This window comes from bacterium (assembly GCA_026708015.1).
Lineage (GTDB): Bacteria > Actinomycetota > Acidimicrobiia > Acidimicrobiales > Bin134 > Poriferisocius.
The window spans coordinates 1-56,876 of sequence record JAPOVT010000054.1 but is presented as its reverse complement, the minus strand read 5'-3'; the positions used below and the strand labels follow the sequence as shown (position 1 = coordinate 56,876).

Sequence of the window (56,876 nt, the reverse complement as noted above, 5' to 3'; positions counted from 1 at the left end):
ATTGATGCCAACCGGCCCAAGTGTGAATCCAGCCATTCTTCGGTCCCGACGGGGGGCGAGGGCATTTGACGGATCAGCTGCTTCGTAGCGTTCCCTGGCGTCGGCGATGCACGACGAGATGCGATCCAGCAGCCCCGGCGTGGCTGCGTCAACACTGAGCACCAGTAGCCCATTGAAGGCGGCCTGCTCTCTGACCTCAGCGAGGATGGTGGTCTTTCCCGAGCCGCGCTGTCCTAGGATCAATCTTGTGAATCCCTGGGCATCTGGCCCGATGGATAGGGATCGTCCAACGCTTTCCAAGAGCGACTGCCTGCCGACCAGTAGGGCAGGCCTCCGTCCGAAGTCGGGCGTAAACGGGTTGGGGAGAAGCTCGGAGTGGTCTTCCATACCCCTACTTTAGCCCGATTTACTTCACTAAGTGTCCGCACTACGCACTAAGTGTCCGCATTACGCATCAAGTGTCCGCACTATAAATCGGACCCGAGACTCATATGGTGCCGCGGTCGTGGTGGTGGCGGGGCTGCTCGGCAAGCGAACTGGCTCGGTGGTGCAGGACGCCAACGTGTCCATCTACGTGGACTGGCAGCAAAGCGGTCCCCGCAAGTCGTACCGCATCGACTTCACCGTCCCTATAGTGCAGGAGCTAGTCGACAAGTCGGCAGCGGCACCCCCCGTTTCTCTACTCCCGGCAGTACACCGCCTCAGCAGTGGGCTGGGCGTCGGTGCCCACCCGGCCGTCGGCGACCATGGCGATGAGGTGGGCCAGCACGGAGCGGGCGGCAGGCTCGTGCAGCTCTGAGGCCACGTCGGCGTACATCACCTCCACCATCTCGGCGATGGTCTGCGGCCCAGCTCCCAGGCACTCCAGGATTTGTCGCTCCCGGTCCAGTCGGTGGGCGTAGAGGGTTTCCACAAGGGTGTGGGGCTCGGTGACCGGGGGGCCGTGGGTGGGCCAATACACCTGGTCGTCGGGACAGCCGGCCAACAGCCGCAGGCTGGCCAAGTAGTCGGTCATGTCGCCGTCGGGTGGGGGGACGATGGTGGTGGACCAGCCCATGATGTGGTCGCCGGTGAACACTCCGGCTGATTCCCGCCAGCGGTAGGCGATGTGGTTGGAGATGTGGCCGGGGGTGTGGAGGCACTCGAAGCTCCACCCCGGTCCCTCGACAACATCGCCGTGGACCACCGCGGCATCGGGGGCGAACTCGAGATCGCCCCGCTCCTCGCTCTTGCCGTCGTCGTCATCCGCCGCTGGATGGGGCCCGAACCCATAAGCCGGAGCGCCGGTGGCCTCGCCCACCGCCTGTGACGCGGGCGAGTGGTCCCGATGGGTGTGGGTGATGAGCAGGGCTTCCACCTGCTCGCCGTCCGCCGCGGCCAGAACGGCCTTGATGTGGTCGGCGTCGTCGGGGCCGGGATCGACGATGGCCACCCGGCCCCGGCCCACGATGTAGGTGCCGGTGCCCCGGTAGGTGAACTTGCTCGGGTTGTTGGCCACCACTCGGCGCAGGCCGGGGGCCATCTCCACCACCGCGCCGTATTCCACCTCGGGCTCGGTCGCAAACGGGATGCTCACCGCCATCGTGAGGCGATCAGCTTTCTTCGCCGGCCACCTCGCCGGTGGAGACCCCCAAATAGGCGGGCTTCTCGCCGCCGCCGTGGACCTTGATGTTGGCCCCGGTCATCCACCGGGCCATGGGCGAGGCCAAGAACAGGCACACGTCGGCCACGTCGTCGGGTTGGCCCATTCGGCCCATGGCAATGGTCTCGCCCACCGCGGCGATTCCGGCCTCGTCGCCGTAGTAGAGGTAGGCGTCCTCGGTCACGATCAGCCCCACGGTCACGGTCAGCACCCGGATCTTGGGCCCCCATTCCACCGCCAGGGTCTCGCTCAAGTTCACCAACCCCGCCTTGGCCGCCCCATAGGCGATGCCCATGGGGTTGGGCCGGATGCCCGACACCGACGAGATGTTGAGGATCACCCCGCCGCTGTCCTGGTTCTGCATCACCGGATACACCGCCTGGCTGAACGCCATGGGGGCCATCAGGTTCAGGGCCACGATCTTCTCGTTGAACCGAGGCGACACCGTGGCCGAGTCGGCCGGAGGAGCCCCGCCCGCATTGTTGATGAGGGTGTCCACCCGCCCGGTGCGCTCCACCGCGGCATCGACCACCCCGGCGATCTGCTCAGGGTCCCGCACGTCAGCGGCTACGAACAGCGCCTCCCGGCTAGCTGCGGCCACCGGTTCTTTCGGCGGGCGGCGGGCGCAGATCACCACGTCGGCGCCTGCGGCCAAGAAGCGGAGGGCTATCCCCCGGCCCAGCCCCTTGGTGCCGCCGCTGATGATGGCGGTCTTGCCGGTGAAATCGAGGTCATCCATTGCTGCCAGTGTGCCCCATACGGGCCACCGGGAGCATGACCACGCCGAAGGAGGCCGTTCTGCCAGTGTGGGCCGGGTTGCAGGAGCGGGCTATCGTCGCCGCCATGGTCGACAAGCGGATGACCGAAGACGAAGTCATCTCAGAGTTGAAGGATGGGATGACCATCGGCATCGGCGGCTGGGGGTCCCGGCGCAAGCCCATGTCGCTGGTGCGGACCATATTGCGCTCCAACCTCAAGGATCTGACCGTGGTGGCCTACGGAGGGCCCGATATCGGGCTGCTGTGCGCGGCGGGCAAGCTGCGCCGGGCGGTGTACGGATTCGTGTCGCTGGACTCCATCCCGCTCGAGCCCCATTTCCGCCAGGCTCGCCAGAGCGGGGCTATCGAGTTCACCGAGCTGGATGAGGGGGCCTTCTATCTGGGGCTTCTGGCCGCCTCCCACCGGGTGCCGTTCTATCCCACTCGAGCCGGGTTGGGATCCGACATGTTGACCATGAACCCCGAGCTGCGCACGGTGACGTCGCCGTATGACGACGGGGAAGAGCTAGTGGCCATCCCCGCTTTCAAGCTGGACGCGGCGCTGATCCACATGAACCGGGCCGATGCCGCCGGCAACGGCCAGTTTCTCGGGCCCGATCTGTATTTTGACGATCTGTTCGCCATGGCCGCCGACAAGACCTACTTGAGTACCGAGAAGATCGTGCCCACCGAGAACCTGCTGGACGAGGGGCCGGTACACACGCTGCGCATCCCGCGCATTTTCACCGACGGCGTGGTGGAGGCCCCCCATGGGGCGCACTTCACCGAGTGCCCGCCCGACTACGGGCGCGACGAGTCCTTCCAGCGGGAGTACGCCGCCACCGCCCGCGACCCCGAGGCGTGGGATGCGTTCCGCTCCACCTACCTCGACGCTCCCTCCCATGCCGACTACCTGGAGGCGCTGGAGGCTCGATCATGAGTTCGCTCGCTGAAGCAACCATCGACGAGGTCTGCGTGGTGGCCTGTGCCGAGGCCTTCCGGGGCGACGGCGAGATCCTGTGCAATCCCATCGGCACCGTGCCCATCGTGGGCGGTCGCCTGGCCCGGGCCACTTTCGAGCCCGACCTGGTGTACACCGACACCGTGTCGGTGCTGCCGGCCAACAACTTCCCGGTGGGCGATCCCGACGCCCCCAAGGTGGTGGAGTCGTGGGTGCCATACCGCACCGTGTTCGACATCGTGTGGTCGGGCAAGCGCCACGTGATGATGGGCGCCAGCCAGATCGACCAGTGGGGCAACCAGAACATCGCCGCCATCGGCGATTTCCACCAGCCCAAGGCCCAGCTTCTCGGTTTGCGGGGCGCCCCCGGCAACCTGGTCAACCACACCACCAGCTATTGGGTGCCTAACCACTCCATCCGCTCGTTCGTGGCGTCGGTGGACGTTGTTTCGGGGCCGGGGTACGACCGGATGCGGGAGCTGGGCGCGCCGAGCAACCGCGACCACGAGGTGCGCCGAGTGGTGTCCAACCTCGGTGTGTTCGACTTCCAAACCGACGACAACCGCATGAGGATCGCCTCCATCCACCCCGGAGTGACCGTTGATCAGGTGGTGGAGGCCACTGCCTTCGAGCTGGCCGGAATCGACGATGCGGCCGAGACCCGACTACCCACCGACGAAGAGCTTCACCTTATCCGCGAGGTGCTCGACCCCACCGAGGCCCGCAAGGCTGAGTTTCTCTGAGCTCCCAATGAGCGCTGACCCCCGCACTCGATTCAAGGGGTTTTCCTGATGAACGCTGACCCCCGCCTTCAGACTCGGGTGTGCGAATTGTTCGGGGTGGAGCACCCCATCGTGCAGACCGGCATGGGGTGGGTGTCAGGCGCTCGGCTGACGGCGGCCACCTCCAATGCCGGCGGCCTGGGCATCATCGCGGCTGCGCCGTTGACGTTCGACCAGATGGTCGAGACCATCGATGATGTTGCCGGGGCCACCGACCGTCCCTTCGGGGTCAATCTCCGCACCGATGCCGCCGATATCGACCAACGGGTCGACCACATCATTGCTGCCGGGATACCAGTGGCCAGCTTCGCCCAAGCCCCTGGTGAGGCCATCGTCAAGAAGCTGAAAGACGCCGGAGTGGTGGTGGTGCCCACCATCGGTGCCCCCCGCCACGCCGAGAAGGTGGCTGCCTGGGGCGTCGACGCAGTCATCGCCCAAGGGGCAGAGGGCGGGGGCCACACCGGCCCCATCGCCACCACGCTTCTTTTGCCCGCGGTGGTCGACACCGTGGACATCCCGGTTATCGCCGCCGGTGGCATGGTGGACGGCCGCTCGCTGGCCGCCGCCCTGGCCTTCGGGGCCGACGGCATCGCCATGGGCACCCGCTTTCTCTTGTCGTCCGACAGTGACGTCCCCGACCATGTGAAGGCCATCTACCTCGACACCAAGCTCACCGGCACGGTGGTCACCACCGCGGTGGACGGCGTGCCCCAGCGGGTGATCAATACCAACGTGATCTCGCGGCTGGAGCGGTCGGGACCGCTGTCGTTCCTCCGGGCCGCCCGCAACGCGCTGAGGTTCCGAGCCCTCACCGGGGCGGGTTATCGCCAGCTGCTCTCGGAGGGTTTGGCCATGCGCCGCAGCCTCAACCTAACTTGGGCCCAGATGGCCATGGCGGCCAACGCCCCCATGATGACCAAGGCCGCCATGGTGGACGGCCACCCCGAGGTCGGCATCCTGCCCACCGGCCAAGTGGTGGGCAACATCGACGCCCTCCCCAGCTGCCAAGAGATCATCGACTCAGTAATCGCCGAAGCCGTACAGGTCTTGGACCGCCTGGCCGGGGCTAGTCAGGCCTAGAAGGAACCTGTCATGCACAAGCGCTAGTTGTATTGTCGATGCTTCGGGCAGGCCGCGGCCGCGCTCTCGCCACCTGGCGAGTGCCTTGGAAATTGGCATGCCTGATCTGGTTGTGGCCGTATGGGATCGTCGCCTTCATTCTGGAGCGCTGGCAGAAAATCTCGCTGTTGCCCCTGCCAATCTGCCATGAGGTCGATTCAGCCGACTCATTGTTGTACGAAGCCGTACAACACATGTAGGGTTTGGGCGAGTTAGGAGAACCGAGGTGTTCAGCTGATGAGCCAGCAGGAAGGAATAACAGGCGAGGTTCAACAAGGACAGGCGGGGGGCCCTCGAGTGGTTCCGGGTAACCGCTTTCGGGCCCAATTCTCCGCCATGGTGGACTGGGTGCGCGACACAGGGGAGGCGATCGTGCTCACCCGCTATGGGGAGCCGGTTGTCCAAGTTGTTCCCCTCGCCCCGGCCACTGTCCCTGAGACGCTGTTGGGTTTCGGCAAGGGAGCGCAAAGCGTTCCCCCCGGGTTCGACATCAAGACCGAAGACCTGTTTGAGGGGTGGGAGAGCGACCTGCTGGCGACCTGGAACGGCCCGCCCAACACTGCGGATGGCGAATGATCCTTCTGGATACGAATGTGCTCTTGCGCCTCTATGCCGGTTATGAGGCAGACTTGGCCCCGACTGCGACAAGACGCATCGACCAGGCCAACCTCCGCGGTCAGGTAGCGATGTCTCCGCTCTCGTTCTTTGAGATCGGAGTGCTGAACCAAAAGAAACGACTGCCGAGAGAGATCGACGTAGCCCACCTGTGGCTTTCCGCTTCAACCCACGGCATCAAGGAAGCGCCCCTTGCCGTTCGAGCCGGTATTCGTGCTGCCTCGCTCTATGGAGAGGGCTTCCCTACCAGCGACCCAGTCGACCGGCTACTCGTTGCCACCGCTCTGTCCGAGGGCTGTGAACTGGCCACCATAGACCGAGCCATCCTCGCCTGGAACGGTCCCCTGCAAACCCTTGACGCTCGCCCTTGATCTTCTCTTGGCCCCTTGCTCCGATGTTCCCCAAGTATCGCCTGTGACTCTTTCTCGGCTCTAGAGTGCTGCGCTGATGGATCTGTCGTTCACGTCTACCGAGGAGGCGTTCCGGGAGGAGGCCCGCACTTGGCTGGCCGAGAATGTGCCCGCCGAGCCGCTGGGGTCGATGGACACCCCAGACGGCTTTGAAGAGCACCGGGCTTGGGAGCACATCCTGTTCGACGCCGGGTGGGCGGTGGTGTCGTGGCCCGAGCGCTACGGCGGCCGGGAGGCCTCGCTGGTGGAATGGTTGATCTTCGAGGAGGAGTACTGGGCGTCGGGCGCCCCGGGACGGGTCTCTTCCAACGGGGTGAGCCTGCTGGCTCCTACCATCTTCGACTTCGGCGCCCCCGAGCAGCAGGACCGCTTCTTGCGGCCCATGGCCCGGGGCGACGAGATCTGGGCCCAGGGCTGGTCGGAGCCCGACGCCGGGTCAGACCTCGCCGGGATCAAGACCAAGGCCCCTCGCGACGGCGACCACTTTGTTATCGACGGCCAGAAGACTTGGTGCTCCCGGGGGGCGTTCGCCGACTGGTTCTTCTGTTTGGTGCGCACCGACCCCGACTCCGAGCGCCACGCCGGGCTGAGCTATCTGCTGGTTCCCGGCGATACTGAGGGCCTGGAGGCTCGGGCCATCGGCCGCTTGGACGGCGAGCCCGGTTTCGCTGAGCTGTTCTTCGACGGCGCCCGGGTACACGAGCGATATCTGCTGGGTGGCGAGGGTGAGGGCTGGGCGGTGGCCATGGCCACCACCGGCAGCGAGCGGGGGCTGAACCTGCGGGCGCCGGGCCGGTTCATGGCCGCGGCCGACCGGCTGGTGGGCCTCTACCAGGAGCTGGCCGACAGCCGAGGACCCGATCTGGACCGCCGCGATCAGGTGGTGAGCGCCTGGATGGGGGCCCAGGCTTATCGCTGGCAGACCTACGCCACCGAATCCCGCCTTCGAGGCGGCGCCCCCATCGGATCGGAGGCCAGCTTCATGAAGGTGCTCTGGTCGGAGCTTGACGTGGAGTTGCACGCCACGGCCCTGCGCCTGTTGGGCCGCGACGGGGAGCGGGCCGACAGCTCATGGATGGACGGCTACGTGTTCGCGCTGTCGGGCCCGATCTACGCCGGTACCAACGAGATCCAGAGGAACATCATCTCCGAGCGAGTTCTGGGACTCCCGAGGCGGTAGGCGTGGATTTCTCGTTCAGCGACGATCAGGTCATGTTCCAGGAGGCGGTCCGAGACCTCTTGGCCAACGAGTGCCTGCCCGAGGTGGTCAGAGCAGCCTGGGAGAACGACACCGGGCGCAGCGACGGTCTTTGGGGGGCGCTGGCCGAGATGGGCGTGGTGGGCATGACCGCCCCCGAGTCGGCCGGCGGTTTGGGCATGGACGAGACCGACCTGGTGCTGCTGTTGGAGGAGGCGGGACGGGCCGCGTTGCCCGAGCCCCTGCTGGAGCACACCGCGGTGGGAATCCCCACCCTGGCCGAGGCAGGGGGACCGGTGGCCGAGGCCTGGTTGGAGCGGGCCGCAGGCGGGGTGGCAACCCTGGGCGCGGGCCCCGAAGCCGGCTACGCAGTTGGGGCGGCAGCGTGCGATTTGGTGTTGCTCATTGGCGATCAGGTTCGGGCCGTGCCGGTGGACGGAGCGTCGTTGGTCGAGCACCGATCGATCGACGGGTCCCGGCGGCTGTTTGAAGTGGACGGCGACGCGGTGGTGCTCGACGCCGATCCCTCGCTGGCCTTCGACCGGGCGGTGGGGGCGGCCGCCGCCCAATGCGTGGGCGTGGCCCAGCACCTGTTGGACGCCACTGTGGAGTACGTGGCCCAGCGCTACCAGTTCGGCAAGCCGGTGGGTACCTACCAGGCGGTCAAGCACCACCTGGCCAATACCGCTCTCAAGATCGAGTTCGCCCGTCCCGCCGCCCGCCACGCCGCCTGGTGCATCGCCGCCGGCGATCCCCACCGCAGCCGGGATGTGTCGCTGGCCAAGGCCTTGGCCTCCGAGGCAGTGGACTTGGCTGCTCGCACCGCCCTCCAGTGCCACGGCGCCATCGGGTATACCTTTGAGTACGACCTGCACCTCTGGATGAAGCGGGGTTGGGCCCTGTCGGCCGCCTGGGGAGACGGTGCCTGGCACCGCAACCGCATCGCCGCCGCATTGGGCATCTGAGTCCCTGACCCGTACACCCGGCAGGTCAACCGGTCGTGTCGGTCTGCTCTGGAGTAGCGTGACGGAGGTGAGCACCGAAGGCGCCACTGCGGTGGCTGAGCGTCCCGCTGGTTCGGGCCAGTCCCTCTTGGCCGTCGAGGGGGTCACCGTTCGCTTCGGCGGCGTGGTGGCGGTGGACAACGTGACCATGTCGGTTCCGTCGGGCCAGGTCAGGGGTCTCATTGGACCCAACGGCGCGGGTAAGACCACCCTGTTCGACAGCATCACGGGCGTGAATACCCCGGCAGCCGGCTCTATCCGCTTGGAGGGCGAGGAGATGACCGGCCGCCCGGCTACCTGGCGGGCCCGTCGGGGTATCCGCCGGACCTTCCAGCGTCAGCAGCCTTTCGGATGGCTGTCGGTGGCCGACAACGTGCTGTCGGCCCTGGAATGGGAAGGGGGTGGGGGCGGCATCACTGCCGACCTGATTGCTCTTCCCGCCCGCCGACGCATCGAGGCGAAGCGGCGTGAGCGAGTAGACCAAGTGCTGGAATTGTGCGGCCTCACCGACATCAAAGACACCCCGGCGGGGGAGCTGCCCATCGCCCGAGCCCGCATGGTGGAGCTGGGCCGGGCCATCGTGTCTCGTCCCAAACTGCTGCTGCTGGACGAGCCCACCTCCGGCATTGAGCACGAGGAGGCCGAACAGCTCGGCCAGATCATCCAGACCATCCGGTCTGAAGACCAGTGCTCGGTGCTGCTGGTGGAGCACGACGTGGCCTTTGTGATGGCCCAGTGCGACCTGATCACCGTGTTGAACCTGGGCCAAGTCATTGGCGAGGGCTCGCCCGAGGAAGTCCGCAACAACCCCGCTGTGCGCGACGCCTATCTGGGATAGCAGTCGCCTATGCAGACCTTTTCCTCTTCCACGCCAATCTCAGCGCCGCCTGAGATCGTTTGGGAGGTGATGACCGATCACCAGCTCTACTCTCGATGGTCGCCCAGTTCTCGGGTTGATCTTGAGGTCGAGGGATCGCCCTATCGCAACGGCGTCGGGGCGGTTCGGGCGTTTCGTACTGGCCCGGTGAGCACCCGCGAGGAAGTCACCGCCTTCGACCCTCCCCACCGCATGGCTTACCGGTTATTGAGCGCGCCGCTGCCCATACGCAACTACCGCTCCGAGATGGTGCTGGTGGGCAGCGAAGACGGGGCGAGTTGCGACCTGCACTGGGACTCCTGGTTCGAAATTGTCATTCCACTTACTGGCGGGATACTGCGGCAGTTGATGGCCTCGGCGGTGGCCAAGTTCGCCGCCGGTATTGCCGAGGAGGCTCAGAACCGAGCCCAATCGGCGTGAAGAGTCCACCGGCGTCCTGGTTGATCCGGGAAGCATCGTGAGCGAATCGGGGCGACTGGGCGGGCCCAATCTGCTTCCTCCAGCTTTGGAGGTGAGCTACGCCGCCGACGACTTCGGCCATCCCACCGTGACCGCGGTGGTGTGCTTGGGCGAGGATTATCAGGGGCCGCCCGGCGCCGTCCACGGCGGCTACCTGGCCGCCATGTTCGACAACCTGCTGGGGGTGCTGCCCTACCGCCTGACCGGGCAAAAGGGAGCATTCACGGGCCGGCTCACCGTTCGGTACCGGGCGCTGACACCGCTGAATGCCGAACTGGTTCTCACCGGCCGATTGACCAATGTCCGCAGCCGGCGGGTCATCGCCGCAGGCCAATGCCATGCCGATGGCCGGCTCACCGCAGAAGCCGAGGCCCTGTTCGTCCGTCCCGCTGCCGAGCGGTCATGACCGGGTCTGATTCTCGGCCGGTGGTGGTGATGCTGTGTACCGGCAACGCCGCCCGATCCGTGATGGCCACCGTCATCGGACGGGCCCGCACCGACGCGGTGCGATTTGTGGGCGCCGGCACCCACAGCATTGAGGGCTTGCCCATGAGCGGGCGAACCCGGCGGGCGCTGGAATCCTTGGGACTGGCCGACGGAAGCCACCGCAGCCACCAGCTCACCGCCGCCGACGCCCGAGGCGCCGATCTCATTGTGGCATTTGCCCCGGAGCACGTGGACTACGTGCGCCGAGTCCACCCTGAGGCCGCGGCCCGCACCGCCACCATCAAGCGCCTCGTCGACGAGCTGCCGCCTGGTCCCGAGTCCTTGGCCCAGCGGGTGGCCGCCCTCAACCTGGCCGACGCCCCGCTGCCCTACGGCGAGGAGGTGGTAGACCCCGGCGGCTTTGATGAAGACATCTTCATCGCCTGCGCCCAAGAGATCGACTCCCTGATGGATCGACTACTGACCCTTCTCTGAAGGTCGGTACCATCGCAGCCGATGGATATTCGATTCTCCGCAGAAGAGATCGCGTTCCGCGACGAGCTGCGCGACTGGCTCGGCGAAGTGCTGCCCACGCTGGGTGATCCTCCCGACCGCGATGATTGGACCGCTCGCCGGAAATGGGACATGGGCTGGCAGCGCAAGCTCTACGACGCCGGATACGCGGGCATTAACTGGCCGTCGGAGTTCGGCGGCCGGGGCTCCACTCCCACCGAGCACCTGATCTTTCTGGAGGAGACCACCAGGATGGGCGCGCCGTACGTGGGGATGAACTTCGTCGCCCAGCTCCACGCCGGCCCCACCCTCATACTGGAGGCCACTGCCGAGCAGCAGGCCCGCCACTTGCCCGCCATGTTGAAGGGCGAGGAGGTTTGGTGCCAGGGGTTCTCGGAGCCCAACGCCGGGTCCGATCTGGCCTCGCTGTCCACCCGGGCCATCCACGACGGCGACCACTACGTGGTGACCGGCCAGAAGATCTGGACGTCGTTCGGCCATGTGGCCGACTACTGCGAGCTGCTGGTGCGCACCGATCAAGAGGCCCCCAAGCACCGGGGCATCACCTGGCTGATCTGTCCCATGGACCTGCCCGGAATCGAAGTGCGGCCCATCACCACCGTGGCCGGTTCCAGCGAATTCTGCGAGGTGTTCTTCGACGAGGTCCGCATCCCGGTGGAGAACCGGGTGGGAGACGAGAACGACGGCTGGCGGGTGGCCATGGTCACGTTCAGCTTCGAGCGCGGCACCGCTTTCATCAGCGAGCTGCTGGGCACGATGAACCAACTGGCCGAGATGGCCGAATTGGCTCGGGGCATCCGCCGCAACGGGTCTACCGCCTGGGATGACGACGAGATTCGCCGGGAGATCGGCCATCTCCAGGCCGAATACGACGCCCTGTGGGCGCTCACCAAGCGGGTTGTTTCGCAGGCTCAGCGCACCGGGGTGCCCGGCCCCGGCGGGTCGGTGTTCAAGCTCTACTACGCCGAGGTTAAAAAGCGCATGGCCGACTTGGCCCACCGCATGCTGGAGCGTGGCGCCCTGGTGCTAGCCGAGGGCGGCGGTGACGAACAGACCGGCGGCGACATGGTGGCCAGCCGGCTCTACGTGCTCAGCCTGTCGATCGCCGCTGGCACTTCCGAGATCCAACGAAACATCATCGGCGAGCGCATTCTGGGCTTGCCCAAGGAGCGGTAGGCATGGACTTCGAGCTATCCGACGACCAGGTTGCCCTGTGCGACGGCATCCGGGACCTGTGCCAGGGCCGCTTCGACATCGACACCGTGCGGGGTCTGGCCGACTGCGGCGGGGTGGACCGCCAACTATGGGGCGAGCTGGCCGACACCGGGGTGTTCTCGTTAATGGTGCCCGAGGAGGAGGGCGGGGTCGGACTGGGTTGGGCTGAAGCCGGGCTGGTGTTCGAGCAGCTCGGCCGGGCTCTGGTGCCCGGGCCGCTGGTGGGAACTCTGTTGGCCGCGGGGGTGGTGGATGACTCTGTGGTCGGCCTCGTCGAGCGCACCAAAGGGCCTGCCTTGGTGGAGTATCCCGACGTGATCGACGCCCTGCTGGTGCTCGACGGTGACGGTGTGTGGCGGGTGGACGCCGCGGAGCTGTCGTTCGAGCCGGCCCAGTCGGTGGACCCGCTGACCGCGGTGGGCCGAGTGGCCGAGCTGCCCCAGGGTGACGAGGTCGGCGGCTGCTACGGCTGGGTCAACCGTGCGGTGTTCTTGTGCTCGGCCCTCCAAGTGGGCCTGGCCACTGGCGCTCGGGAGCTGGCCGTGGCCTATGCGCAGGAGCGCCAGCAGTTCGGAAAGCCCATCGGCCAATTCCAGGCCGTCAAGCACAAGTGCGCCGACATGTACAGCCGCGAAGAGGTGGCCCGAGCCGCTCTGTACTACGCCAGTTGCGTGCTCGACGCTCCCGAACTTGCCGACGAGGACCGGGCGGTGTCGGGCGCCCGCATCCTGGCTGCCGAAGCCGCCGACCACAACGGCAAGGACTGCGTGCAGGTCCACGGGGGCATGGGCTTCACATGGGAGATCGACGCCCACCTCTACCTCAAGCGGGCTTGGGCGCTCACCCCGTGCTTCGGTTCGCTGGACTATCACGCCGAGCGCATCGCCAACTTGGTGGGAGCGGATCAGTTTGGCCTCGGTGCGCCGCTGGACTGAGCGCCTCCCGCCCCACCTCGATCCCGAGCTGATCGAGGAAGGCGACACCCGCAATGTGGTGGACGCCTACCGCTTTTGGCACCACGAGGCCATCGTGGCCCACTTGGACGACCGCCGCCACGGGTTCCATGTGGCGGTGGAGAACTGGCAGCACGACCTCAACATCGGGACCATGGTCCGCAACGCCAACGCCTTCGGGGCCGCCGCGGTCCACATCGTGGGTAGGCGGCGCTGGAACCGTCGGGGGGCCATGGTCACCGACCGCTACCTCCATGTGCTGCACCACCCGGAGCTGGACGACCTGGTCGCCTGGGCCGCTGAGGCCGAGCTGCCGATCCTGGGCATCGACAACGGCCCCGGCACCGAGCCCATCGAGGGCTATTCGCTGCCCGAGCGCTGTGTGCTGCTGTTCGGCCAAGAGGGCCCCGGCCTGTCGTCCGAGGCGGTGGAGGCCTGTGAGGCGGTGTTGGCCATAACCCAGTTCGGCTCCACCCGCTCCATCAACGCGGGGGTGGCCTCCGGCATCGCCATGCACCGTTGGGTCTGCCAGCACGTCCTCTGACCGCGGGGGCGGCCTAGCCGGGCATCAGGGCCGGGGCAGAAGATTGCGGGGGAACAGGTGGTCGAGCTCGTCCAGGGTCCAGGGGTCGACCTGGGCGTGGTCGCCCCGGTAGATGGCCCGCTCCTCCCGCAGCTCATTGAACACCGCTACCTGACCGCCGGCCGCGTGGACTACGTGGCCGCTGATGTAGTCGGCGGCATCGGTACACAGCCAAACGACCGCGGGGGCCACGTACTCGGGCGGGGGAGTGGTGAGGTAGCTCTGCCACATCTCGTCGTCGATGATGCCCTGCTCGTGCCAAGCCTTGAAGTCGTCGTGTGTCTTGGCGTGCAGCCGGGTTGCCGCCCCCGGCGCCAGGCAGTTCACGGTCACACCGGTTCCCGCCGTCTCGGTGGCCAGCGCTTTGGTCATGGAGATCACCCCGCCCATGGCCGCCGCGAAGGCTGGCTGGCCCAAATCGCCCAGCGCCCCGTGCGAGGTGGTGTTCACCACCCGGCCCCAGCCCTGGGCCACCATCTGCGGCACCGCGTGGCGGGCGATGAACCACTTCTGGGACATCTGCAAGGCGATGGTCTTGTGGTACAGCTCGGGCGCCATCTCGTATATCGATCCCTCGATGGCCGCTCCGGCGCAGTTCACCGCGATGTCGATGCGCCCGTAGGCGTCCACCGTCTGCTGCACCACCGCTCCAGCCCCCTCAAAAGTGGCCACGTCGCTGTGGTTGGCCACCGCCGTCCCCCCGTCAGCCTCGATGTCGGCCACCGTCCGAGCCGCATGAGAGGCGTCAGTCCCGTCACCCTGCTCATCGGTCCCCAGGTCGTTCACCACCACCTGCGCCCCATGCTCGGCCAACAACAGCGCAATAGCCCGCCCAATGCCATTGCCTGCCCCCGTCACCATCGCCGCTTTGTCATCAAGCCTCTTGCTCATGGTCGCAGGGTAGCGTGGCCCGGATGACTGGCCTGGAGTTCGACGAACTCACTGTCGGCAAACGGCTGTCGGGAGTGGTGGCCGATGGCGATGTGACCGTCGTGGCCGTAGACGTCCATGGAACGGGGTCGGCCACCCTTACCTATCGTTCGGCTAACGGAGGTCTCGGCGAGCGCATCGTCACGCTCGACGATCTTGCCCGGATCCAGGAGGTCTCCGAGCAGCGGTGGTCATTCGATGCCGACGGAGCGGCGTTTCGCCTGGCCTCTGAGGCCCGCCGCATGCAGTCGGCGCACTTGGCCGACCCATACGCCGCAGTGGACACCTCCAACATCGAGCCTTACCCCCACCAGATCGATGCCGTCTACAACCGTTTCTTAGAACAGCGCCCGCTCAAGTTCCTGCTGGCCGACGATCCCGGAGCGGGCAAGACCATCATGTCGGGGCTGCTGATTAGAGAGCTGATGCTGCGAGGCGATGTGGCCCGCTGTCTCATAGTCGCCCCCGGCAGCCTGGTGGAGCAGTGGCAAGACGAGTTATGGGACAAGTTCGGCCTCAGCTTCGAGTTGATGTCGCGCTCGGCGGTGGAGGCGTCGCGCACCGGCAACCCATTTCTGGAGAAGAACCTGTTGGTGGCCCGGGTCGACCAACTGTCACGGGCCGAGGATCTCATCGAAAAGCTCAAGCTGGCCGACTGGGACTTGGTGATCGTCGACGAGGCCCACAAGATGTCGGCTCACCTCTACGGCGACGAGTTGCGCAAGACCAGGCGCTTCGAGCTGGGCGAGGTGCTGCGCGACCGAGCCCGCCATTTCCTGCTGTTGTCGGCCACCCCTCACAACGGCAAGAACGAGGACTTTTTGGCCTTCATGACCCTCATCGATCCTGAGCGGTTTGCCGGGCGTCTTCGGGATAACGAATTGCCCGAGACCGACGACGTGATGCGCCGGTTGGTGAAGGAGAACTTGACCACATTTGAAGGACGCCGGCTGTTTCCTCAGCGATTCGCCCACAGCGTCAACTTCGAGCTGTCTGAACCCGAACAGGAGTTGTACGAGGCGGTTTCCGACTATGTGCGCAGCGGCATGGACCGGGCCTCTCGGATGCAGGAGGAGGGGGACCGCCGCCGGGGGATCATTTTCGGGTTCGCTCTTGCCGCACTACAGCGCCGGCTGGCTTCATCACCGGCGGCCATCTACCACTCCCTGCGCCGGCGCCGCGACCGGCTCTCCGAGCAAGCCTCCGAACTGCGTCGTCTGACTGCGGGGGGCAAACCCGTGCCAGTAGCGGACCTGCCCAGGGGAGTGCGGTTCGCCGACCTGGAAGACTTCGATTTCGACAACTTCGACGACGTGGAGCTCGAAGAGCTTGAAGACCACGTCATCGACGCCGCCACCGCTTCTGCCACCGCCGAGGAGATCGAGGCAGAAGTGGTTGAGCTGGGAGGTCTGGTCAAGCTGGCCGACACGGTGCGGACCAGCGGAGAAGACACCAAGTGGATTCAGCTTCGGGGTCTGCTGCGGTCAGAGCAGTTCCGAACCGGCAAGGGCGAGAATCCCGACGGCGACGATGCGCCAGCAGGCCCGTGCAAGCTGATCGTGTTCTCCGAGCACAAAGACACCCTCGACTACGTGGCCGAGCGGATCACTGCTGAGCTGGGCCGTCCCGAGACGGTGGCGGTCATCCATGGTGGCATCAAGCGCCACGACCGCCGGGCCATTCAAGACCGGTTCCGAGTCGACCCCACGGTTCGGGTGCTGGTGGCCACCGACGCCGCCGGCGAGGGTGTGAACCTCCAAGTGGCCAACATGATGGTCAACTACGACCTGCCGTGGAACCCGAACCGCATCGAGCAGCGGTTTGGCCGCATCCACCGCATCGGTCAGCAGCGGCCTTGCCATCTGTGGAACATGGTCGCCCACCAGACCAGGGAGGGAGTGGTGTTCACCCGGCTGTTCGAGAAGATCGAGCAGCAGCGGGGTGTGTATGGCGACCAGGTGTACGACGTGCTGGGGGACTCCCATATCAACACCTCACTCCAAGAACTCCTGCTCAAGGCCATCACTGCCGACGACGATCCTGCCCACCTCGAATACATGCAAGAAGTCATCGAAGGCGACATCGGCAAGCAGCTTGAGGACGTGCTGAAAGAGAGGGCCTTCGTCGGAGGTCTCGCCGATCCGGCGCTCAACGACAAGATCAAAGGGGACATGGAACGGGCTCGGGCCCGCAAGCTGCAACCGTGGTTTGTCCACGGGTTCTTCTCCGAGGCTCTTCGCCAATATGGAGGGCGCATCACCGGTCGGGAGAGGGGCCGATACGAGATAACCCGCATCCCATCCTCGGTCCGCTCGTTTGCCGATTCCAATCTCGGCCCGGTACACGACCGCTACGAACGGGTCACTTTCGACAAGGCCTTCGTCCAATTCGATGGAGGTGACCGGGCCGAGCTGATCTCACCGGGCACCCCGCTACTCACCGCAGTCATCAACAAAGTGCTCGCCGACCATGAGCACACGCTGTTTCGGGGTGCGACCTTGACCGACCCCCAAGACCAGTCAACCGAGCCACGCCTGCTGGTGTACCTCGATCACTCTGTCACCGACGGACGACAGGTCCACGGGCATCGCCAAGTGGTATCCCGGCGGTTCCAGTATGTAGAGATCGACCAACAAGGAAACGCCCAGAACGCTGGTAATGAGCCATATATCGGCTACGCCCCGCTGACTGATGAAGACCGAACGCTGCTCGAAGGCCATCTCGACTTGGACTGGGCCGATCACACTGCTGAGGAGACGGCCAAGATCTGGGCCATCGAGCACCTGTCTCAGCCGCACTTCGAAGAAATCCACCGTGTCACTGAAGCTCGAGTGGCTAAGGTCAGCGAGGCTGTTCGAGAGCGTCTCGAAGCGGAGATCCGCTACTGGGACCAGCGGGCCGAGGAGTTGAAGAGACAGGAGTTGGCCGGCCAAAAACCCCGGATCAATTCCGGTCGAGCCCGGGCTCGGGCCGACGAATTGGCCACTCGGCTAACCCGCCGGCGGCTCGATCTAGACCGAGAAAGCGACCTCCACAACAGCCCGCCCAACATTGTCGGTGCGGCAATCGTGGTTCCTCGAGGACTCATCGATCAGTTCCGAGGCACACCTCCCGACCCCGAAGAAACTGCCGACAAGATGGAGACCGACCGTCGAGCCGTTGCCGCCGTCCTAGAAGCCGAGCGAGCCCTCGGCCGTAACCCTGAGGCCCAGGCCCACAGCAATCCCGGCTACGACGTGCTTTCCATCGACCCCGACACCGGCACCCACTACTTCATCGAAGTCAAAGGCCACCTCCCCCGTACCACCGAAATCCACATCAGCGCCCAGCAAATCAGCAAAGCCAAATCTCTCCCCGAGCACTGGCGCTTAGCCGTAGTCTCCGTCCCTGACGATCCCACCGAACCCCCCACCGTGCGATACCTAGTCGACCCCTTCCGAGATGTCACCCTCCACTTCGCCCAACCCGGCGTACCTCTCACTGTCGCCGATCTTCTGGAAGTCGCCCAAGACCCCTGCTGACCAGCAGATATCCAGTGTCTTGGGCGCCCACAACAGAAAGACCCGGCACACCCTAGGTGAGCTTTCGACTCCCTAGGTGAGCACCGGGTGGGTACAAGCACTGTACCGCCAGCGATAGGTCGATGCCAGCAATATTTGGGCTGAATTTCTAACGTGGCGACTACCAACCCGCTGGCTTCCGGTGCTCGCCAACCGCGTCGGAGAGTTGGCATGAGAAGAAGTCTTCGGCGGTTAGGGAGTACCACCAGTGCCCGCTAGCGCCGTCGTCGGGTCGGCCTCGCAGTGCTTGTGCGGTTGGGGTGCCTCTGGGGTTGACAGTGCCCAGCGGCAGGTGGTCCCGAGCGCGCTGGGCTGGCAGGCGTAGATCGCTGTCATTGGTAATCAAGACGGCGGCGTCGATCCTGTGAGTCAGGACATCGATCAAGAGATGTGAGGCCACATTTACGTCGGACCCCTTCTCTTCGGGCACTTGGACGGTTTGAATTGCCCCAGTTGAGACGTCGATGCCCTTGACGTTGCGGTTGACAAAGGTCCCGAGTTCGATAGCGACCCGCGAGTCTGCTTCGAGCGCTGCCAAGTATGTCCGCTGCCTTTGGGGTGCATGGGCGTCGGGAACGCCGTCGATCATCGCTGAGCAGTATGCGATGCGATGTACCACGGCCTGCTGGTCAATCCAGTCCTTGTTGCGGCTGACCAGAAGCTCAACAAGCTTCGGAACGTCCAGCCAGCGCCATCCAGGGGTGCCTCGACCGCACAGGTGGCGGCCTCCGTAGTAGAGGTTCAGGCCATCAATGTAGGCCCCGACTCGCATCGTGGCAGTGTATAGTGGGTTAACGGCAATTCTTCTAATATATCGAAATGAGTTGATATGCCAGAGAAACGCTTGGTGGTGAGAAAGCGCGATGATCTGTGGGAGGTGCGGGCACCGAGCGCCCACTATCCGGACTCAACTCACTCGACGTGGGCCGAGGCGGAAAAGGCCGCCACGGACTACCTGGTAGAGAAATTCGGCGGCGGCTATGTCGACATCATCTTGTGAGGCTCCGAAAGGGCCGACATCCGAGCACTCGGAGGAGGGCAAGCTCAAGGGGCCGGTTCCCAGTCCTCCAGAGACCCCCTCAACATCCCGCCCTACTCTCCTTGAGCTCGTAGAGACGCGTCGCCGCGACCCCGGGTTCCAGGAACGGCTGAAGCGGAATCTCAGGCACCACAAGGAGATCTTGGACAGGCTGGCGGACTGCTGACGCCATCTACTGCCTGTTGATTTCCGACCTGTCTCGTTGGGCTCGGGAGGTTAAGCGTTTCTTGTCGATGGTGACTCGTTGGTCTTTGGCAGATGGGGATGCGTTGCGGCACGCTCGGTCGAGGTCGAGCCAAATGTCGGTTGGGATTGGCCCGGCGCCGAAGGAGTTGATGACGGACAAGATTTGTCGGGCTTCGGCTGGGGTAATGGTTGGCACGCGATTGACGGCGGCCGCGAGCTTTTGAGCGGATGTCACGATTTCGGCTGTGGTGCCGCCATCGAGCTGTTGCTCAAGCACGTCTGCGGATTCCGTGATGCCGTCTCCCGCCAGGCCCCAAGAGGCGTATCGTCCTTTGTCGTCGCGTGGCTGGCCCTCGTAGAGGTTCCCTTGGTCATTTGTCTGCTGCATTTTGAGCCCAATGTACCTGGTCGAAGGCCTAAATGGAGACGCTGGACGCTTGTTGGGAGAGGTAGCGGTACGTTGAGGCCCGCTTCTACGGGACCACGCTGCGGCTAGCCGGTCCTCGAGGCAGAAAGCGGTTTTGAAGTAACTTCCACCCTTGTAATATTGGACCGCCAGGCTTCCCTGTTTCTGACGTGCTCAGGCAGTCGGCCTGAGACAGCCAAGGAAGAGCCGTGGAAGATAACGACAACGAGCGGGCCAATGATCAAGAGCACATCCAGATCGCAACCGAGATGTACAACCGGTGGAGGAACGGCGAGCCGAAGTCGAGGCTGGAGGAGGAGTACTTCAGCAACACGACCGCGCATGGCAAGGTCTTCACAACGTTTGTCAAGAGGTGGACAGGCGAAGATACGGAACGACGGTCGCGTCAGAGCATCCGAATCGAGGAATTAGAAGCAGTCCTGCGCGCCAACGGGATTTCACCCGGAGGGGATGGCGACCTCGGTGAGGAGTATCGCCTGCTCGCGAATGCTAGAGAGAGTGCCCTAGCGGCGATCCGGATCTACAACGACCCGCTAGCGGGATATAGGACAGAGGCCTTCGTCGTCCTGATGATCGGAGCGTGGAATTCACTGCTCCAAGCCTTGCTGGAGCGTTCGGGGACTGACTACTACGAGCGCGACGATGATGGGAATGAGGTATTGATAGGGGGGCGAGTAAAGGTTCTGGGCACCTGGGAGCTAGTGGAACTCGCGCTGAGCGGCAAAGACAATCGGCCTGTTCGCGCGAATCTAGACTTCTTCATCGGGCTTAGGAATCAGATCGCCCATCGGTATTTGCCAGCACTCGACAATCAGACCGTCGGCAAATCTCAAGCGATGCTTCTCAACTTTGAGGATATTCTAATCAAAGAGTTCGGCCAGGGCGCAGCGCTTGGCGAGCTTCTGGCTGTTCCGTTGCAGCTAAGCGGATTCCGAAATGATGGCTCTTTGTCAGCTTTACGCAAAGCACAGGGCCAACTCCCCGAAGATATCCAAAGCTATCTGGCTCGTCACAGTGCAGAATTAGAGGACGAAGTCATTACGAGCCCGAAATACACTCGTCGAATCTTCTTCGTCCATACCACTGCGAACCGGAAGCAATCAGCCGATGAGGTCGTACATTTCATCACGCCTGAAGAAGTTACCCCCGAATTCGCGTCGCAGCTTCCTGAAACGAAAGTTGTGACTAGGGTGAGAATCAGACCAGTGGCATCTGCCGATCTACTCAAGCCATCGGAAGTAGTAGACCAAGTCGCCGAGCAATTGCCGTTCCGCTTTACGATGCATACGCACACCCTGTGCTGGAAGTACTATGGCGTCCGACCACCTGGCAAATCAGATATCCCAGAAGAAACAGATGATCGCTACTGTCAATGGGATCGATTGCTAGGTGGATACGGCTACACAGCAGCTTGGGTGAAGAAGGTGGTGAAAGATCTAAGCAATCCAGTCAAATATCAAGACGTGGCTGGGGTTCCCGCAATTGAATAAATGGACCAGACAATAGAGAAGGTCCGATCCAAGTTAAAAGAAGTATGAGATGCCATCTAAAGTCTTGCTAGCCTGTTCAGAACCTTACGATAGACCTGAATGAAGTCATCTGGTTCCGCTTCTGCCTCGTAAAAGACCTTTGAATCAACTCCATGTTCTGCGTCAAGTTCGAGGTCTTTCCTGATTTGATGTAGAACCCCTCTTCCAACAGTGGAGCCATCACCACTCCATGTAACACGACTTTCAAGAAGCGCCCTTTTTTTTCGTCGCATTCGCCCACGGTTCTCCACTCTTCGTTGAATTATTAGGCGGTTTCCCTTACCAGTATCTGTCGAAAACTCGCAATTATATCGATTGAGAATCCTTCTCAATCGAAGCCACGGAATTGGTCGCTCGCCCTTTTCGACCCGTCTACTGTTAGATCTTATCCACAAGGCCATTTCCAACACTTCACGATCATCGAGTTGGTCATAACGTGAATCCACAATCTTATGTCGAGCAATATTCAGAGTAAATTGGTATAAGTCATTTTCAGTGCAAGTTGCAATCACTGAATTCATGTCCAAGAAAGCCAACATTGAGACCAATGCAGTCCGCTTGTTCCCATTATAAAAGCAGTGATTGAATACTAAGGAATGCATTAGGGCTGCTGCAGCCATCTCAACGGTCTCGTACTTTAGCTCATGGCCCAAAGATGTATGCTGGCGAGAGATTGCTGACCCAATCAGATTTACATCCCTTACTTCCGACGGAGAAATAGGATCATCTGACATAGCAAAGTCCAATACAAGCGATTCATGTATCCCAAGAATGTCCTCTTCAAACAAATATGCACTAGGACGCCGATTTCCAACCTGAAACCACTTAAATGGCGGACTTTCTATTGGTTCAGTCTCCGTCTGCTCTATCTTTGGTTGTACAGTTTGGAATTGTCGCTTTATGCGTCGGAGTCCACCCTTCGGCAATTTGCGCATGTTTGGTTTTATGCGTACCCCGATAGAGCTTGCCATTTCTTCAAATTCAATTCTAGTAAGGCCAGTTCGCTCCAACCAATAGTCGATTCGGAGTTGCTGCTTATGGTTCACAACATTTAGGGCTTGTTCAGCTGCCTTGAGCATTTTCGGTGGAATGAGGTCATCAGGGTCAAGGACCTCGTCGATACCAGCATCCCAGAGATCGGCTAGTGCATCGTCCAAGTCCATATCTGCTTGTTGGGCTAGCTGGGCAACGGTCACTGACTTGCTCATGGGACTATTCCAGGCCAGATTTAGCACTCTTTGAGAGAGAACCAAAGGTTGTTACTCCCAGGCAGCAGCAACGTGGATGAGCAGGTTGATGCGGGGTGCAGCCATTGCCCATCCGGTTCTCCATGCTGTGAAGTTCCAAGCATGTCATTCTCAGGAGTTTACCTATCTGCCATTTCTCGGCAACACGAAATTCCAAAAGCGTCATGAAGCCCTCCTTTCCGCAGTCCTTGAGTGAAGCTGAACAGAGGTCCGTTGGGGGCCAGGAAGGCTCCTGCATTGGGGTAGCGTGGCTCGCTGTGAGTGATGGGGGATACAAGTCGAAGCTGATTGAGGTGGCGTTGCCGTTGGCGGCGATTAACGCGGAGGCGGCGCGGGAGAAGTCGATTCGGCATGGGCATCCATCGACGTTGCACTTGTGGTGGGCTCGGCGGCCACTGGCGGCGGCTCGAGCGGTGATTTGGGCGTCGCTGGTGGATGATCCGTCAGGGGATGAGTCGCTTACCCCAGAGGAGCAGGAAGGAGAACGGCAGCGGTTGTTTCGCATTCTGGAGCGGCTGGTGAAATGGGAGAACTCCAACAACCCTGAAGTGCTAGCTGAGGCGCGAGCAGAGATCGACCGCTGTTTTCCGGATGGGCCTCCGCCGATTCTGGATCCGTTTGCCGGCGGTGGAGCGATTCCCCTGGAGGCGCAGCGGCTCGGGTTGAAGGCCTTGGCTGGTGATCTGAACCCGGTGGCGGTGTTGATCAACAAGGCGATGATTGAGATACCGCCGCGCTTTACTGGGATGCCTCCAGTTCATCCGGACATTGACAAGACCTTGACCACTTGGGAGCGGGCGCAGGGGTTGGCTGCGGACGTGGAGGCCTATGGGGAGTGGATGCGAGATGATGCTGAGCGGCGGATCGGGCACCTGTACCCGGATGCAACGGGTCCGGATGGGGAGAAGCTGACGCCGATTGCCTGGATATGGGCTCGGACGGTGGAGTCGCCTGATCCCAGCTGGTCGGGGCATGTGCCATTGGTGGCGTCGTGGACGCTTGTCAACAAGCCAGGCAAGCCTAGGGTGTGGATTGAGCCGATTATCGACCGGGAAACCCAGACCGTCAGCTACGAGATTCGCGAGGGCGGCGAACCGGCATACGAGAGGACTGTGAACCGGGGCAACGGCACCTGCATAGCCACTGGAGCGGCGATCCACGTTGATTACATCAGAGAGCAGAGCAGGCAAGGGAGACTCCGACAGCATCTGATGTCTGTCGTTGCTGAAGGAGAATTGGGTAGATGGTATTGCGAAGCCAAGTCTTCCGATGTTTCAGCTGCCGTAGTTGAAACACCCGCAAATGCTCCGTCGCAACGCTTGGACCTTTATCCCAGGAGCATCTCGATACACATTTATGGGGTGGACGAGTATCAGAAGTTGTTCACACCCCGCCAGCTCACCGCGCTGACCACGTTTTCTGATCTTCTTGCCGAGGTAGCCGAGCAGGTGGCTTCGGATGCCCTCGCTGCGGGTATGGCTGACGATGGCGTGCGGCTACGCGACGGCGGCCGCGGCGCGAAGGCCTATGCCGACGCTGTGGTCACGTGCTTGGCATTCGCGGTGGACAAAGGCGCAGACTACTGGTCGAACATCTGCACCTGGCATAACTCCAGAGAGCTAGTTCGCAATACTTTCGGGCGCCAGGCGATCCCCATGACTTGGGATTTCGCTGAGTGCAATCCATTTTCCAACTCTGCTGGTAATTGGACTGCCATGGTCGCATGGGTTCGCAAGGCCTTGGAGCATCTTCCATCTGAGACTCATGGCGAAGCTCTCCAGCGAGATGCCCGGGCTCGTGTAAGGGAATCCACTGGGGCGGCTATTTCTACCGATCCGCCCTACTACGACAATGTGGGGTATTCCTATCTCTCCGACTTCTTCTTTGTTTGGCTCCGCAATGGCCTCCTAGATATCTGGCCTGATGAGTGCTCCACATTGTTGACGCCCAAGGCTGAGGAGCTGATCGCCAATCGGCATCGAGCCGGGTCCAAGGAAGCGGCCGAGGAGCACTTCGAGTCGGGGATGTTCGAGTTCATGGACCAGGTCGCCGAGTGCCAGCCAGCCGAGCTGCCAGCAACGCTCTATTACGCGTACAAGGCGACCGAGGCCCGCGACGGCGAACTGCGCGTTACCGGCTGGGACACGTTCCTCCAGGCGGTTCTAGATGCAGGCTTGCAGGTCAATGCCACTTGGCCCATGAGAACCGAATTGGGCAACCGGTTGGTGGCTTCAAAGAGCAATGCTCTGGCCTCATCAATCGTGCTGGCCTGTCGTCCCCGGCCTGCTTCGGCATCGCTGGCCACGCGCGGCGAGTTCATGGCGGCGCTGCGCGAGGAGCTTCCTGAGGCGGTGTGCATTCTCCAATCCGGGAATATCGCCCCGGTGGATATGGCACAGTCGACCATCGGGCCAGGAATCAAGGTGTTCTCACGGTATGCCAAGGTCGTAGAAGCCGATGGTTCATCCATGCCGGTCTCGGCGGCGCTGGCAATCATCAACGACGTACTGGGCGAGGTGCTCGATGGCGAAGAAGCGGAGTTAGATCGTGACACCCGGTTCGCCCTCACCTGGTTCTCAGAACATGGCTACAACCCAGGCCCCTCAGGAGACGCCGACAGCGTGGCTAATGCCAAGAACACCTCTCTGGCGGGTATTGAAGAATCGGGTATTGGTGAGGCCCGGGCCGGCAAGTTCCGCCTCTACGAGCGATCTGAACTTGCTGAAGGTTGGTTACCGACTACGGACCCTCGTCTCACGGTGTGGGAGGCGCTCCAATATCTGGTCGCAGCATTGGAGCGGTCGGAATCAGAGGCAGCGGAGCTCCTGCACGCTCTCGGCGGCTACAGCGAGCGGGTCCGCCTGCTTGCCTATCTCCTCTATCAGAAGGCCAACGACAAGGGCTGGGCAGCAGAAGCCGGGGCCTACAACGGTCTCATTACGGCCTGGCCCAACCTCCGGGCCGGGGCCGATGCTACGGCCGCCTCCGCTGCGGGCCCCGTCCAAGAATCGATGCTCTAGTCGAATCCGGCAGGCTGAGCGGCTTCGTGGATCTGAGTAACCTCGAAGTCGATGTCGCCCACTCCGGCGGTATTGGACAGCAAATCGGCAAGGCTGGGCTGCCCGTCAGGAAGTGGAATCTCGGACGTGGCGGGTGGGGCGTACATTGGTTGTTTTCTATCATCGTTTTGGCACTGGGCAGGGAACGTTTCGCTGGTGCGTGGCATTGTGGGGGTGTGAGCGTGGTTGACGGAGAACAACACCTATGGTGATGGCCAATACCGAGCGGATTGCTCGGGCGCTCGACTTGTTGCGCGATGGGATGCGGCCGAAGTGCGAGGATACGTGGCAGGGGTTCTACGGCGACGGGTGGCTCGAGACGGTCAACAGTCGGCTGCACACTCCTGATCGCAATCCATCCACTGAAGATGCCGCATTTCTGTTCAAGGGGATGAAGGCCACTTGGCAGGAAGTATTCGGCCATGGCTTTCCGCCGGCGATCCGGGCGCTGGTGTTCGAGGTGGCCGATGCTCGCAACAGCTGGGCGCACCAGCAAGCCTTGTCCACCGACGACACGGCGCGGGCACTCGACTCGATGGAACGGTTGCTGGAGGCCTTCGGCAATCTCGATGAGCGCCAGCAAATCCGAAATCTTCGCCGCGACCTCATGCGCCAGATGGTGGAGGAGGAATCTCGCGCCGAGCGTCGCAAGACGGCGGCCAAGCCCACCGAGGGCCATCCCACCGCGGGATTGACTCCGTGGCGAGAGATCATCACGCCCCACGCTGATGTAGCTCAGGGGAACTTTGAGCAAGCCGAATTCGCAGCCGATTTGTTCGAGGTGCTGAGCGGCAACGCTGAACCGGAGTATCAGGATCCTCAGGAGTTCTTCGCTCGCACCTACATCACCCAGGGTCTGCGGGATCTACTCGTTGGGGCTGCTCGCCGGCTGTCGGGGGGTGGGGGCGACCCGATCATCGAGTTGCAGACCAACTTCGGAGGCGGCAAGACCCACAGTCTGATTGCGCTCTACCACCTGGCCTCGGGCGTGCAGGCCAAAGAGTTGCCCGGAGTGGGGGAGATCCTTGCTGAAGAAGGCTTGTCATTGCCTGATGATGTGTCTCGGGCGGTGATGGTCGGCCAGATGATCTCCCCGTCGAAGCCTGAGCAGGTAGAAGACGGCGTATCTCTTCACACCTTGTGGGGCCGGATGGCCTATCAACTTGGCGGACGGGATGCCTATGAGCTGGTCAGAGTTGATGACGAGGCAGGGACCAACCCGGGGGCAGCGCTAAGAACGCTTTTCCAGCAGTGCGGCCCGGCAGTGGTGCTAATCGATGAATGGGTGGCCTACGCCCGACAGCTGCGCGACGGCGGCGATGGGCCGCTCCTCGTTGGCGGCGACTTCGACACCCAGTTCACCTTTGCCCAGGCGCTCACCGAAGCCGCCGGGGCAGTTTCCAACGTGGTAGTGCTGGTGTCGATACCCGCTTCCGACGTCGAAGTGGGTGCCGAGCGAGGGCGCACAGCGCTGGAGAAGCTGAAGAACGTGGTCACCCGCAAGGCAGCCCAGTGGCAGCCGGCATCACCCGATGAGTCGTTTGAAATTGTTCGGCGGCGGCTGTTCGACCCGGTGCCGTCAGAGATGGCCAGGGTGCGCGACGGAGTCATTCGGGCGTACTGCGATATGTACCGGGACCAGGCCAAGGAGTTCCCGTCGGGAGTGGGCGAGGCCGACTATCGCAAGCGGATGGAGTTGTCGTACCCGATCCACCCTGAGCTGTTCGACCGGCTTTTCGACGACTGGTCTGCCCTGGACAAGTTCCAGCGAACCCGCGGTGTGTTGCGGCTGATGGCGCTGGCCATCTCCCAGCTGTGGCAGCGCGGCGACCAGTCGCTTTTGATCATGCCGGGCAACTTGCCGATGGACTCTGGGGCGCTGGTCAGCGAGATGAAGAAGTATCTGGAGGAAGCCTGGGATCCAGTCATCAAGTCGGACGTCGATGGCGCCAACGCCTTACCGCTTCGCATTGACAACGCCAACAGCCATTTTGGCCGACTTTCCGCCACCAGGCGAGCGGCCCGAACCGTGTACATGGGCTCGGCGTCCCGGCCCGATGGCAAGCGGGGAGTTGACCTGAAGTCGGTGGTGCTGGGCTGTGTGCAGCCCGGCGAGCCAATCGGTCAATTCGCTGACGCGCTTCGTCGGCTCTCGGGGGAGGCCACCCACCTATACGTGGATGGTGCCCAGTATTGGTATTCGCTCCAGCCCAATGTCACCAGGATGGCTGCAGACCGGGCCGCTTCGAACTACACCGACAATCACGCCGATGATGAAGTGAAGGTCCGGCTCGCCAATCAACGGGACCGAGGTGACTTTGCCGCGGTGCAGGTGTTTGCCGAGGGACCGGGCGACGTCCCGGACGACGATGACGGTGTGCGGCTCGTGGTACTCGAACCTGATGCCACCCATTCAGCCAATGACGAGCACTCTCCGGCCGTAGCCCTGGCCCAGAACATCTTGGATCAGCGCCACGGCGGTCCCCGCCTGAATCGCAACCTGCTCGTATTCGTGGCCGCCTCGGCCAATCGGTTGAGCGAGCTCCGCGACGCAGCTCGGCTGTATCTGGCTTGGCGGTCCATCGTCGATGAACACGAGCCCCTTGACCTGACCCCCCACCAGAAGGGACAGGCTGAGAGCAAAATGAAGGAAGTCTCTCAGCAGGTGGACAGCTTGATTTCAGAGACGTTCACCCAGGTGCTTACTCCTAAACAGGAAGCTGGCACCTCCGAAATTGAGTGGCAGACCACGAGGGCAACCGCCAGTGGCGACATAGGAGCTCGGGTGTCCAAGAAGTTGGCCACTGAGGAAAAGATGATCGCCGCCTACAGCGGAGTGCGGGTGCGCATGGACATCGACCGCCGTGACCTGTGGACAGAACAGGGCGACGTGACCTTGAGGGAGCTGCGAGAAATCTACGCCCGCTATCCCCACATGCCGAGGCTCTCATCACCTCATGTGCTCGACTCTGCCATAAGCGCGGGAACTGCCAGCACCGATTGGGCCCAAGAGACCTTCGCCTACGCGGATGCCCACGACGGGTCAACCTGGGTCGGGATCCAAACCGGCCAACACGTCATCCCCGCTCCTAGTGGTCTCCTCGTTCACCCCGACCGACTGCCTGAACCCGCAGAACCAGAGCTCACGGTTGAGCGTCCTGAAGGCGGCCCCGAGACATCTCCCCCAGGTGACCAGGGGGTTGGCGCCGAGTCAGCGCCAACCCAGGGTTCAACCCAGTTCTACGCCCAGTTCGACCTCGACCCCGTGCGCTGCATCAAGGAGCTTGGTGAGATCGCCGAACACATAAGCGCCCACCTCGGCCCCGACGTCGAGCTCGTCCTAGAAGTACGAGCCACCAACCCTGACGGCTTCAACGAATCCACCCAACGTACAGTGTCCGAAAACGCCTCCAACCTCGGCGCTACCGCTTCCGAGTTTGAGTAGTACTGCTACACTTGGCCATACCACCAGCTATAGAAATCACCGTTCACTATGGCGGCTCAAATATTGTATATCGTTGCGGCCAGCTGTACTATAGCGGCTTTTTTGTGGAGGGCAATCGGAGATAGCACGCCCAGCGAAAGCACGAGAATTCGAAATAAATTAATCCATCGTGGCTATCTTTTGCGAATTGCCAGAAGTGCAAGTAGTCAAGTCATAGCGACATCAGGGCGGGTTCCTTTGGAGATAGCCACGCCAGATTCGCCTAACCCGTTACTTGCACTTCATTTCCACCTTAGGTGCATTCTTGCGGCCCTCTTTCTTCGACCATCTTCTCGAAAACCTGCTTTTGTTGTGGATAGCATAGACATTCAATCTGGTTCTGGCACAGATAAAAGCATAGATGGGCTGCAATTAGGAGGATTTAGGATAATTGCAAGATTGCATATGTCGGAAAATCTAGATCACTTCTATCGATCCATCAAGCCCAGCCCACTGGGCAGATTGAGTCTTCGTAGAAAACAGGAGATTGCAATTGTCGATAGTGGCGCCTCATTCAATCTAGGACACCGGGTTGTAGTCTACCAAGTGGATATAAGAAGGCGCTGCTTGACAACTGAAGGGGACTCAATTGTAACGTTGGTATCCGCTAGGACACCTGACGGCCCAAAACCACAGCCTAAATTCATCGATCCTGATGAGATGTCGCCGAATGTCCTTTCGCTTGTAGTGCCCAAAACTGGCAAGAACCATCCTCCAATCGAAACGCATGGTCCAATGCTGATAAAGCAAGCAATCGCAATCAGGCTTTGGGTGTGGTTCTGGACCTCATTGACCACATTGATATTGTCGGTATTATTTGTCGCTGCTATGGCAGCATTGAGCATTGTCCAACCTCGAAGAGTCATCAAGTGTGTCTGGCGTGGAATTCGGTACCTATTAGACTTATCGCCAGTCATTCTTAGAAATTCATTGCAGGTCGCAAAAGGAACGTACATAATATTTTTTGGTTCTCGAACAAGATTGGAAGCAAACTGCGATATCCCAGGAGCAGAACGAAATGATGATATCGAACTCTATGTCTTGAGACGTGCCATTACTGTGTATCTACTGGCCAATACACTCATTTGTCTAGTACTTCTTGCAGTCACAGAAGACAGTGGAATATTTGAAGTCTCAGTCTCAAATGGTTATTTCAGCTTGGCATGGATGTTCTGGGCCGCATGTCTACTCATATATGTGATCGTACATCTTGGACGAAAGCTATTGTATGAGCGGAAGAGTGAAGGTTGGAGTGGCGGGACAACAAGGTGTATAAGGGATGGAGATCTTTTGCGTGATGGAAGATAGTTGGATACTGGCAGGAGCCAATTGATCCTACGACAGAGCTAGGGAGGCTGGACCTACTCGTCAGTGATTGCTAGCACGGATAGCACGCCCTCTGGTTCGACAACGAGAAAGACCACGTACACGCTTCTCACTCTTGCCCAGCGCCACATGGGTGACAGCCCAGGGAAGCGATTGCCTGGCAACTCGTTGAGGGGCCGGTTGGCTAGATCTTGCAGGCCCAGCAGCAGTTGCTCGATGTCTTCAGAGCCCTGACCTGCTGCCCAAGCGTCCAGATGTACATCCAGCGATGAGAATCGCCAGGGCATTCTGCTAAGGCGGGCGAATGCGCTAAGTCAGAGAACGCATGCGCTCGACTCGCTCTCGTATGTCATCGCAAGTCACCAGGTCGGTGAATGTATGGCCCTGTGCGATGCGAGCTTGCAGGTCGGCTTCTGCGTCCTTGAACAACCTTTCAAGAGCTGTGTAGCTGAGGCCCGGAATAGGGGATTCGGGCGAAGGTTTGGGCACGCAGTCAGGGTAGCGACCTCAGGCTTTGATCACAACGCTCGTTGGGACAGAGTTCTGTCCTGGGACCGCTACTGCCGTCTTAGGTAAACGGTCCAGTTGGTGAGGCCGACGAGGGCACCGCCGACGATGTTGCCGAGGGTGACGGCGACGAGGTTGTGGGCCACCCAACCGAAGTTGAGGCGGTCGACTTGATCGGCGGTGAGGCCGGCGGCGGCCAGGGCTTCGGCGTCGGTGGACACCAGCCAGCCCAGGGGCAGGAAGAACATGTTGGCGATGCTGTGCTCGAAGCCGGCGGCCACGAAGGCGGTGATGGGCAGGAGGATACCGATCATCTTGTCCACCAGCGAGCGGCCGGCCACCGCCATCCACACCGCCAGGCACACCAGCATGTTGGCCAGCAGCCCCCGCACGAACGCAGTGCCGAACGACAGGTTCACCTTGTCGTTGGCGATCTGGATGGTCCGCACCGAGAAGGCGTAGTCGGCCTGGGCCCACCACCGGCTGAAGTACAGCAGGAATACGATCACCAGCGAGCCGACGAGGTTGGCCACGAAGGCCAGCGCCCAGTTGCGGGTGAGCTCCGGCCCGCTGATGCGGCGGCTGAAGAAGCTGGCCACCATCAGGTTGTTGCCGGTGAACAGCTCCGATCCGGTGACCACCACCAAGAACAGCCCCAGCGAGAAGCCCGCCCCGATGAGCAGTCGGGCTGGCCCGGTGCCCAGCTCCGGGCTGACCGCGATGGTGAGGGCGAACACCCCGCCCAGGGCGATGAACGCCCCGGCCATGATGCCGAGGATGGAGGTCTGGGTGAAGTCGAATTGGGCCTTGCCGATTCCGGCCCGCTTGATCTTTCGGGCAATCTCCTCGGGGGTCAAGGCCTCTGACATGCTGCCAAACTACCCTTTTGCCCATGGCCGAGCCGGAAATGGGCACGGAGTTCTCTGCGGGAGGCGTCGTCGCCGACTCCCGCTACTACGCCGGAGCGGTTGAGGCCCTGCGAAGTTCTTGTGCTCACATAGGAGAGGCGGCCGATGCGGCCCAGCGGGCCCGGTTCTTTTCTGACATCACCGGCTGGAACGATGAGGCTGACGCCTCAGCCCACGATGCCGACAAGGCCGCCGTTATGGCCATGGCCGAGGCTTTGCGGGCCAAGGGGGCGGTTGCCGCCTACGCCGACGCCGCCCGCAGCACGCTGGCCGAGGTGACCGCCGCCTTCGCCGCGCCCGACACGCCCAGCAGCGCCATCGTGGGCGCGGGAGCCACCGATGGCGATGCCGCAGACGCAAGCGAAGATGAAGAAGGAGCGTTCTCCGGCCACTTGGCCCGTGCCCTGGTTGCACTGGTGGAGGAGCGGGAAAGGGAGGTTGATTCGGAATCAGACGAAGCCGGCTATGCCAAGATGGCCAACACACTTTCGGTGTTGGCAGGGGCCCGGTCTGCCTATAGGGCAGTTGACGAGGCACTAGTCCTGCTGGCCAATGCCCGTACCGCGTACCTCAAAGACTCGCTGGCCGCAGCGCAAACCGCGTTGGCCGCTGACTTGAAGACCGCAGTGGCCGACGACATCCGGGCGACGTCCATCGGCGAGTTCCGTTCGGCGCTGACCGCCCTGGCGGTGACCCGCACTGCATATAACGCCGAGATTGCCGACGAGCTGTGGGGGGCATTGGCAGAGGCCCGGACGAATTTGGCCGCGGCCACTGCCACAGTCTTCGAGATCCAAGCGGCCGCCGGCGACCGTGGCGGCGCTGAAGACGTCCATGCGGCATCGGCCCTGGCGTATTCGTTCAGCGATTCCGAGACCCCGGCAGATGTCTACGACGCGGCCCGGGACGTGGTCATCGAGGCCAAGGAGTTCCGGCGCCGGGCCCAGGCGGCATGCGACTCGGTCGATGCCCTGCTAGTTGAGAACCGAGCGGTGGCCGCCGACGCGTTGATCGAAGCCCGAGCAGTGGTCGGCTCGGCAGCTCTGGTGGAGATCCGGGCCGCCTACGAAATGACCAGTGCCGCGATGGACTCCCTGTTCGGGGCTCGGGCGGCCTTCGAGGTGGGATTCGACCTCACTCTCCCCGAGATCTTCGGAGACTTCGAGTTCTGAGACAATCTGAGACAGGAGTATGTGCGTGCTCTACAGCGCCACGCCCACCAGCACGGCGCCGATTGAGGCTGCGCCCGACAGCGACCCCATCATGGCGATGCGGCGACGGTCGGCAGCCTTGGTGTGCAGCCAAGCGGTTACCCCGGTGGCAATCACCAGCACGATCTTGATGGTGAGGGTGATGTGGTAGCTGTTGGCGGCGTCGTCGAACTCGACTTCGAGCAGGTTCCACAGGCCCGACAGCACCGCCAGCCAGAAGAATGGCCACGCCACTCGGGCGAACTGCTGGGCCGCGGCCTGGGTGGCCTCGGGACCGATCCGGCGCAGGGCTGGCACCAGGGCGGCCACTATCACCTGGCCTCCCACCCACACCGCAGCGCCCAGGATGTGGAGGAATACCCGGAGGGTATTGAGGTCCCAATTGGCTTCGATCATGGGCTCAACTTAGTGGTCGGGCTAGTTGGGGTTGGTACCGTCGCGCCATGAGCATCGACCGGGCCGTCTATCAGCAAGCTCTGCGATCCGACGGTGAGGCCATCGCCGCCGCCGGGCGGAGGGGCATCGACGCCGTCGTGCCGTCGTGTCCCGGCTGGACCGTACACAAGCTGCTGGCCCATGTGGGCCGGGTATACCGCTCGGTGGGGCGCCATGTGGCCGAGCGGGCCACCGAGATGATCCCCGCCGACGAGATTCCCCGTCCCCCCGAGGGCGCCGCCATCGTGGATTGGTTCGAGGAAGGCCACCAGTTCGTGCAGGAAGCACTCGATGAGGCCGATCCCAATGAAGCGGTGTGGAGCTGGGCCGGGCAGAACACCATGGCCTTCTATTTCCGCCGCATGGCCCATGAGACCGCGGTACACCGCTGGGACGCCGAGGCCGCCTTCGGAGCTCCCGGACCAATTGACTCCGACCTGGGGGCCGACGGCGTGAGTGAGCTGTTCGAAGTGGTTCTGCCGTTTGCGGTGGCCAACTGGGACATGACCCTGCCCGACGCCAGCTTGCATCTGCACCGCACCGACGGCGAAGGGGAATGGCTTCTGGTGAATGACGGGGGCCGCATCAAGATGAGCTTCGAGCACGCCAAGGGCGACGCCGCGGTGCGGGCCGGCGGCACCGATCTGCTGTTGCTGGTGTGGGAGCGCATCGGGCTCAACAGCCCCGGCGTGGAGACCTTCGGCGACGACGCCGCCGCCCGAGCCTGGTTCGCCCTGTCCCGCTAGAGCCGCGGAGCAGCCTGGCCATGGCCGACGACACACCACCACCACCAGCGCCGATGCCGTCGATCCCCACTCGGGCCGATGTGTTCGATCAGTACATGCCCATCGGGCTGTTCTTGGTGCTCAACAGCGCGTTTGGCTTGGTCCCTGCCATCGTGGCCATGACGCTGTGGGCCGTCAAGGCCCAGGTCAGCCGGTACCGCCGAGGACTGCCGCTGGGACGAGTGATGCCGATCATCGTGGTGTACCTGCTCATCCGGGGCACGTTCGGCATCATCTACGACAGCGAGGACGTGTACTTCGGCATCGGCATCTCGGCCAAGGCACTGGCTGCTCTAGCCCTGTTGATCTCCGCGGCCATGCGGCGGAACGCCACCGGCTACGCCCTGCCGCTTCTGGTGCCCATCGACAGCGACACCAAGTCCCACCCTGAATACCGAGCCGCCACCCGGCGGGTCTCCGTCGCGGTGGCGCTGATCGTGTTCGCCAGCGTCGGATTCGACATCTGGCTGCTTCGGAACGCCTCAATCAATAAATTCGTGTTCATACGCCTGGGCGTCAACTGGGGGGCATCGATTGCGACGATTCTGGGCGTGGGCCTGTACCTCGACCGCCGCCTGCGCCGCATCCCCGGCTTCCCCGGCATGATGGACCTGGTGGAGCGCCGCCTAGGGGATCTCGGCATGAAACCGCCGTCTACCCCCAGTGGATGACCGGTTCGTTGGGATGACCGGCCAGCTCTGGCATCACTAGAGTTTCGGCCATGACTGAGAACAATTGGGGAAGATGGGGCGACGAGGATGAGCGGGGGGCGCTGAACTTGCTCACCCCCGATGTTGTGAAAGAGGCCAGTGCCTCGATCACTTCCGGCAAGGTGTACCCGCTGGGCATTCCCATCCAGTCGCAGGGCGTTCCCATCATGGACTACCGGGGTACGCCCATGCGCCTCACCCTCCAGAATGCCTCCGACGAGGGCATCTACGAGGCCTACGGGTGCCACGCCGGCACCGGCGCCCACGAGGACGTGCTGGTGTTCGCCTCCCACACCACCAGCCACATGGACGCCCTGTGCCATGTGTACGGCCAAAACCAGCACTACAACGGCTTCTCCAAAGAGGCCATGAAGACCCACACCGGGGCCTCCCGGCTGGGCATTGAGAAGGTGGGCGCCATCGCCGGGCGGGCCATCCTGTTGGACATGGTGGCCCACATGGGTGCCGACAAGTGGCTGGAAGCGGGCACGCCGATCAGCGGGGCCGACCTAGCCGCCTGCGCCGACGCCCAGGGCACCCCGGTGCGAGCGGGCGACATCGTGTTGATCCGCACCGGCTACCTCGACATGTGGTGGTCGATTGAGGCCGACCCCACCGCCGAGCAGCCCTTCGCCCAGCCCGGCATCAACAACGACGGGGCCGAGTGGCTGATGGCCCACGACGTGGTGGCCGTAGGGTCCGACAACGCGGCCATCGAGGTCATCCCGTTCGACGAGAACGACTTCCTCACTGTCCACAAGATCCTGCTGGTGGGCGCGGGCATCTACATGCTGGAGTTTTTGAACTTTTCAGAGATGGCCGCCGACGGCTGCTACGAGGGCTTCATGACCGTGTCACCGCTGAACGTGACTGGAGCTACCGGCAGCCCCATCAACCCGGTGGTCATCGGCTAGACGCCAGACGGTGGCTGAGGCACAGGCAGCGGTGATAGCTGGCAAATTGCTGGGCACCCCCGAGGGGGCGGTGCTCGACCAGGTGCGGGTGCTGGAAGTCACCCGCACCATCGGTGGGGCCTACACCGCCAAGCTGTTCGCCGATGCTGGCGCTGAGGTGATCAAGGTCGAGCCCCCTGGTGGTGATCGGCTGCGGTCATGGTCGGCATCGGGATCGCCCGTAGGCGGCGATGACGGCGACGGCGCCTTCTTCCAGTTCCTCAACGCCGGCAAGCGCAGCTCGGTGGTCGATCTGGACGAACCCCGGGGACGGGACCGGTTCCGGTCGTTGGCCGCCTCCGCTGATCTGATCGTGGAGGACTTGGGCGCCGGGGTCGTCGAGTCAATGGGTTTGGGCCACGCCGAACTGGCCGAAGCCAACCCGTCTCTGGTGATGCTGTCGATCTCGCCGTGGGGACGAGGGGGACCATGGGACCAGCGCCCGGCCAACGAGTTCACCCTCCAGTCCTGGGTGGGCTCCACCCACAGCCGTGGTATTCCTGGAGAGATGCCCCTCGGAGTGGGGGGCCAGTTGGGTGACTTCCTCGTTGCGGCCAATGCCGGGGCACTGGGACTGGCCGCGCTGATGGCCGCTCGGCGAGACGGCGCCCCCGGCGAGCATGTGGACGTGTCGACCTATGAGGCCATGACCACCAGCTTCGTGGTTTACGCCCACCTCTATGCGGCCTACGCCTCCGAGGCCCGCACCGGGGCTACCCGCTCGATTGAGATCCCCTCGGTGGAGCCGGCCAAAGACGGCTGGGTGGGCTTTTGCACCATCACAGGCCAGCAGTTCAAGGACTTCTGCGTGGTCATCGACGACCCCGAAATGGCCGATGATCCGAGGCTGTCCAGCGGAGACGGGCGGATGGACCACCGTGACGAAGTGTGGAACCGCATCGCCCGCTTCACTCAGGCCCACACCGTGGACGCGATCGTGGACAAGGCCACCCTGCTGCGAGTGCCGGTGGCTCCCATCGGCGATGGCAGCCGAGTAGCCCAGATCGACCACTTTGCCGACCGGGGGGTGTACGTGGAGAACCCCGGCGGGTTCACCCAGCCCCGAGTGCCGTACCAGCTCACTGCCCGCCCACCCCGCCCGGTGCCGCCTGCGCCCGCCTTGGGCGAAGCCGATGGAGAACTCGAGGGCGCAAGGACAAGTTCGGCACCGGCGCCGAGCCTCGGTCCGGCGCGCACCGAGCCGTCGCTTCCGCTAGCTGGCCTCCGGGTCTGCGATCTGGCCACGTTCTGGGCCGGACCGGTGGCGTCGTGCCTGTTCTCGGTACTGGGTGCCGACGTGATCAAAGTGGAGTCCATCCAGCGACCCGATGGAATGCGTTTCGCCAGCGGGCTTTCACGCGACGACCTGTGGGAGTGGAGCCCGGTGACCCACGGGGCCAACACCGGCAAGCGCTCGGTGACCCTCGACCTTGCCAGCGACGACGGCTTGGCGTTGGTGAAGCGGCTCGTCGAGATGTCCGACATCGTGATCGAGAACTACTCCCCGAGGGTGGTGGAGAACTTCGGCTTGGACTGGGATGAGGTCCACCGGCTCAATCCCGATGCCATCATGGTGCGGATGCCGGCCTTCGGGTTGACCGGGCCGTGGCGCGACCGAACCGGCTTCGCTATGACCATCGAGCAGGCCAGCGGCCTGGCCTTCCTCACCGGCGATCCCGATGGCCGCCCGCTGGTGCCGCGGGGCATGTGCGACCAACTGGGCGGGATGCACGCGGTTTTTGCCACGCTTCTGGCCGTTGAGCACCGAGCCCAGACCGGCAAAGCACAGTTGGTGGAGGTGCCGCTGATCGAGGCCGGGCTCAACGCCGCCGCCGAACAGGTGATCGAGTGGACCGCCTATGGCCAACTCCTCCAGCGCCAGGGCAACCGTTCGCCCTATGCCGCCCCCCAGGGCATCTATGCCGCGGTTGGCGAGGACCGCTGGGTGGTTATCTCGGTGGACGACGATCCCCAATGGCCCGCCTTGGCCGAGCTGATCGGGCACCGCGAATGGGATCGGTGGACCAGCCGAGACGAGCGCCACGCCCACCACGATGAGATCGACGCCGCCATCAGCAGTTGGGTGGCCGGAATGGACCGGGACGCCGCCGTGGAGGAGCTTCTAGCCGCCGGCGTGCCCGCTGCGCCGGTGATCTCTGGTCGGGAGTCGATAGACAATCCCCAGATCGCGGCCCGGGGCCACCAGCAGTGGATGAACCACGTGGTGGTCGGAGCGGTGCCCTATCCCAGCTTCCCCGGCCGGTTCAACGGCCAATACCACCGCCTCGGTCGTCCCGCCCCCACTCTGGGCGAGCACAACGAGGAGATACTCCACGACATGCTCGGCCTCGACGACGCCGAGATCGCCCGCCTCGCCGAGACCCAGGTAATCGGCACTCGCCCCGCTTTCTGGGGTTGACAGCCTGGCCCGGCTGAGGCTTGGCGTTTCGGCAGGAATAGGGTGGCCGTCGATGTTCCTCGATCTCACCGAAAGCCAGCTTGACCTGCAAGCCGCCCTGCGCTCCTACTTCGACAGCCTCATGACCCCGGAGCGGCGGGACGCCCTAGGAGGTGAGCATGGGGGACCGGTGTACAAGGAGACCGTGCGGCAATTGGGCAAGGACGGCTGGCTGGGGGTGGGCTGGCCCAAGGAGTGGGGCGGGCAGGGCTACACGCCGCTGGAACAGCTCATCTTCTTCGAGGAGGCCAACCGGGCCGGGGTGCCCCTGCCGTTTGTGACCCTCAACACGGTGGGACCGGCCCTGAACGTATACGGCACCGAGGAGCAGAAGGCGTTCTTCTTGCCCAAGATCCTGGCCGGGGAGCTGCACTTTTCCATCGGCTACTCCGAGCCCACCGCAGGCACCGACCTGGCTTCGCTGAAGACCCGGGCGGTGCGCGACGGCGACGAGTGGATCATCAACGGCCAGAAGATCTGGACCACCGGCGGCCACGAGTCCGACTGGATATGGCTGGCTACCCGCACCGATCCCGATGTGCCCAAACACAAGGGCATCACCATCTTCGCGGTGGACACCACTCTGGAGGGATTCAGCCACACTCCCATCTGGCTCCTGGGCGGAGGCCACACCAACACCACCTACTACAACGACATCCGGGTGCCCGACTGGGCCCGCATCGGCGAGGTGAACGGGGGCTGGAAGCTCATCACCGCCCAGCTCAACCACGAGCGGGTGGGCCTCGCCCCGGCGGGCAACATCGACGGGCCACTGCGCCGAGTGGTGGATTGGGCCCGCCAGACCACCCTGGACGACGGCCGCCGGGTGATCGACCAGGAGTGGGTGCGCCTCGCCCTGGCCGAGGTGTATGCCCGCAACGAGGCGCTCAAGATGTACAACTGGAAGGTGGCCACCGCGCTGGAGGACACCGAGCTGAAGCCCGCTGATGCCTCGGCCATGAAGGTGTTCGGCACGGAGCTGAAGGTGAAGTCGTTTCAGGCGCTCATGGAGGTGCTGGGGCAGCGGTCGTACTTGGTGAAGGGAACGCCGGAGGCTGTTCTTGCCGGCGAGTTGGAGCGGGCCTATAGAGGGGCGCCGGTGGGAACCTTTGGCGGGGGAGTGAACGAGGTGCAGCGAGACATCATCGCCACCGCGGGGATGGGCTTACCTCGGTCTCCCCGTTAGAAGGTTGTCGTCTGGCCGCCGTTGGAGCGGAAGACGTTGCCGGTGGCGAATTTGCCGGCATCTGAGGCCAGGTAGAGCATGAGGTAAGCCTGGTCGATGGACTCTCCGAGGGCGCCGATGGGGGAGAGGTCTCGGGCGTAGTCCAAAAACTCGTCGTAGGCCTCTTGGTTGAGAGTTCCGTCGTCGTTGTGGAGGCGCCAGGTGGTGAAGGGGGTCAGAGTGCTGCCCGGCGCCAGGGTGCACACCCGGATGCCGTAGCGGCCCACTTCTAGAGCCATTGTGCGGCCCAGCATGGCCACCGCGGCCTTGGTGAAGGCATATACCCCGATGCCCTCGTAGGCCAGGTCGATGGCCCCCGACGAGATATTCAAGATCACCCCGCCGCCATCGTCTTTCATTGCTTTGACGGCGGCCTGGCACCCGTAGAGCACGCCCTTGAGGTTCAAGTTGATGCCGGCGTCGATGTCCTGGTCGGTGAGGTCTTCGATCAAGCCGGGGAACATTGCCCCCGCGATGTTGGCGATGATGTCCAGACCGCCGTAAGCGTCCACCGCACGGGCCACCAGCGCCTCGACCTCATCGCGGGAGGTCACGTTGCAGGCCTGGGCGATGGCCTCGCCACCGTCCTCGCGGATCCGCTTGGCGGTGTTCTCCGCCCCCTCGACGTCGAGGTCGCCGCACACCACTTTGGCCCCGGCCGCGGCGAACAACTCGGCTGTTGCTTCCCCGATGCCCGAGGCCGCTCCGGTGATCACCGCCACTTTGCCGTCCAGCCGGAATGCGTCCAGCGCGTCTGCCTTCATCAGATCCTCCTGTTACCTTTGCGGCTGCCGAGATCAATCAACCGCACAAGGCAGGCAGCCCCGTGCGACTCATCAGGGAGCAATCATGGCAGATGGCGTGAAGGGATACGGAGTGCTGGTGACAGGTGGGGGCACGGGAATTGGCCACGCCTGTGGGGCGGCACTGGCCGCCGACGGTGCCGCAGTCACAATCTGCGGACGCACCGAGTCGAAGCTGGCCGATTCGGCCGAGCGTATCGAGAAGGTGGCCGACAACGGGGGCAGCGTGGCCTATGTGGTGGCCGACGTGACCGACGAGGCCTCGGTCGCCGCGGCCATCGCTGCCGCGGCCGAGCCCACCGGGACGCTGAACGGCGTGGTGGCCAATGCCGGGGGCGGCGGGGGCATGGGTCCCTACCATGTGCAGGACACCGACGAGTTCTTGCGGGTGCTGCATCTCAACGTGCTGGGCACCATGCTCACCATAAAGCACTCGGTTCCCCGGATGAGGTCCGCCGGGGGAGGGTCGTTCGTGGGCATGTCGTCGATCGCCGGACAGATCACCCACCCCTATTTCGGGGCCTACACCCCCGGCAAGGCGGGTATCGAGGCCATGATGCGCAACGCGGCCGACGAGTACGGCCCGGCCAACATTCGGTTCAATGCCATCCGCCCCGGGTTCATCGCCACCGAGATCATGGAAGGCATCCCCCGCGACGGCGACGTGTACGAGAGCTACATCGTCAACACCCCTATGGCCGACGTCGGCCAGCCCGAGGATGTGGGCCATTTGGCCCGGTTCCTGATCGGGCCGGAGTCCCGGTGGATCACCGGGCAGTGCATCAACGTCGACGGCGGTCACAGCCTGCGACGGGGCCCCGACTTCGGGCCGTTCATCGCCCCGGCGCTGGGCCCCGATGTGATGCTGGGCGCTCTGCCCGAAGCCTGATCGGCGGGGGCAAGGCAGCAGGCGCGATGCGAGGGGAGAACTAGTGAAGTACTACGCCGCGGTGATGTTCGAGGAGACCGACCAACTGGTGGACATCGCCCGGGCCGCCGAGGCAGAGGGGTTCACCGGGGTGGCCCTGGCCGACCACGTGGCCGTGCCCGCCGGGTTCGCCTCGGTACACCCGTCGGGGGAGAATCCCTTCGACCACACCTCGCCGTTTGCCGACCCACTGATCACCGCGTCGGCCATGCTCAGCGCCACTACCTCGCTGGAGGTGCTCACCTACGTGTACATCCTGCCCATGCGCGACCCGTTCTCGGTGGCCAGCCAGGTGGCAACCCTGTCGCTGTTGTCGGGCAACCGGCTCCGGCTGGGCATAGGAGTGGGCTGGCTGCGAGAGGAGATCGAGCTGCTGGGAGCCGACCCCCGCACCCGGGGGCGGCGCACCGATGAGATGATCGAGATCTGCCGTCGCTTCTGGCGCGACGGCACCGCCGAGTTCCACGGCGAGTTCTTCGATTTCGGCCCCACCGGGGTGTATCCCCAGCCCGAAGCGCCGGTCTCCATCTGGGTGGGGGGCAAGTCGGAGGCCGCTCTGGCCCGGGCGGTGCGCAACGACGGCTGGGTGGGCATGAACTACGACCTGCCCGAGATCCACCAACTGCTCGACCGCCTGGGCGAGCTGCGCCGGGAGGCCAGCAAAGAGGACGGGCCCTTCGAGACAATGGTCATCCCCAACGCCGACCCGTCACCCCGGCTGCACGACAAGATGAACGAGCACGGGGTCACCTCCACCATCGCCATGCCCTGGTACCCCGGCGACCAGTCACACGCCTCCATCGAGGCCAAGCGGGACGCCCTGGGCCGCTTCGCTGACGCCTTCATCCGGCGCTGAGGCCCGTGTCAGCTCAGACCGCACCCCCGATGGCCAAGGGCTCGGTGTCGCTGCGGCTGTACCCCCACGACGGACCGGCCGCTGAGCAGTTGGACGAGGTGCGCGAACTGGCTCGGCGGGCGGTGGAAGTGGGCTACGACGGGGTCATGGTGTCGGAGCACCACGCTGGCTTCCCGGGCTATTTCCCCAGCCCCCAGCAGATGGCCGGGTTCTTGCTGGCCGCCATGCCATCAGGGTGGGCTGCGCCCTGCCCGCTGCTGCTGCCCATGAAGCCCTACGCGCTCATCGCCGAGGAGGTGGCCTGGCTGGCGGCTGCCTTCCCGGGCCGGGTGGGGGCGGGTTTCGCATCCGGGGCGCTGCCAGTGGACTTCGAACTGGCCGAGGTGCCGTTCGACGAGATCACCCCGCGCTTCAAGCAAGCATTGCCCCTGGTAGTGGCCGCGCTGCGCATCCGCAACCAGCTCGATCTACACGGCGACCTGGTTGAACGGCTCAAGTCGTTGACTGGCGATTCAGATTTCTCGGGCCCCGGTCAGGGCTGAGCCTACGGCTTCGATACGACCAGGGTCCTTGCTGCTTTGTCGTGCCAACCCTGTCGATCCCGATCCCACATCAGGGCCAGATAGCAGAGGAGATACAGAATCTCCCCAATGTACGAAAGGTAGAAGGCGGGAATGAGCAAGACCGCGGGCAATGACCAGCGGATGATCGACTGCCCCCATGCGGGAGCGCGACCCCATTCAGGCTGGAAGAGGTCTTCGGCTCGCACTACCTGTGTTCTGGTTGCCATCTTGCCGAGTGTCTGGCCCTTCAATGCGGTCAGTCCGATTTCGTAGATTGCGCTGAACAGGAGCGGTACCCAAAAGAGCCCGTCCACACTCTCGGCGTAGTCCTCTAAGGCGTCAGAGTTGTATTCCTCGCCTACCGGAATGGGCTTGATGTCGGTGAAGTGAAGGGCAAGCAACAAAGCAATGGTCAGCAGAAAAAAGAAAGCAAAATCGATGAGGCGACCGCCAAAACGGGCGGTGCGAGAGGCTAGTTGGACCGGCTGGCCGGACGAGAGATTGGCTTGGTTGGCCGTTGCTCCTGAGACGCCGGCTGGAGGAGTAGAAGGGCCCTGAGGTGGCCTCAGGTTCTCCGCCCCAGTGAGGGGATCCAAGGATTGGACCCCGTTGTCGGCCACGTACTCTGTCCACTCCTCCCCATCCCACCAGCGGTACTCGTGACGGGTCGTGGGGTCCGACTCCCAGGCAGGGTCGCTCATGCGGAGGCCAGGCTACCTCGTGATCGACTATGCACCAGCGGTCTAGATCACCGCACGGAGAGTGGTAGTCGGACTAGACGGCCCGAGAGTCGGTCAGCGGGACTGCTTCACCACTACAAGGGTGCTCCCGGCCATGTCATGCCACCCCTGACGGTCATTGCCCCAGGTGAGAGACAGGCGGCAGAACAGCGTCACCAGCCACCCGATGAACGGGATAAGCAGCAACAGTCCCGGTATGAACCACCGTCGGACCGACCGGATGGGCCCTGGCCTGTCTCCGTTGTCTTTGCGGATGACGTGGATCCCGGTGGCCATCTTCCCCAGGGTTCGCCCCCCCGCCGAAATCATTGTGACCTCATACAGCAGGCCCACAAGGAACACCGGAGTGATGGCGAGCCAGTAAAACCTCAACCCAGACCATGACCCATAGTCCCAAAAGCCCAGGGCTTCGAATACAAGGATTGTGGGAAAGAGCAAGGCAAGCCAGAACACGACCATGATCGCGAGGTCGACGAGCCGAGCACCGAGCCTGGCGCCGGGGGTGGCCAGCAGCACCGCCTGGCCGGTCTTTGTCCGAGACCAGGTCGCCTTGGGCGATGCAGCCCGGTTGACTTTCACCACCATGGTTCCCGCGGCCAAGTCGTGCCACCCCCGGCGATCGCGGTGCCAAGTCAGGGCGAGGTAGCAAAGAAGGGGCAAGATCAACCCAGCGAACGGGATCAAGCCCAGCAGGCCGGGGACAGACCACCGGCGCAGCGCCATGCCGAGAGTGGGGATGCTGCCGTCGTTGGTGTTCACCATCTTGATCCCCGCGGCCATCTTGCCCAGGGTCTGGCCCTTTGTTGCGGTGAACGCGACTTCATAGACGAAGGCGATGAACAGGGGCACTCCGAAGGCAATCCACTCTCCAACGGTCGGTGAGGATACGAAAATGCCGCCGACTTCGCCCCAGTCGATGTCACCTTCTGTTGTGAAGTATGCGGGGAAAGCAATTTGTGTCGTGACCAGGAATGAGTCGATGATCCTAGCCCCGAGCCGGGCCCCCGGGCTGGCCAGCGTCACGCTTCGCCCATCGCCGAACTCGGCCATCCGGCCGCCGTACAGGAATTGTCCGGCTTCGGTGGTCTCTGACCCAGCCGGCCCAGAAGGGGTGGGTAGGGAGTCGAGGCCAGTGACCGGGTCGCTGTTGGCAACCCCGTCGTCGGCGACATGGTGGGTCCATCGCTCGCCGTCCCACCAACGGTACTGATGGCGGCCGGAGGGGTCAGGCTGCCAGGCTGGGGTGGTCACAGCTCAGATGGGGACGGCCAATCGTCCAACTAATCGTCTTCCCAAATCTGCGACGAGGGGTGGGAACGGTCGAAGAGGTGGTTGGGGTCGTGAACCACCACCGTCTTCAGCATCATGTCCCATAGTGCTTGATTCCGCCTGCTGACAAGCAGGGCGATTGCATTGGCCAATAGCCAGATAATGCTGAATCCAGGAAAGATCAACCCCAAGGGGATGCCTATGAGTACGCCCAATACAAAGTTCCGCAGAGCCATCCATCCCCAGTTAGCGGTTCTCCGTTCCTCCAACCGCACGACTCGCATCCTTAGCAATTGTTTGGCCGGGGTCTGGCCGCGTGCCCAGACGATGAACATCCAAATGATGTAGCCAATGCCCAGGGTGACAATTGTCAGCGGGATCTCAAGTAGGTACGCCCCGAACCGCCGGCCCTTCGACGCCAGCATCGGAATCGGATCGGGGAACCGCGCCCTAGAATCGGGCACAGATACTCCCGGGAACGAGCCTGGAGGCGGAGGCAGTACTGGCGGGGACGTTTGTCGGGGAATCCTCGCCTCATCGGCGCTGACAGGATCAACCGACTGCACACCGTCGTCGGCCACTTGATCAGTCCACTCCTCGCCATCGAACCAGCGGTACTGATGACGTCCTGTCGGGTCGGGCTCCCAGGCTGAAACACTCACATCAATGCACGCTAGCGGGAAGATTGGCTAGTAATAGTTCGGCGTGACTGGTACGGCGGCGCTGGCCCGGTCTTCAGCACGTGGGTGCCGGCAACCTTGTCATGCCAGCCTCGGCGATTGCGGTCCCAGACTGGGGAGAGGTAGCAAAGCAACGCCAGGAAAATGCCCGCGTAGGGGATGAGGAGGAGCAAGTATGGAATGGCAAAGCGTTTGGCTGACCTCTGCCATCCTGGTCGAAGAGTGCTGTTCACTTGAGTAACGCTTATGCCCATTATGAATTTGCCAAAAGTCTGACCCCTGGTCGCAACCAAGGCAATCTCATAGACTGCCGCGATCACCGCGAAGAGCGCCGACCACAAGAAAAATTGAAGTGTGGATGCGTCGTCTTCAAAGGAAGATCCCCAGGCAGACCGCTCGATGACAGTCAAAACGACTCCAGCTGCGAACCAATCGACGATTCGAGCTGCCAAGCGATGGCTGCGGGGGGCAAGCTCCAACCGTTTACTCTCGTCCAACGCAGACTTACCGCTCGCATCGGAGGTTGAATAGTCAGCCATTCGACTAGACACACTAATCCCTGACGCCGATTGGCGGTCGGCGTCGGATTCAAACAGAGTGATGTCGATGACGGGCTACGACGAGTTCTCCATGTTGGCGGACAACGCCGCTGAGGTGGGGCTCGACTGGGACGGGCCGCCTCCAGTGGAGCGTCGCCGGGTGGAGTTGCCCGGTGGGCTCGGTTTGAGCGCCATCGTGTGGGGGGATGCTTCGGCCCGGGTGGTGTTCATTCACGGGGGCGCTCAGAACGCCCACACCTGGGACACCGTGGTGCTGGCGCTGGGGGAGCCCGCGGTGGCCATAGATCTGCCCGGCCACGGGCACTCCGATTGGCGGCCTGAGCACGACTACTGGCCGCCTTCGATGGCCGACGACGTGGCGGTGGCGATTCGGGAGCTGGCCCCGAAAGCTGAGCTCATTGTCGGCATGTCGCTGGGGGGTTTGACCGCCATCTGCCTGGGGGCCCGTTACCCGGAGCTGGTGCCCTCGTTGGCGGTGGTGGACGTGACTCCCGGCACCGACCACGCCAAGGCCGAGCCCATAGTGGAGTTCATCTCCGGACCCCAGGCTTTTGAGAGCTTCGACGACATCTTGGGCCGCACCATGGAGTTCAACCCCACCCGCACCGAGTCCTCCCTGCGGCGAGGCATCATCCACAACGCCTTCGAGCAATCCGACGGCAGCTGGACCTGGCGGTGGGACCCGGTGCGGGACTGGAAGCTCACCGACCCGGACAAGCCCGGTGCCGGCAGCCCGGAGTTCTCCGACCTGTGGACCGCGGTGGATGCGCTGGGGTGCCCGGTAGTGCTGTATCGGGGGGCGGATTCAAGCGTGGTGGGCGATGAGGACGTGGAAGAGCTCCTGCGCTGCCAGCCTGATGCCGAGGTGGTCGTGGTGGCCGATGCGGGCCACAGCATCCAGGGCGACCAGCCGATTGAGCTGGCCCGCCTATTGGCCTCCCGCCTGGGTTAGTCGTTGCCGTAAGCCGCGCTCAGACGCTCGGAGCCGCTGATGGTGGGTGTCGCCGAGGGGGTTAGTCGTTGCCGTAGGCCGCGCTCAGACGCTCGGCGCCGCCGATGCCGGGAGCGGGTTGGCCGCCGGGATAGCGCACCTCGAAGGCCCCGGCCAGGCCGTCTCGCCAGCTCACCTGGCATGGGCCGGTGAGCGAAATCCGCTTGGCCGGATCGGCGCCCGCACCGGGCTGGGAGCCCGGGAATACGTCGTAGATGACCTCGGGCATCTTGCCCGAGAGCTCGCCCAGCAGCATCACCCAGTCTTCGGCTTTGACGTGCTCGTCCCCGCCCCAGTTGACCACCGTGGCCGGCACCGTGGCCGCGGCCAGAAGCGGCTCCACCTGGGCGTTCATGTCGTCTTGGTGGATGGGGGAGTAGGGCGAGGGGGCCGGTGCCCGCAGCCGGATCGGCTGGTCGCTCATCAGCCAGTCCATGTGGTACACCGGCAGCCCGCCGTTGGGCCCATAGCTGGCATTGATGCGGGCGATGGTGGTGGGCAGGTTCAAGGCCCGGGCCATGGTCCGGGCCACCGCCTCCCCGCCGATCTTCGACATCGAGTAGGTGGGGGCGTGGACGGCGTGGCAGTCGCCGATGCGGTCGGTCTCGGCGTAGAGGTGCCACGGGTCGGGATTGGGGTGGTACACCGAGCAGGTTGAAGCAATGAGCGCGGCCTTGGCCTTGTGGCAGTGGGCCATGAGCAGGCCGGTGCCCTCGGCGTTCACCTGGATGGCCCAGTCGTAGTCAAACCCCTGGCTCTGGAAGGCGGCCATGTGGACCAGGTAGTCGAAATCGTCGGGCAGCATGGAAAAATTCCCGTCGGCCATGTCCACCACCTCGGTGTGAACTCCGGCGGCATCCACCATCTCCCGGCTACCCTCGGCGCTGAACCGGGCGATTCCCCACACCTCGTTGTGCTCGGCCAAGTAGGCGGCCATGGGAAAGGCGATCTGGCCGGTCATGCCGGTGATGAGGATCTTCTGGTCTTGCAGCATGGGAGTTCCTTACAGGTCGGGGCTACAGGTCGTCGATCAGTTTGAACAATTCGGCCGAGGCCAGTCCGGCCTCGACTCCTGCCACGGCCAGCTTGTCGGCCACCCACGAGTGGAATCGGGCTAAGTCGGCATCGCCGGGGTCGGGGGGTAGGTCCAGGGTGGTCTCATACTGGCTGACGAAGGCCTCGATTGCACTGGCCTTGGCCGCCTCGAAGCCCGCGGTGTTCTCGGCGTGGTCGGGTTCGTCGGCCTCGAACAGCAGCAGGGCGTCGGGGCGGTGGGGGGCCATTCCCAGTTCGGGGAAGAAGTGGGGGTCGCGGGCGGCCACGATGCCGTCGACGGTCAGCCAGCCGGCGTGGCGATGATCGGGATGAAGCCGCCATCGCCGCCATGGGTCGTGGCCCAGCACCACGTTGGGGCGCAGGGTGCGGATCCACGAGGCAACCTGTCGGCGGGGTTCAGGACCCGACTCCAGCTCCCCGTCGACCCATCCCAGGAAGACCACATCGGCTACCGCACCCAGCCGCCGAGCCGACTCGCGCTGCTCGTCTTGGCGCACGGCCACCAGCTTGTCCAGGTCGGCATCCGGATCCCAGGTGCCCTTGGAGCCGTCGGTGCATACCAGCAGGCTCACCTCGCAGCCTCGGGCGGCCCATTTGGCCAGTGTGGCCCCGGCCTTCAGCTCGATGTCGTCGGGGTGCGCGCCGATGGCCAGCGCCCGTTCGGGGGTGGACAGGTCTTTGGATTTCATGTCCTCACGGCCAATTCGGTGAGGTCGGCGGGAAGATCGATATCGAGTCCGAAGGTTGAGTCGCGCAGAATCCTCAGACTGCGCCCCAGCCGCTGAGCCTCAGCCAAGTGGCGAGCGAACGAGCCCCGGCCGTAGGAGAACTCAAATGGGCAGTCGGTGGGCAGGGCGATCACGTTGGTGCCGTCGTTGTGGCGGTCGGGCACCAGGGTGATGCCGGGCCAGTCGCCCAGCGGGGCCAGCGATCCGGCCAAAGGCAGGTCTCCATGGGCCACGATCACCCGGTCGAACTCGGCCTCTTTCAAATGATCTACCCCGCTGCGCACCGCGCCGTTCAGCCCGGTGCCGGGTCGCCACACCACCTCAGCGCCCACGGAGTCGGCCCAGTCCCGCACTCCGCTGTCATCGCACACCACCGCCACCGGCAAGGGCGTGGCCGACTGAACTACGTGGGTGGCCATATCGCGGGCTAAGGCGGCCCGCTCGGTGGCCCCTAGAGCGGGTGCCAGCCGGTGCTTTGCCTCCGCAAAGGCCTTCACCGGAATCAACACCGCCACCGTCGGCCTTGGACTCACCCGTGGGAGTCTACGGCCATCCAGTCTCTCGGCCTATACGCGGCACCGCTGGCTAATTCTCGACCCGACCCGTCTACGCTCAATGCCTATGTCGAACAGGGTTGCGGTCATCGGCGGAGGGTCGTGGGGCACCACGGTTGCCCATCTGGCCGCGCATAACGAGCCCACCGTTCTGTGGTGCCGTGATCTCAAGACGGCTGGCGCCGTGAACGAGCACCACGCCAATCCCCGCTACCTGGCCGGCTTCGACCTGCATCCCAGTCTGCGGGCCACCACCGACTTGGAGCAGGCCGTGTCGGAGGCCGAAGTGGTGGTGATGGGTGTTCCGTCCTCGGTATTCCGACCGGTCATGGAGAGGGTGGCTCCTCACTTGCGCCCGTGGGTGCCGGTGGTGAGCCTTACCAAGGGGCTGGAGCAGGGCACCCGTCGGCGCATGACCGAGATCATCAACCAGGTGGCCCCTGCTCACCCGGCGGGGGCGCTCACCGGTCCCAATCTGGCCAAGGAGATCTTGGCCGGCCACGCCGCCACCTCGGTCATCGCCATGGCCGACGACACGGTGGCCACCGCCCTTCAAGGGGTGTTCACCACCGACCTCTTCCGGGTCTACACCAACGACGACGTGGTCGGCTGCGAGTTGGGCGGCACCCTCAAGAATGTGATCGCTTTGGCCTCGGGCATGGTGGACGGCCTCGGCGCCGGGGACAACACCCGGGCCGCGGTGATCACCCGGGGCTTGGCGGAGATGGGCCGACTGGGCACCGCCATGGGCGGACGAGCCGACACCTTTGCCGGGCTGGCGGGGATGGGCGACCTTCTGGCCACTTGCATGAGCCCCCAGAGCCGGAATCGCCATGTTGGCGAGCAGCTGGGGCGGGGTCGGAAGCTCAAGGAAGTTCTGGCCGAGATGGACCAGGTGGCCGAGGGAGTGTTCACCGCCGGGGTGGTGGTGGAGCTGGCCGCTGAGCACGGCATGGAGATGCCCATCAGCGCCGAGGTGTTCGCCGTGGTCAAGGGAACGAGAACCGCCGCTCAGGCGACAAGGGTGCTGATGGGGCGCCAAGCCCGCCCCGAGCCGGAGGACAACAATTTCAAGAAGTCACGGCTCCGCCGTATCTGGCGGTTCGTCACCCGCGCCTCTCGATGATCAGCGCACTCCACTCACGGTGAGCAAATCGCTCGACGTTCTCGGTGCCCCGGGATGGGGGGAGGTAGATGCCCGAGGTTTGGTTCAACCGGGCAGCAGGGAATGGACGCTGGACTGGTGGGTGGGCGCGTCCGACCGCTGGCACCGGGCATCGCAGGAGGCCGCAGTGCGCCAGAGCGAGGTGGGGGCCGGTGCGGTGGTGGAGACCCGCATGAAGGTGCCCGACGGAGATGCGGTGCAGCGGGTGTGGGCGGTGGCCGCTGGCGGGGGACCGGCGGTGGCGGTGGTGGAGGTGGGCAACGAGGCTGCCACCGCCTTCGCGGTCGCACTGGTGGTGGAGGCTCCGGGGGCGGTGCTGACGGTACACCAGGCTGGGGTGGCCGTTGGTGGACAGCCGGTGCTGGTGTGGGATCGTCCCCCGGCGGGGGCCGCGGTCGGGCACGATGCGGTCGAGGCTCTGTTGGAGGTCGAAGGCGGGGCAACGACCGGGTTGGAGGGGAGGGGTCGCGACGTTGCCGCCCTGGTGTGGCCGCTGCCTCATACCGCCCGGGTGGCGGTCAGCGCATCGCTCGGCCGGGGATCGTTCCCGCCGCCCTCCGACCTGCCCGATGCCGATGCGGTGCTGCGTGGTTGGCAGGCCCATCTGGACCGGGGGGCACGGATCGAGGTGCCCGATGAGGGCTTGGCCCGGCGCATCGATCGCAATCGACGCCGCTGGCTGGGGCGTACGGGCCGCATGGAGACGGCCGACGTTGTCGAGCTCTGCGAGCTGTCGGTGCGGCTCGACCACCACGGCTACCACGACGACGCCGAGCTGGTGCTGGACGAGGTCGCCGCCCGTTGGACAACTGAGGCGCCGACCGAGCGGCTGAGGGCCCTCACCGTCCATCACGACCTCACGGGTGACCAACAGGCTGCGGTTCGATTTGTCGAGGCTGCGGCCGAAGCGGTTGAGGCTGCCGCCCGGATCGGCGCAGAGGTGCCGGTGGCACCGGTCGAGCGCCTTCTGATCGCCGCAACCCAGGATCGGGCCGCTCAGGACCTCCGCCGTCTCGACCTGAGGCCGGCTGACCCTCCGTCCCAAGGGCTGCGGGCCGAGCTGGTGGCCGATCACGAAGACGAGTTGCTGGTGGCCCCCGGCTTTCGACCGGCCTGGAAAGGCGGGCCCTTGGCGGTCTACGGTCTGCCCACCCGGTTCGGCCCAGTGTCGTATGCGGTGCGCTGGCACGGTGCCCGCCCGGCGCTGTTGTGGGAGCTGGACTGCCGCCCAGGCCAAAAGCCGGTCACCCTTCGAGCTCCAGCCTTGGACCAGAGGTGGTCGAGCGACGAACCGACCGGAGAAACGCTGTTGGCCGCATCCCGCTAGCTACCTTGAAGAGATGCGGGCCGCACTCAAGTCGGCTGCCCCCACCCTGGCAATTGAGCGCCGCCTGTGGGCCGAGGGCCACCAGGTTGTCGTGGGCATGGACGAGGTGGGCAAGGGCGCATGGGCGGGCCCCCTCACCCTGGTGGCCGCGGTACTGCCCACCGATCGGAGGGTCTACCGCGTACGGGATTCCAAGCTTCTGACCGAAGACGAGCGGGAGGGGCTCTACGACCGGATCGTCGATTGGTGCGTGGCCTGGTCGGCGGGCCACGCCAGCAACGACGAGTGCGATCAGCTTGGCATGTCGGCGGCTCAGCGACTGGCCGCTCGGAGGGCGCTGGACGGGCTGGGCCTAGAGGCCGACGCCGTGCTGGTGGACGGCCGGTGGGACTTCGTGGGCAACGGCAAGACCCGGGCACTGGTCAAAGGCGACGTCGCCTGCCTGTCCATCGCCGCGGCGTCCATCCTGGCCAAGGTCACCCGCGACCGGCTCATGCGGTCCGCAGCCGTCGACTACCCCGACTACTGCTTCGACTCCAACAAGGGCTACCCCTGCCCTCGCCACCGGGCCGCCCTGGCCGCCCAAGGCCCCACCCCCCTTCACCGCCGTTCCTGGGCCTTCATGGACAACCTCGGCTGGGCCCACCTCCGCATACCCTCCGGCCCCGACACCGCCTTGCCGTTCTGAACAGTCAGTCGGCAGTGCCGCGCTCAACTATCCACTGGTGGGGTTGGCCGGTGATGGCGGCGACGCGCTCGAAGTCGGCGTCGTAGTGGAGCACGGTGAGTTGGCGGGCTTCTGCTGCTGCCGCGACGAGGGCATCTACCAGTGATAGCGACCGGTGCTGGCCTGACTGAGCCAAGAGGCCTTGCACCTCGACTGCCCGTCTATGGTCGGCATCAGTGGTTGGAATATGGGGGAAGGCGGCCAGCACTTCCATGAGTTCTCGGTGATCGGCGAGGCGTTGGGCGCTGAATCCGAGTTCGAACGCTACCGGGGCGCACACCGCGATGCGTCCCTCGGCGATCAGGGGGGCAGCAGTGGAGGCGACAGTGGGCTTTGACAAGCGGGAAAGGGCGCTGGTGTCAGCCAGAAAGAGGGTGCGCGGCAACTAGTTGTCCCCGCCCCAAGCAGTCTCGACGGCATCGAAGTCGAAGCGCTCGGGCTGGCTGAGCAGACCGATGAGCTCAAGGCGCCGCTTGGCGTTGACGATCTCGAGAAGAGAGGCATGAATGGTCTCACGCAGCGTTTTCGTCCCCAAGATTTCCGCCGCCTGCTGGGCGATATCTCTATCTACAAAAACAGATGTCTTAGCCACTAGCTCAAGATATCAGAACCGCTAGCACTATCGTCGAAATAGCCCACCTGTTTATGTCCACTTGGCGAAAGGGATGATGTCGGTCCGGCTGCGGGTACCGGGTACGATCTCGGGGCGTATGGGACAGCCGGTGACTGTTGTGGAGAGGGCGACTAGCCGCCCGGGGGTGATCCGCTATGAGATCAACCGGAGCATCACCGGTACCGGCCATGAGCACTATTCGGTGGGGCGGGAAGTTGCCGGGGAGCGGCCGGTGGACGAGCTGGCCCGCCGCCTGTTCGACCGGGGCGGTATCGACGCCATCCACGTGAACAGCAACATCATCACCGTCGATTTGGCCAAGGGCGGCACTCGGGACGGCATCGACGATCTGATCGCCAACCTGTTCATCTACTACGGCCCCGGCGTCGAGGTTCCCACTATTCCCGAAGGGGACTGACGGGCGGCGGAGGCGATGACCTCTCGTCGCGAGGCAGTCGAGCGCTGGTTCATCCGGCGGGGCGTTCCCCACGTCATCCACGACTATCGGGCTACCACCGACGTATTCACCCGGGCGGTGCCGTTCCTGGCGCTGGTGTTCCTGATCGAGATATTCGCCTCCTTCGGCGACCGGTTCGACGGCTGGGCCCAATTCGGGGTGTTCTGGGCCGGTGCGGCCATTGCCCTGGGAGCAGTGGCGGCGGTCAACGGGCTCAGGGGGCGACGGCTGTTTCAGCTTCCCGACCGGGTGGGCGCCATCGAGATGGCGGTGTTCGTGCTGATTCCCCCCGTGCTGCCGGCCCTGTTCTCCGACGACCGGTTGTCTGATACCGCCGGTCTGGCGGTGATCAACATCGCCCTTCTCGTGGGGGCCTATGTGGTGGTTAGCTTCGGGCTGCTTCCCATGCTGGTTTGGGCCGGGGCCTACTCGGCCAACCAGATCGCCCTGATCGGCCGATTGGTGGGGCGGATTCTGCCGCTGCTTCTGGTGTTCAGCGCCTTCTTGTTCTTGAACGCCGAGGTGTGGCAGGTGGCCCACAACTTCACCTGGCCCTTCTACGCCATCGTTTTGGGGGTTGTCGGCCTCATTGCCCTCGGCTCGGTGGCAGTGCGGGTGCCGTCTGAGCTGGTGGGTCTGGCCCGGTTCGACAGCTGGGATCAGGTATGCCAGTTGATCGACGGGTGCGATTCGCCGCTGGCCCCGGCTGAGCCGCCCACCGGCTTCGCCGCTTCGGATGTTCCGCCCCTCGACCGCATGGATCGGGTGAACCTCGGGCTGCTGATGTTCGTCGCTCAAGCGGTGCGGGTGGTGCTGGTGGGGGTGGTGATCGGGGCGTTCTATGTGGCCTTCGGTCTGCTGGCGGTGAGGGAGGCCACCATCGTGTCGTGGGTGGCCTCGGATGCGCTCGACCCCCTGGCCCGCTTCGGCTTGTTCGGCAACGAGCTGGTGCTCACCTGGGAGTTGCTAGGGGTGTCGGGTTTCATTGCCACCCTGTCGGCCCTTCAGTTCGCCGTGTCAACCATCGTCGACAAGGCCTATCGGGAGCACTTCTACGACGATATGGCCCACGAGGCCCGAGAGGTGCTGGCCACCCGGGCCCTGTACCTGGCCGAGCTCAGCCAGGAGGCCGATCCGGGAGACGGTTAAGGTCCGCAGGCAATCTTCTGGAAACCCAGGGAAATCCACAGAATGAACCGATAATGCCTCTTATGGTCCACAGGGTGTCGCGCCTATAGTCGCGATTGAGCCGGGACGGGCAACACCGCACTTAGCAGGGAAGCGCCGCTCGTCCCGGCTCAATCTTGCGTCCCTAGGCACGCTTGAATGAAGGATAGCGGCTGCCATCTATCGCATTCAAGCTCTCTGACCAGGCGTGACGCGCCAAATTCAGCCGACCGCTGAGTTGCGGAGGAATTCGCCGGGGAGCGCCCCGGTGGACCGCTGGTCGGCCCAGGTGGGCACGCCGTTGACCACGGTGGCCCGATAGCCGGCCGGCTTGCGGCTGTAGCGCCAGCTGCCGGTGGGGAGGTCGTCTACCCGGACCTCGTCGCCCAGATCGATCTCGTCGAGGGCGAACACGGCCAGGTCGGCGGCGGCCCCCTCGGCCACCACCCCCCGGTTCGGTATCCCGAAGAACGCGGCCTGCTTTCCGGTCACTGAGTACACCGCCTCCTCGGTGGTGAGCAAGCCGAGGTCGCGCACCATCGAGGTCAAGAAATAAGTGGCGTCGCCGGCGCCGACGAACATCTGGATGTGAGCGCCGGCGTCCGACGCCCCGTTCACCGTCATCGGGGAGCGGGCCATCTCCGCCAGCGTCTCGTTGTCCACCGGCTGGGGCTGGGTCTTGAGGTGGGTGTCCATGTTGTTGTCCAGCAGCCAATCGGCCACTGCGTCCGAGAGATGCACGCCCCGGGCCTCGGCCAGATCGGCGATGGACCGCCCGGTCCACTCGGCGTTGCGGGGTTCATCGGAGGCCAGCAGGATCATGTGGGGGCGGTTGATGGGCGCCAGGGTGTAGGTGCAGGCGTCCCAGTCGTGGCGGGCCCGCTCTCGCCAGGCGTCGTCGCGGAGCATGGCCATCTTGGCCTCGTCGCCGTCCACGTTGCACAGCTCGTGCCACGCTTCCACCCCGCTCCACATGATCGACCGCTCGAAGTGGAGGTTCACATACCCGGGCCGCACCGAATACAGCGTGGCGATCTGGCCGCCCTCGGCGTTGAGCCGCTCCACCAGCTCGAGGGAGATCTGGCGCTCTTTGGCCCGGTTCTCCTGGGAGAAGAAGCCGCCCCAGTTGGCCCGGATACCCCGATCCCGGCACAGCGCGGCCATTCGCTCCATGTCGCCGGGGAAGTGCTCGAACTCGAAGGCCCGGGGCACGAACTGGAAGGTGGCGCCGGGGTGGGCGGCCACCACGTCGAGCAGGTCGCCCCACTCCTGGTCGTCGGCCATGCGGCTGGGCACCAGCCGGTTGTGGCGGTCCAAGTCCATCAGCGAGGTGGAAAGCCCGAACGCCCCGGCGGCCAGCCCCTCGTTGAGCAGTTGGGCCATCTCGGCCCGCTCGGCTTCGGTGGCGGTCCGCTCCCACGCGTCGGCGCCCATCACCCACATCCGCAGGGTCTGGTGAGGGAAGAAAGCGGCCACGTTTAGCGCCGTGGGGTGCTCGTCGTTGGCGGCCTGGTACTCCGGCCAGGTCTCCCACGTCCACGGGATGGCCGTCTCGAAGGCATCGGTGGGGAGATCCTCGATGAAGCACATCAGCTCGATGAGCTGGTTGCGGTCGGCTTCCCGTAGTGGGGCTAGGCCCAGGCCGCAGTTGGCCAGCACCACGCTGGTGGTGCCGTGCGACGGCATGGGGTCGATGTGGGGGTCCCACCACAGCGATCCGTCGTAGTGGGTGTGGGGCTCGATGAACCCCGGCGTCACCAGGGCGCCGCCGGCGTCGATCTCCGGCTCGCCGTCGGGCCGTAATCCAGGTCCCACTTCGACGATCCTTCCCGAGCGCACCCGCACATCAGCCTTGAACGAGGGTGCGCCGGTGCCGTCCACCACCGTTCCCCCGCGAACCAGCAAATCTCCTGAAGCCATGGGTGAACCTTAGGGGCTGCGCGGATTGGCGGGGTATGTGGGGTTCCATATAGAGCATGTCTCCACGAAAAGGGGGGAACCTCGATTTGCCGGTTGACTGGCCTGCCTCTAGCTTGGCGCTCTGTGACTCTGCTTTTTGATCTGTTTGGCAATCGGCGGCCCCGGGGAGCGGTCGCTGCGCTCGCGGTGGCGGCGGGCTTGCTGGTGTCGCTTCTCGGCGCCGCCGGGGCCGGCGCGCAGCCTGCATCTGAAGCCCA

At 64.0% G+C, this 56,876-nt stretch carries 55 protein-coding genes and 1 pseudogene (1 of these 56 running past the window's edge); 35 read left to right on the top strand and 21 right to left on the bottom strand.

Annotated elements, in window-relative coordinates:
• The 3 genes from OXG30_12840 to OXG30_12830 all read right to left on the bottom strand — a co-directional run.
• Positions 1–243: the start of an ATP-binding protein gene (locus OXG30_12840; GenBank protein ID MCY4135778.1), read on the bottom strand. The gene continues 918 nt to the left of window position 1, outside the view; the window shows 243 of its 1,161 coding nt (coding positions 1–243); the start codon lies at positions 241–243; its stop codon lies beyond the left edge, outside the window.
• Positions 244–679: 436 nt separating this feature from the next.
• Positions 680–1,582 carry an MBL fold metallo-hydrolase gene (locus tag OXG30_12835; GenBank protein ID MCY4135777.1) on the bottom strand — a complete coding sequence of 301 codons (903 nt, stop codon included), beginning with the start codon at positions 1,580–1,582 and terminating at the stop codon, positions 680–682.
• 10 nt (positions 1,583–1,592) lie between these two features.
• Positions 1,593–2,381 (bottom strand): SDR family oxidoreductase, encoded by a 789-nt coding sequence (locus tag OXG30_12830; GenBank protein ID MCY4135776.1) that lies wholly within the window; start codon positions 2,379–2,381, stop codon positions 1,593–1,595.
• Between the two features lie 104 nt (positions 2,382–2,485).
• Between OXG30_12830 and OXG30_12825 the strand changes: the two genes are divergently transcribed.
• From OXG30_12825 to OXG30_12755, 15 genes and pseudogenes are all read left to right on the top strand, one after another.
• Positions 2,486–3,340, top strand: a complete 855-nt coding sequence (locus OXG30_12825) for an acyl CoA--acetate/3-ketoacid CoA transferase subunit alpha (GenBank protein MCY4135775.1) — start codon at positions 2,486–2,488, stop codon at positions 3,338–3,340.
• Positions 3,337–4,104 carry a CoA-transferase gene (locus OXG30_12820; GenBank protein ID MCY4135774.1) on the top strand — a complete coding sequence of 256 codons (768 nt, stop codon included), beginning with the start codon at positions 3,337–3,339 and terminating at the stop codon, positions 4,102–4,104. The genes OXG30_12825 and OXG30_12820 overlap by 4 nt, the downstream gene beginning before the upstream one ends.
• A 48-nt stretch (positions 4,105–4,152) precedes the next feature.
• Positions 4,153–5,223, top strand: coding sequence for a nitronate monooxygenase (locus OXG30_12815; GenBank protein ID MCY4135773.1), 1,071 nt, complete (start codon positions 4,153–4,155; stop codon positions 5,221–5,223).
• Between the two features lie 64 nt (positions 5,224–5,287).
• Positions 5,288–5,413: pseudogene (locus tag OXG30_12810) on the top strand (VapC toxin family PIN domain ribonuclease).
• 86 nt (positions 5,414–5,499) lie between these two features.
• Complete coding sequence (locus tag OXG30_12805; GenBank protein MCY4135772.1) at positions 5,500–5,838, top strand: hypothetical protein; 339 nt, start codon at positions 5,500–5,502, stop codon at positions 5,836–5,838.
• Positions 5,835–6,248, top strand: a complete 414-nt coding sequence (locus OXG30_12800; protein MCY4135771.1) for a PIN domain-containing protein — start codon at positions 5,835–5,837, stop codon at positions 6,246–6,248. Before OXG30_12805 ends, OXG30_12800 begins: the two co-directional genes overlap by 4 nt.
• A gap of 76 nt (positions 6,249–6,324) precedes the next feature.
• Positions 6,325–7,467 carry an acyl-CoA dehydrogenase family protein gene (locus tag OXG30_12795; protein ID MCY4135770.1) on the top strand — a complete coding sequence of 381 codons (1,143 nt, stop codon included), beginning with the start codon at positions 6,325–6,327 and terminating at the stop codon, positions 7,465–7,467.
• A gap of 2 nt (positions 7,468–7,469) precedes the next feature.
• Entirely contained in the window at positions 7,470–8,450 is a 981-nt protein-coding gene (locus OXG30_12790; GenBank protein MCY4135769.1) for an acyl-CoA/acyl-ACP dehydrogenase, read from the top strand.
• A gap of 67 nt (positions 8,451–8,517) precedes the next feature.
• Positions 8,518–9,327 (top strand): ABC transporter ATP-binding protein, encoded by an 810-nt coding sequence (locus OXG30_12785; protein ID MCY4135768.1) that lies wholly within the window; start codon positions 8,518–8,520, stop codon positions 9,325–9,327.
• A 9-nt stretch (positions 9,328–9,336) separates the two neighbouring features.
• The gene (locus OXG30_12780; GenBank protein ID MCY4135767.1) at positions 9,337–9,786 is read left to right on the top strand and encodes an SRPBCC family protein; all 450 of its coding nucleotides are present in this window, start codon (positions 9,337–9,339) and stop codon (positions 9,784–9,786) included.
• A 37-nt stretch (positions 9,787–9,823) separates the two neighbouring features.
• Positions 9,824–10,231 carry a PaaI family thioesterase gene (locus OXG30_12775; protein MCY4135766.1) on the top strand — a complete coding sequence of 136 codons (408 nt, stop codon included), beginning with the start codon at positions 9,824–9,826 and terminating at the stop codon, positions 10,229–10,231.
• A complete protein-coding gene (locus tag OXG30_12770) occupies positions 10,228–10,746 on the top strand; it encodes a hypothetical protein (protein ID MCY4135765.1) in 519 nt (172 codons plus the stop codon). The genes OXG30_12775 and OXG30_12770 overlap by 4 nt, the downstream gene beginning before the upstream one ends.
• Before the next feature lie 21 nt (positions 10,747–10,767).
• A complete protein-coding gene (locus tag OXG30_12765; protein ID MCY4135764.1) occupies positions 10,768–11,961 on the top strand; it encodes an acyl-CoA dehydrogenase family protein in 1,194 nt (397 codons plus the stop codon).
• Between the two features lie 2 nt (positions 11,962–11,963).
• Positions 11,964–12,935, top strand: a complete 972-nt coding sequence (locus OXG30_12760; GenBank protein MCY4135763.1) for an acyl-CoA/acyl-ACP dehydrogenase — start codon at positions 11,964–11,966, stop codon at positions 12,933–12,935.
• On the top strand, positions 12,919–13,497 hold the full coding sequence (locus OXG30_12755) for an RNA methyltransferase (GenBank protein ID MCY4135762.1): 579 nt from the start codon (positions 12,919–12,921) through the stop codon (positions 13,495–13,497). The genes OXG30_12760 and OXG30_12755 overlap by 17 nt, the downstream gene beginning before the upstream one ends.
• A 24-nt stretch (positions 13,498–13,521) precedes the next feature.
• Here the strand turns inward: OXG30_12755 and OXG30_12750 are convergent, their stop codons facing one another.
• Positions 13,522–14,427: an SDR family oxidoreductase gene (locus OXG30_12750; GenBank protein ID MCY4135761.1), complete on the bottom strand. Its 906-nt coding sequence runs from the start codon at positions 14,425–14,427 to the stop codon at positions 13,522–13,524.
• Positions 14,428–14,450: 23 nt separating this feature from the next.
• Here OXG30_12750 and OXG30_12745 point away from each other — a divergent pair, with 23 nt between their 5' ends.
• The gene (locus OXG30_12745; GenBank protein MCY4135760.1) at positions 14,451–17,987 is read left to right on the top strand and encodes a helicase-related protein; all 3,537 of its coding nucleotides are present in this window, start codon (positions 14,451–14,453) and stop codon (positions 17,985–17,987) included.
• A 160-nt stretch (positions 17,988–18,147) separates the two neighbouring features.
• On the opposite strand, the gene OXG30_12740 is transcribed toward OXG30_12745, so the two are convergent.
• Positions 18,148–18,798: an NYN domain-containing protein gene (locus tag OXG30_12740; GenBank protein ID MCY4135759.1), complete on the bottom strand. Its 651-nt coding sequence runs from the start codon at positions 18,796–18,798 to the stop codon at positions 18,148–18,150.
• Positions 18,799–18,855: 57 nt separating this feature from the next.
• On the opposite strand from OXG30_12740, the gene OXG30_12735 reads away from it, so the two are divergent.
• Complete coding sequence (locus OXG30_12735; GenBank protein ID MCY4135758.1) at positions 18,856–19,026, top strand: hypothetical protein; 171 nt, start codon at positions 18,856–18,858, stop codon at positions 19,024–19,026.
• A 211-nt stretch (positions 19,027–19,237) separates the two neighbouring features.
• Here the strand turns inward: OXG30_12735 and OXG30_12730 are convergent, their stop codons facing one another.
• A complete protein-coding gene (locus OXG30_12730) occupies positions 19,238–19,528 on the bottom strand; it encodes a hypothetical protein (GenBank protein ID MCY4135757.1) in 291 nt (96 codons plus the stop codon).
• Between the two features lie 338 nt (positions 19,529–19,866).
• Between OXG30_12730 and OXG30_12725 the strand changes: the two genes are divergently transcribed.
• A complete protein-coding gene (locus OXG30_12725; protein MCY4135756.1) occupies positions 19,867–21,168 on the top strand; it encodes a DUF3644 domain-containing protein in 1,302 nt (433 codons plus the stop codon).
• A gap of 56 nt (positions 21,169–21,224) precedes the next feature.
• Here OXG30_12725 and OXG30_12720 read toward each other — a convergent pair whose 3' ends face one another.
• Positions 21,225–22,415 (bottom strand): type II toxin-antitoxin system death-on-curing family toxin, encoded by a 1,191-nt coding sequence (locus tag OXG30_12720; GenBank protein ID MCY4135755.1) that lies wholly within the window; start codon positions 22,413–22,415, stop codon positions 21,225–21,227.
• A 296-nt stretch (positions 22,416–22,711) separates the two neighbouring features.
• Here OXG30_12720 and OXG30_12715 point away from each other — a divergent pair, with 296 nt between their 5' ends.
• The gene (locus OXG30_12715; GenBank protein MCY4135754.1) at positions 22,712–25,474 is read left to right on the top strand and encodes a DUF1156 domain-containing protein; all 2,763 of its coding nucleotides are present in this window, start codon (positions 22,712–22,714) and stop codon (positions 25,472–25,474) included.
• Here OXG30_12715 and OXG30_12710 read toward each other — a convergent pair.
• Entirely contained in the window at positions 25,471–25,620 is a 150-nt protein-coding gene (locus tag OXG30_12710) for a hypothetical protein (GenBank protein ID MCY4135753.1), read from the bottom strand. The genes OXG30_12715 and OXG30_12710 overlap by 4 nt on opposite strands.
• Positions 25,621–25,718: 98 nt before the next feature.
• Here OXG30_12710 and OXG30_12705 point away from each other — a divergent pair, with 98 nt between their 5' ends.
• A complete protein-coding gene (locus OXG30_12705; protein MCY4135752.1) occupies positions 25,719–28,958 on the top strand; it encodes a DUF499 domain-containing protein in 3,240 nt (1,079 codons plus the stop codon).
• Between the two features lie 1,922 nt (positions 28,959–30,880).
• On the opposite strand, the gene OXG30_12700 is transcribed toward OXG30_12705, so the two are convergent.
• Entirely contained in the window at positions 30,881–31,699 is an 819-nt protein-coding gene (locus OXG30_12700) for a formate/nitrite transporter family protein (GenBank protein ID MCY4135751.1), read from the bottom strand.
• A 23-nt stretch (positions 31,700–31,722) separates the two neighbouring features.
• Here OXG30_12700 and OXG30_12695 point away from each other — a divergent pair, with 23 nt between their 5' ends.
• Complete coding sequence (locus OXG30_12695) at positions 31,723–32,910, top strand: hypothetical protein (GenBank protein MCY4135750.1); 1,188 nt, start codon at positions 31,723–31,725, stop codon at positions 32,908–32,910.
• Between the two features lie 30 nt (positions 32,911–32,940).
• On the opposite strand, the gene OXG30_12690 is transcribed toward OXG30_12695, so the two are convergent.
• Positions 32,941–33,345 carry a hypothetical protein gene (locus OXG30_12690; GenBank protein ID MCY4135749.1) on the bottom strand — a complete coding sequence of 135 codons (405 nt, stop codon included), beginning with the start codon at positions 33,343–33,345 and terminating at the stop codon, positions 32,941–32,943.
• A 47-nt stretch (positions 33,346–33,392) separates the two neighbouring features.
• Between OXG30_12690 and OXG30_12685 the strand changes: the two genes are divergently transcribed.
• The 5 genes from OXG30_12685 to OXG30_12665 are packed head-to-tail and all read left to right on the top strand — an operon-like array spanning position 33,393 to position 39,476.
• Positions 33,393–34,130 carry a maleylpyruvate isomerase family mycothiol-dependent enzyme gene (locus OXG30_12685; protein MCY4135748.1) on the top strand — a complete coding sequence of 246 codons (738 nt, stop codon included), beginning with the start codon at positions 33,393–33,395 and terminating at the stop codon, positions 34,128–34,130.
• Positions 34,131–34,150: 20 nt separating this feature from the next.
• Positions 34,151–34,840 carry a hypothetical protein gene (locus tag OXG30_12680; GenBank protein MCY4135747.1) on the top strand — a complete coding sequence of 230 codons (690 nt, stop codon included), beginning with the start codon at positions 34,151–34,153 and terminating at the stop codon, positions 34,838–34,840.
• A gap of 50 nt (positions 34,841–34,890) precedes the next feature.
• Positions 34,891–35,793, top strand: a complete 903-nt coding sequence (locus OXG30_12675) for a cyclase family protein (GenBank protein MCY4135746.1) — start codon at positions 34,891–34,893, stop codon at positions 35,791–35,793.
• A 10-nt stretch (positions 35,794–35,803) separates the two neighbouring features.
• A complete protein-coding gene (locus OXG30_12670) occupies positions 35,804–38,251 on the top strand; it encodes a CoA transferase (GenBank protein ID MCY4135745.1) in 2,448 nt (815 codons plus the stop codon).
• Between the two features lie 52 nt (positions 38,252–38,303).
• The gene (locus OXG30_12665; protein ID MCY4135744.1) at positions 38,304–39,476 is read left to right on the top strand and encodes an acyl-CoA dehydrogenase family protein; all 1,173 of its coding nucleotides are present in this window, start codon (positions 38,304–38,306) and stop codon (positions 39,474–39,476) included.
• Here OXG30_12665 and OXG30_12660 read toward each other — a convergent pair.
• On the bottom strand, positions 39,473–40,279 hold the full coding sequence (locus OXG30_12660; GenBank protein ID MCY4135743.1) for an SDR family NAD(P)-dependent oxidoreductase: 807 nt from the start codon (positions 40,277–40,279) through the stop codon (positions 39,473–39,475). The genes OXG30_12665 and OXG30_12660 overlap by 4 nt on opposite strands.
• An 85-nt stretch (positions 40,280–40,364) precedes the next feature.
• Between OXG30_12660 and OXG30_12655 the strand changes: the two genes are divergently transcribed.
• From OXG30_12655 to OXG30_12645, 3 genes are read left to right on the top strand one after another with little or no spacing between them, the layout of a single operon-like run.
• Positions 40,365–41,207, top strand: coding sequence for an SDR family oxidoreductase (locus tag OXG30_12655; GenBank protein ID MCY4135742.1), 843 nt, complete (start codon positions 40,365–40,367; stop codon positions 41,205–41,207).
• A 43-nt stretch (positions 41,208–41,250) separates the two neighbouring features.
• The gene (locus tag OXG30_12650; GenBank protein ID MCY4135741.1) at positions 41,251–42,102 is read left to right on the top strand and encodes a TIGR03619 family F420-dependent LLM class oxidoreductase; all 852 of its coding nucleotides are present in this window, start codon (positions 41,251–41,253) and stop codon (positions 42,100–42,102) included.
• 5 nt (positions 42,103–42,107) lie between these two features.
• Positions 42,108–42,644: an LLM class flavin-dependent oxidoreductase gene (locus OXG30_12645; protein MCY4135740.1), complete on the top strand. Its 537-nt coding sequence runs from the start codon at positions 42,108–42,110 to the stop codon at positions 42,642–42,644.
• A 2-nt stretch (positions 42,645–42,646) separates the two neighbouring features.
• On the opposite strand, the gene OXG30_12640 is transcribed toward OXG30_12645, so the two are convergent.
• The 4 genes from OXG30_12640 to OXG30_12625 all read right to left on the bottom strand — a co-directional run bounded on the left by OXG30_12640 (position 42,647) and on the right by OXG30_12625 (position 45,893).
• Entirely contained in the window at positions 42,647–43,366 is a 720-nt protein-coding gene (locus OXG30_12640; protein ID MCY4135739.1) for an RDD family protein, read from the bottom strand.
• A 93-nt stretch (positions 43,367–43,459) separates the two neighbouring features.
• On the bottom strand, positions 43,460–44,656 hold the full coding sequence (locus tag OXG30_12635; protein ID MCY4135738.1) for an RDD family protein: 1,197 nt from the start codon (positions 44,654–44,656) through the stop codon (positions 43,460–43,462).
• Between the two features lie 29 nt (positions 44,657–44,685).
• On the bottom strand, positions 44,686–45,336 hold the full coding sequence (locus OXG30_12630; protein ID MCY4135737.1) for an RDD family protein: 651 nt from the start codon (positions 45,334–45,336) through the stop codon (positions 44,686–44,688).
• Positions 45,337–45,347: 11 nt separating this feature from the next.
• The gene (locus tag OXG30_12625) at positions 45,348–45,893 is read right to left on the bottom strand and encodes an RDD family protein (GenBank protein MCY4135736.1); all 546 of its coding nucleotides are present in this window, start codon (positions 45,891–45,893) and stop codon (positions 45,348–45,350) included.
• A gap of 61 nt (positions 45,894–45,954) precedes the next feature.
• Between OXG30_12625 and OXG30_12620 the strand changes: the two genes are divergently transcribed.
• Positions 45,955–46,866 carry an alpha/beta hydrolase gene (locus OXG30_12620; protein ID MCY4135735.1) on the top strand — a complete coding sequence of 304 codons (912 nt, stop codon included), beginning with the start codon at positions 45,955–45,957 and terminating at the stop codon, positions 46,864–46,866.
• Positions 46,867–46,927: 61 nt separating this feature from the next.
• On the opposite strand, the gene OXG30_12615 is transcribed toward OXG30_12620, so the two are convergent.
• From OXG30_12615 to cofC, 3 genes are read right to left on the bottom strand one after another with little or no spacing between them, the layout of a single operon-like run.
• Complete coding sequence (locus tag OXG30_12615) at positions 46,928–47,899, bottom strand: NAD(P)-dependent oxidoreductase (protein ID MCY4135734.1); 972 nt, start codon at positions 47,897–47,899, stop codon at positions 46,928–46,930.
• A 22-nt stretch (positions 47,900–47,921) separates the two neighbouring features.
• On the bottom strand, positions 47,922–48,650 hold the full coding sequence (locus OXG30_12610) for a PIG-L family deacetylase (GenBank protein ID MCY4135733.1): 729 nt from the start codon (positions 48,648–48,650) through the stop codon (positions 47,922–47,924).
• Complete coding sequence (gene cofC, locus OXG30_12605) at positions 48,647–49,222, bottom strand: 2-phospho-L-lactate guanylyltransferase (protein MCY4135732.1); 576 nt, start codon at positions 49,220–49,222, stop codon at positions 48,647–48,649. The genes OXG30_12610 and cofC overlap by 4 nt, the downstream gene beginning before the upstream one ends.
• An 88-nt stretch (positions 49,223–49,310) precedes the next feature.
• Between cofC and OXG30_12600 the strand changes: the two genes are divergently transcribed.
• From OXG30_12600 to OXG30_12590, 3 genes are read left to right on the top strand one after another with little or no spacing between them, the layout of a single operon-like run.
• Positions 49,311–50,369 (top strand): NAD(P)H-dependent glycerol-3-phosphate dehydrogenase, encoded by a 1,059-nt coding sequence (locus OXG30_12600; protein MCY4135731.1) that lies wholly within the window; start codon positions 49,311–49,313, stop codon positions 50,367–50,369.
• Between the two features lie 19 nt (positions 50,370–50,388).
• Positions 50,389–51,735: a hypothetical protein gene (locus OXG30_12595; GenBank protein MCY4135730.1), complete on the top strand. Its 1,347-nt coding sequence runs from the start codon at positions 50,389–50,391 to the stop codon at positions 51,733–51,735.
• Positions 51,736–51,748: 13 nt separating this feature from the next.
• A complete protein-coding gene (locus OXG30_12590; GenBank protein ID MCY4135729.1) occupies positions 51,749–52,423 on the top strand; it encodes a ribonuclease HII in 675 nt (224 codons plus the stop codon).
• A 4-nt stretch (positions 52,424–52,427) separates the two neighbouring features.
• Here the strand turns inward: OXG30_12590 and OXG30_12585 are convergent, their stop codons facing one another.
• Positions 52,428–52,847 carry a PIN domain nuclease gene (locus tag OXG30_12585; protein MCY4135728.1) on the bottom strand — a complete coding sequence of 140 codons (420 nt, stop codon included), beginning with the start codon at positions 52,845–52,847 and terminating at the stop codon, positions 52,428–52,430.
• Positions 52,848–53,054, bottom strand: coding sequence for a hypothetical protein (locus OXG30_12580; protein MCY4135727.1), 207 nt, complete (start codon positions 53,052–53,054; stop codon positions 52,848–52,850).
• A 118-nt stretch (positions 53,055–53,172) separates the two neighbouring features.
• Between OXG30_12580 and OXG30_12575 the strand changes: the two genes are divergently transcribed.
• Together OXG30_12575 and OXG30_12570 are read left to right on the top strand one after the other, a co-directional pair.
• Positions 53,173–53,493: a hypothetical protein gene (locus tag OXG30_12575; protein MCY4135726.1), complete on the top strand. Its 321-nt coding sequence runs from the start codon at positions 53,173–53,175 to the stop codon at positions 53,491–53,493.
• Between the two features lie 15 nt (positions 53,494–53,508).
• Positions 53,509–54,681, top strand: a complete 1,173-nt coding sequence (locus OXG30_12570; protein ID MCY4135725.1) for a hypothetical protein — start codon at positions 53,509–53,511, stop codon at positions 54,679–54,681.
• A gap of 240 nt (positions 54,682–54,921) precedes the next feature.
• Here the strand turns inward: OXG30_12570 and OXG30_12565 are convergent, their stop codons facing one another.
• Complete coding sequence (locus tag OXG30_12565; protein ID MCY4135724.1) at positions 54,922–56,619, bottom strand: amidohydrolase family protein; 1,698 nt, start codon at positions 56,617–56,619, stop codon at positions 54,922–54,924.
• Positions 56,620–56,876 lie beyond the last annotated feature (257 nt).

What these genes read in the sequence shown, in the direction of transcription:
- OXG30_12835 (MCY4135777.1), bottom strand. Translation starts at nt 1,582, where the DNA reads ATGGCGGTGAGCATCCCGTTTGCGACCGAGCCCGAGGTGGAATACGGC.
- OXG30_12830 (MCY4135776.1), bottom strand. Translation starts at nt 2,381, where the DNA reads ATGGATGACCTCGATTTCACCGGCAAGACCGCCATCATCAGCGGCGGC.
- OXG30_12825 (MCY4135775.1), top strand. Translation starts at nt 2,486, where the DNA reads ATGGTCGACAAGCGGATGACCGAAGACGAAGTCATCTCAGAGTTGAAG.
- OXG30_12820 (MCY4135774.1), top strand. Translation starts at nt 3,337, where the DNA reads ATGAGTTCGCTCGCTGAAGCAACCATCGACGAGGTCTGCGTGGTGGCC.
- OXG30_12815 (MCY4135773.1), top strand. Translation starts at nt 4,153, where the DNA reads ATGAACGCTGACCCCCGCCTTCAGACTCGGGTGTGCGAATTGTTCGGG.
- OXG30_12805 (MCY4135772.1), top strand. Translation starts at nt 5,500, where the DNA reads ATGAGCCAGCAGGAAGGAATAACAGGCGAGGTTCAACAAGGACAGGCG.
- OXG30_12800 (MCY4135771.1), top strand. Translation starts at nt 5,835, where the DNA reads ATGATCCTTCTGGATACGAATGTGCTCTTGCGCCTCTATGCCGGTTAT.
- OXG30_12795 (MCY4135770.1), top strand. Translation starts at nt 6,325, where the DNA reads ATGGATCTGTCGTTCACGTCTACCGAGGAGGCGTTCCGGGAGGAGGCC.
- OXG30_12780 (MCY4135767.1), top strand. Translation starts at nt 9,337, where the DNA reads ATGCAGACCTTTTCCTCTTCCACGCCAATCTCAGCGCCGCCTGAGATC.
- OXG30_12770 (MCY4135765.1), top strand. Translation starts at nt 10,228, where the DNA reads ATGACCGGGTCTGATTCTCGGCCGGTGGTGGTGATGCTGTGTACCGGC.
- OXG30_12765 (MCY4135764.1), top strand. Translation starts at nt 10,768, where the DNA reads ATGGATATTCGATTCTCCGCAGAAGAGATCGCGTTCCGCGACGAGCTG.
- OXG30_12760 (MCY4135763.1), top strand. Translation starts at nt 11,964, where the DNA reads ATGGACTTCGAGCTATCCGACGACCAGGTTGCCCTGTGCGACGGCATC.
- OXG30_12750 (MCY4135761.1), bottom strand. Translation starts at nt 14,427, where the DNA reads ATGAGCAAGAGGCTTGATGACAAAGCGGCGATGGTGACGGGGGCAGGC.
- OXG30_12745 (MCY4135760.1), top strand. Translation starts at nt 14,451, where the DNA reads ATGACTGGCCTGGAGTTCGACGAACTCACTGTCGGCAAACGGCTGTCG.
- OXG30_12740 (MCY4135759.1), bottom strand. Translation starts at nt 18,798, where the DNA reads ATGCGAGTCGGGGCCTACATTGATGGCCTGAACCTCTACTACGGAGGC.
- OXG30_12735 (MCY4135758.1), top strand. Translation starts at nt 18,856, where the DNA reads ATGCCAGAGAAACGCTTGGTGGTGAGAAAGCGCGATGATCTGTGGGAG.
- OXG30_12720 (MCY4135755.1), bottom strand. Translation starts at nt 22,415, where the DNA reads ATGAGCAAGTCAGTGACCGTTGCCCAGCTAGCCCAACAAGCAGATATG.
- OXG30_12710 (MCY4135753.1), bottom strand. Translation starts at nt 25,620, where the DNA reads ATGTACGCCCCACCCGCCACGTCCGAGATTCCACTTCCTGACGGGCAG.
- OXG30_12705 (MCY4135752.1), top strand. Translation starts at nt 25,719, where the DNA reads ATGGTGATGGCCAATACCGAGCGGATTGCTCGGGCGCTCGACTTGTTG.
- OXG30_12700 (MCY4135751.1), bottom strand. Translation starts at nt 31,699, where the DNA reads ATGTCAGAGGCCTTGACCCCCGAGGAGATTGCCCGAAAGATCAAGCGG.
- OXG30_12695 (MCY4135750.1), top strand. Translation starts at nt 31,723, where the DNA reads ATGGCCGAGCCGGAAATGGGCACGGAGTTCTCTGCGGGAGGCGTCGTC.
- OXG30_12690 (MCY4135749.1), bottom strand. Translation starts at nt 33,345, where the DNA reads ATGATCGAAGCCAATTGGGACCTCAATACCCTCCGGGTATTCCTCCAC.
- OXG30_12685 (MCY4135748.1), top strand. Translation starts at nt 33,393, where the DNA reads ATGAGCATCGACCGGGCCGTCTATCAGCAAGCTCTGCGATCCGACGGT.
- OXG30_12680 (MCY4135747.1), top strand. Translation starts at nt 34,151, where the DNA reads ATGGCCGACGACACACCACCACCACCAGCGCCGATGCCGTCGATCCCC.
- OXG30_12675 (MCY4135746.1), top strand. Translation starts at nt 34,891, where the DNA reads ATGACTGAGAACAATTGGGGAAGATGGGGCGACGAGGATGAGCGGGGG.
- OXG30_12665 (MCY4135744.1), top strand. Translation starts at nt 38,304, where the DNA reads ATGTTCCTCGATCTCACCGAAAGCCAGCTTGACCTGCAAGCCGCCCTG.
- OXG30_12660 (MCY4135743.1), bottom strand. Translation starts at nt 40,279, where the DNA reads ATGAAGGCAGACGCGCTGGACGCATTCCGGCTGGACGGCAAAGTGGCG.
- OXG30_12655 (MCY4135742.1), top strand. Translation starts at nt 40,365, where the DNA reads ATGGCAGATGGCGTGAAGGGATACGGAGTGCTGGTGACAGGTGGGGGC.
- OXG30_12640 (MCY4135739.1), bottom strand. Translation starts at nt 43,366, where the DNA reads ATGAGCGACCCTGCCTGGGAGTCGGACCCCACGACCCGTCACGAGTAC.
- OXG30_12625 (MCY4135736.1), bottom strand. Translation starts at nt 45,893, where the DNA reads ATGGCTGACTATTCAACCTCCGATGCGAGCGGTAAGTCTGCGTTGGAC.
- OXG30_12620 (MCY4135735.1), top strand. Translation starts at nt 45,955, where the DNA reads ATGTCGATGACGGGCTACGACGAGTTCTCCATGTTGGCGGACAACGCC.
- OXG30_12615 (MCY4135734.1), bottom strand. Translation starts at nt 47,899, where the DNA reads ATGCTGCAAGACCAGAAGATCCTCATCACCGGCATGACCGGCCAGATC.
- OXG30_12610 (MCY4135733.1), bottom strand. Translation starts at nt 48,650, where the DNA reads ATGAAATCCAAAGACCTGTCCACCCCCGAACGGGCGCTGGCCATCGGC.
- OXG30_12600 (MCY4135731.1), top strand. Translation starts at nt 49,311, where the DNA reads ATGTCGAACAGGGTTGCGGTCATCGGCGGAGGGTCGTGGGGCACCACG.
- OXG30_12590 (MCY4135729.1), top strand. Translation starts at nt 51,749, where the DNA reads ATGCGGGCCGCACTCAAGTCGGCTGCCCCCACCCTGGCAATTGAGCGC.
- OXG30_12575 (MCY4135726.1), top strand. Translation starts at nt 53,173, where the DNA reads ATGGGACAGCCGGTGACTGTTGTGGAGAGGGCGACTAGCCGCCCGGGG.
- OXG30_12570 (MCY4135725.1), top strand. Translation starts at nt 53,509, where the DNA reads ATGACCTCTCGTCGCGAGGCAGTCGAGCGCTGGTTCATCCGGCGGGGC.
- OXG30_12565 (MCY4135724.1), bottom strand. Translation starts at nt 56,619, where the DNA reads ATGGCTTCAGGAGATTTGCTGGTTCGCGGGGGAACGGTGGTGGACGGC.